Genomic DNA, 53,945 nt, shown 5'->3' with positions numbered 1-53,945 from the left:
GCGCATTCGCGGCGGCTTGTCGGCCTTCGAGCAGGCCCCGACAGCGACCGAACTGCTGGAACTGTCCAAGGCGGCGCAGGGACTGAGGACCGCAGGCGAGGCCGGGAGGGCGGCGGCGCTCGAGGGGCTGGAACGCAAGCTCAAGTCGGCGATGCGGTCGACGACCCTGAACCGGCTGGCGCCCGACCTGGAAGCCTTGGTGCGGGCCGAAACGATCGCCGTTCAGGCGGGGCCCAGGCCGAACGCGGACGAGGCCATGCTGGCGGCCATCCGGGGCGCGGTCCTGGCGCAATCGCCGCTGGGCTTCACCTACTCACGGCCGGGTGCGGAGGCGCGGCGGCGCAGCGTGGCCCCCTGTGGCGTCATGTTCGGGCGCGCCAACTATCTGGTCGCGGCGGACCGGGAGAGCGGCCGGATCCAGACCTTCCGCCTCGACCGGATGAGCGCCGTGGAGGCCTTGGCCGGGTTCGCCCCGCCGCCTCCGGAATTCGACCTGTCGGTCTTCGCCAGCCAGTCGTTCGGCATCTATCAGGATGAGATCGAGGACGTGGTCCTGCGCGTCTCGCCCGAAGGGGCGGCCGAGGCGCGAGGCTGGCGCTGGCACCCGACCCAGACGCTGGAGGATCAGGCGGACGGATCGGTCATCGTGCGGTTCCGGGCCTCGGGCATGCGGGAGCTGGCCTGGCATCTGTTCACCTGGGGCGAACAGGTGAAGATCCTGGCGCCGCAGCGGCTGAAGGCTGTAATGGCCGGGGAACTGGCGGCGGCGCAGTGGGCGTTGGACAGTGCGTCCTAGAGCATGATCGTTTCTGGTGGGCCCGCTTCGCGGGCCTGACATGAAACGTGAATCATCCTCTCGCCATGATCTGGAGCCCGACTCACGGTCTCAGCGGACTCGCGAAGCGAGTACTCCTCGGCCGATCAGTCTAGGCCGACGCGAACGGATAGGGGCTGACCGACTTCGACCAGTCATCGACGCGCAGCGGCCGGTCCACCGGCGGGGCGGCGCGTTCGGCGCAGGGGTGGCGGTGGCACAGGCGGCAGGCCGGGCCGATCGGGGTGACCTCCGGCGCGGTCAGGTCGAGGCCGCGGGCATAGATGAGCCGATGTGCATCCTTCAGCTCGCAGCCCAGGCCGATGGCCAGGTCGTGGGGCTCGCCGTAGCCGTCGTGTCCCTGGCGATCGACGGTGCGGGCCAGGGTGAACCAGCGCTGGCCGGGTTCAGTGTTCTGGGGGGGCGTCTCGATGATCTGGGTGACGAGACGGCCGGGCGTGCGGAAGGCCGAATGCAGCCGCCAGCGCGGGCAGGCGCCGCCGAAGCGGGCGAAGGGGAAGGCGCCTGAGGCATAGCGTTTGGAAACATTCCCCGCCTGATCCACCCGCATCAGGAAGAAGGGCACGCCGCGCGCGGTGGGGCGCGACAGGGTCGTCAGCCGGTGGGCGACCTGTTCGAACGACGTGCCGAACCGGGTCTGGAGCCGGGCGATGTCGTAGCCGGTCGCCTCGGCCATCCGCTGGAAGGCGGCGTAGGGCATCAGGATGGCGGCGGCGAGGGTGTTGGTCAGCGAAACCTTGAGCAAGGCGCGCGTGGTGTCGTCCGGCGGCCGGGCGGTGTCGGCCAGGGCCGACAGCTCGGCCTCGTGCTCGGACAGGGCCAGTTGATAGGCGGTGGCGAAGGCGCGGGACGACGGGTCGAGCGTCTCGGACAAAAGCAGGCGCCGGCGGTGCGGGTCGAAGCGGCGGGTCCATTCGACCATGACCTCGGCGGGCATGACCCGGACGGACAGATTATGGCGGCTCTGAAGGCGGGCGCGGGCGAGGGCCTCGAATCCGTCGCCGGTCTGGTTGGGGTCGAGCGTCGCGTGCAGGGCCTCGCCCAGGGCATCGAGTTCGGGAAAATGGTTGGCGCGCGACTGGATATGGTCGCGCACCCAGTCGGCGGGGGAGGGGCCGCTTGCCGACTCGCCGCCATCGATCAGGGCGGCGCGGGACCGGTCGCGCTGTTCGGCGAAGGCGCGGTAGAGGCGCAGCAGGGCCTCGGCGGCGCCGGGCGCGTCGTCGGCCAGCAGCAGCAGCTCGTGACGGGGAACCTCGAGGCCCTGAAACAGCGGGTCGGCCAGGACTTCCGATAATTCGGCCTCGCCGGCCGCGCCGGACTGGCCCAGCTGGCGCAGGTCGACGTCAAAGGTCTGGGCCAGACGCAGCAGGAGCTGTGCCGAGACCGGGCGCTGGTTACGCTCGATGTGGTTCAGATAGCTGGGCGAGACGCCGAGGTCGCCGGCCATGGCCGTCTGGGTCAGGCCCCGATCCCGTCGCAGCCGCTTCAGGCGGGCGCCGAGGAACAGCTTGCGATCGGCTGAGGTGTCCATCGATATCTCCCTCCGTGCACCCCGGGCTTCGCCCGGGGTGCACGGTGACAGAGGAAGATTGTCACGATATGTCACGAAAGTCAAAGTCACATCGTGACAATATGACGCGAACTGATCGCGTCAACCTGTATCAGAAATGACAGCCATGTGTTCTCTGTCCTGACCGAACCGATGCGACGTTCGCCTCGGTCAGATCCTGAGCAGAGCGCCATGACCACCTTCGCCGATCTCGTCCCTTCGCCCAAAGGCCGCTTCGACGGCATCGAGCGTCCGTACACGCCGGAAGACGTCCTGAAGCTGCGCGGCTCCGTGCCGATCACCCACACCCTGGCTGAGCGCGGCGCCAACCGCCTGTGGGAGCTGCTGCACACCGAGCCCTTCATCAACGCCCTGGGGGCCGTCACCGGCAACCAGGCGATGCAGATGGTCCGTGCCGGACTGAAGGCCATCTATCTGTCGGGCTGGCAGGTCGCCGCCGACGCCAACACAGCCGGCGCCATGTATCCGGACCAGTCGCTGTATCCAGCCAACGCCGCGCCGGAACTGTGCCGCCGCATCAACCGCACCCTGCAGCGCGCCGACCAGATCGAGCACGCCGAGGGCGGCGCCAAGCGCGACTGGTTCGCCCCGATCGTCGCCGACGCCGAGGCCGGTTTCGGCGGGCCGCTGAACAGCTTCGAGATCATGAAGGCCTTCATCGAGGCGGGCGCGGCGGGCGTCCATTTCGAGGACCAGCTGGCTTCGGAGAAGAAGTGCGGCCACCTGGGCGGCAAGGTCCTGATCCCGACCCAGGCCCATATCCGCAACCTGGTCGCGGCGCGTCTGGCGGCCGACGTCATGGGCACGCCGACGATCACTGTGGCCCGTACCGACGCCGAGAGCGCCCAGTTGATCACCTCGGACATCGACGAGCGCGACCAGCCCTTCATCGACCGCGACAACCGCACGCCGGAAGGCTTCTTCCGCCTCAAGGAAGGCACGGGGCTGGACCACTGCATCGCGCGCGGCCTGAGCTACGCCAACATCGCCGATCTGCTGTGGTGGGAGACCTCGCATCCTTCGCTGGAGGACGCCAAAAAGTTCGCCGAGGCGGTGCAGAAGGAGCATCCCGGCAAGCTGATGGCCTACAACTGCTCGCCCTCCTTCAACTGGAAGGCCAAGCTGGACGATGCCACCATCGCCAAATTCCAGCGCGAGCTGGGCGCCATGGGCTACAAGTTCCAGTTCGTGACCCTGGCCGGCTTCCATGCCCTGAACAACTCGATGTTCGAACTGGCCGACGGCTACCGCGACCGCGGCATGGCGGCCTACTCCGAACTGCAGCAGCGCGAGTTCGCCAACGAAGCGGCGGGCTACACCGCGACCCGTCACCAGCGCGAGGTCGGCACCGGCTACTTCGACACCGTCGCCACCGTCATTTCCAACGGGCAGTCGTCCACGACCGCCATGAAGGAATCCACCGAGACCGCGCAGTTCGTCGCGGCCGAATAACCAACCGAGGAGAGATGCATATGGAACCGCTGAGCCGCCCCCAGGCCATCATCGACTTCTGCCTGGCGCCCCTGGCGCTGGATTCGGGCACCGAGGCCGAACGCGAAGTCCGTCGCCGCCTGGAGCATGTGATCAAGACCTACCAGACCAAGCTGGCGGTCGCCTCGGCCCCGACCACGGTCGACTTCAGCCAGATGCCGTCACAGGTGATCAACGAAGCCGCCCACGGGTACGAGTAGGCGGACCAGGCCGTCGGCACTTCACAGTGTCGGCGGCTTTTGCCGTTCGGGACCGCCCGGATTGGCGCTCTCGGCGGTTCAGGTCGCAGAATTTTTGCCGTTCAGGCCGCAGCAGATTTTTGCTGGCTCTCACCACCGAGTTCCGCCACCAGCGCGAGCAACTCGGCCGCGTCGAACGGCTTGGCCAGGTGGCGGTCGGCGCCGGCCGCCCTGGCCGCCGCGACGTGATCGGGCAGGGCATTGGCCGTCAGCATGACGATCGGCGCGCGGTCCAGGCCCATGGCCGCTTCGTGCAGGCGAATCTCGCGCACGGCCGTCAGGCCGTCCATCACCGGCATCTGCATGTCCATCAGGATCATGTCGAAACCCTGGGCGCGGCAGGCTTGCAGGGCTTCGGCGCCGTTCTCGGCCTGAACCAGATCGATTGCCGCCTGCGACAGGATGAGCTCGACGACCTTGCGATTGGTCGGATGGTCGTCCGCGACGAGCACGCGCAGCCGCTGGTTCGAATGATCCTCGGTCGCGGGCGCAGCCGCCGCCACGGTCGGCTCCGTCGGCGCCTCGGCCATGATCAGGGGCAGCGTCAGGATGAAGGCCGAGCCGCCGCCGGGCTCGCTCTCGCAATCCAGCTCGCCGCCCATCAAGTCCGCCAGCTGACGGCAGATGGCGAGGCCCAGCCCGGTCCCGCCGAAGCGGCGGGTGATGGTGCCGTCGGCCTGTTCGAAACGGGTGAACAGTCGGGCCTTGGCGGCGGCGTCGAAGCCGACGCCGGTGTCCTCGACGGTGAAGCGCATGATCCGCGCGCCGGCCCGGTCCTTGCCGACGCAGGCGGTCAGGCTGACGAAGCCGGTGGTGGTGAACTTGACCGCATTGGAGACGAGATTGGTCAGGACCTGCTTCACGCGCACGACGTCGCCGCGCACCCAGACGGCGGCGTCCGGCTCGATCTCGACGAAAAACTGCAGGCCCTTGTCGGAGGCCGGTTCTCTGTAGAACCGGGCGGCGTCGTTGACGGCGCGGGTCAGGTCGAAGATCTCGTCGGCGATCTCCAGACGGCCGGATTCGACGCGGGCGAGGTCCAGGATGTCGCTCAACAACGTCTGGAGCGTGGTTCCCGACGACTGGATCAGATCCAGCATCTCGCGCTGTTCGGGGGCCAGGCTCGTGCGAGCCAACGTCTGGGTCAGGCCGATGACCCCGTTCAGGGGCGTCCGGATCTCGTGGCTCATGTTCGCCAGGAACTCGGACTTCGCCCTGTTCGCCGCCTCCGCCGCATCCCGAGCCTCGGCCAGCGACTTGGCGTCGCGCTTCAGGTCGGTGATATCATTGACGACGGTGACGATGCCCCCGTTTGAGGTGCGGCGGTCCTGGACGCGCAGCCAGCGGTCGCCCGCGATCTTTTGCTCCAAGGTGTTCGACAGGTGACGGCGGGACGCGAGGCGATCCTCGATCCATTCCTCTTCGCGACCGACAGCATCTTCGTACAGGCCTTGCTTGAGACCCCTCTGCAGCAGGTCGCGGAAGCGGACGCCGACGGCGAGGGCATTGGCGACCTCTGGATTCACCTCTGCGTAGCGTGCGTTCCAGATCAGCAGGCGGTCGTCTGCGTCGTAGAAGCCCAGACCGTCCGGCATGGTGTCTATGGCTTCGCGAAGATGGTTCAGCACGGTGGAATGGCCCCACAGGCCCAGGCTCGTGACGATCGAGGCGATAATGACCACCAGGGTGGCCCCGGCAGCGACCCATAGCAGCAGGCCCGATTGCGAGATCAGGCTGGGGGACAGGACCGAAGACGGATCGGGCGCGATGGTCATCGCCGCCATGGCGCCGAAATGCAGGGTGACGACGCTCAGTACCGCGAAGGCCGTATTCGCGGGGACGCGCCACCAGCCGTCTCGCTTGACCCACAAGGCTGTGCAGAGCGAGAGCAGGATGCTGAGGCCGACAGCCGCGGCCGCGGCGCCCAGGTCCCAGGAGAGCGCGGCCCCTTGAATACGCATGGCGGCCATGCCGATGAAATGCATCGATGCTACGCTCGATGCCGCGAGCATCGCGACCAGGGCACGCGTCAGGCGAGAGCCGCCGTTCAGGGCGACGGCGACGCCGAGAATCATACCGGCGATGACGATGCCCAGCGACAGCAGGGTCTCGCCCGCAGCGTAGCGGATCACGGCGTCGGAACGGTAGCCGAGCATGGCCAGGAAATGGGTCGCCCAGACCGCCAGGCCGCCGACCAGGCCGGCGACGGCCCCGTAGGCCATCCTCATGCGCGCGGCGCTGTGGCGGGCCCTGCCTATCAGGGCGATGCAGGTGGCCAGACCGACCGCACAGACGGTCGCCGCCAGCAGCGTAAGCCGCCAGTCATGCTGGACCATCAGGCAGTTCACTATCCAGTTCAAAGGCGCCTATTCCCCGACGTTCGCGATCACTCTGAACGGCAGAGGTAAAAAAACAGGTGTATGATCAGGCGGGATGCCGGGCTCGAATCCGCTCGCCTTACCGGGCTGTCCCGTTCTAGGAAAAAGAGGAAGACGCCGGAGGGCCGCGCGTCGGACAGGAGGCGCGACGACACCATGCCGTTCGACGAGTCTCCGTCCCCCGTCGCCCCGCTCGCCACCTCCCGGCTGTGGACCAACGGCGCTATCGGCGGCGTCGCCATCATCATCATGTTGGCCCTGGCGGCAGCGCGGCTGGACGCGGCCCCCTGGTTGCTCGCCGGCGCCGGGGTTATCGGTTTCACGACGCTGATGGGCCTCAGAGGGGCGCGCAAGGTCGCGAACGAGACCTCTTCTGTCGCCGTTGGAGCGAGCCTGTCGGCGCCCGAAAATGCCGGCCTGCTGGACAGCGTGTTCGAGGCTCTGGACGACCCCGTCATGATCGTCAGCGGCGGGGAGGCGGACGACATTGCCGGCCGGCGCATCGTGCTCGCCAATCGCGCCGCGCGTGACGTGCTGCGCATCCAGCGAGAAGGCGCCCTGCTGGTGTCGGCCATGCGAGACCCGAACGTGCTTGAGGCGGTGGACGAAGCCCTGTTCGGCGGCGTGAGCCGGACGACGGACTACAATGCCGCCGGCGCCCGGACGCGGCACTGGAAGGCCTGGGTGCGCCCGCTGCCTTCGCCGGACGGCATGACCATGGCTCTGCTGGGCCTGCGAGACGAGACGGACGTGCGGCGCATGGAGTTGATGCGTGTCGACTTCCTGGCCAACGCCAGCCACGAACTCCGCACGCCATTGGCTTCGCTGAGCGGCTTTATCGAAACGCTGAAGGGACACGCCAGGGACGACCCGAAAGCGCGCGACAAGTTCCTCGACATCATGGCCGCCCAGGCCGACCGGATGGGAAGGTTGGTCGCCGACCTGCTGTCATTGAGCCGGATCGAACTGAACGAGCACATCCCGCCATCGGGGAAGGTCGATCTGCCCCGCGCAGCCTCGGACGTGGTCGACGCCATCAGCGTGCTGTCGCAGGAGAAGGGCGTCACCGTCCTGCTGGATGTGGAGCCGGGCGACGCGCGGATCACCGGCGATCGCGACGAGATCGTTCAGGTCATCCAGAACCTGACGGACAACGCGATCAAATACTCGCTGGTCGGCGGCACGGTGGACCTGACGGTGCGGCACGCGCTGGACATCGAGGCCGCCGCCGCATCGCGCGTACCCGGTGCGACCCGCCTGTCATTGCTGACGCCCGATCGCGAAGCCGGGGCGCGCTATGTGGTGGTGACGGTGCGCGACTACGGGCCGGGAATGGCGCGTGAGCATCTGCCGCGGCTGACCGAGCGGTTCTATCGCGTCGAGGGCCAGAAGAGCGGGGAGCGGCCGGGAACGGGCCTGGGGCTGGCGATCGTCAAGCACATCGTCAACCGACACCGCGGCGGGATGACGGTGGAAAGCGCACCGGGCGAAGGATCTTTGTTCAATGTCTATTTTCCGATGGCGACCGCGTCGAGGAGCATCTCAGAGCCGGCCTGACCATCGAAGAACGGCGATCGTTTACGGCGTTGCAGAACTGTCATCCAGCCGTCTTAATCCGCTGACCATCCGAGGGCAGGTTCCGCGCCGGGACGGGCCGGATTTCCGCGCACGCTCTGATTCTGGCGTGCGCGCTCGCGGGACCTGATGATCTGGCTTGTGATTCCTCTCGTGGCGGTGTTCGCCGTGCTCGCCTATCTGGCCGGGCGCGGCGTTGCGCTGCGTCGCGCCGCGGCCCTGCACGGCGGGCAGAAGGCGCACTCGCGCCCTGAGCAGCACGGCTATTATGCCATGATCTGGGTCGCCGTGCCCGCGCTGATCGTTACCATTCTGGCGGGGGTCTTTTCTGGGCCCCTGGCCCACAACCTTCTGGCGGCGGATGCCCCGGCCTCGGTGCAGGCGCTGGAGCCCTTCCGCCGCGAGGCCTTCTTCAATGACGCTCGGCTGACGGGGGAGGGGCAGCGCGCCTTCCAGGTCTGGTCGGGCGAACTGGGCGAGGCCCTGACGACCGAAGCGGCCCGCTCGGCCCGCCTGCACCAGACCCTGACCTGGGGCGGCGTCCTCGCCGCAGTCCTGGCGGCGGTGATGGGCGGCCTGTTCGCCTGGAGCCAGATCCGGCCGACGCTGCGGGCGCGCAACCGGGTCGAGGGCTGGATCGGCGGCCTGCTGTTCGCCTGTTCCGCCGTGGCCATCCTGACCACGGTCGGCATCGTCTTCTCCCTGTTGTGGGACAGCCTGCGCTTCTTCCAGGCCGTGCCGGTGTCCGATTTCCTGTTCGGGACCCAGTGGAGCCCGCAGATCGCCATCCGCGCCGATCAGGTCGGATCGTCGGGCGCTTTCGGGGCTGTGCCCCTGTTCGCCGGCACTTTCCTGATCATGATCATCGCCATGATCGTGGCCGCGCCGGTCGGTCTGTTCTCGGCCATCTATCTGTCGGAATACGCCAGCGCCCTTTCGCGCGGGATCGTCAAACCGGTGCTGGAGATCCTCGCCGGCGTACCGACCGTGGTCTACGGCTTCTTCGCCGCCCTGACGGTGGGCCCGGCGTTCCGCGAGTTCTTCAACGGCCTCGGCGCGATGATGGTCGGCGGACCTCTGGACGGCATCGGGCAGTACCTGATGCTAGTCCAGAACCAGATGGCCCTGGTGGCCGGGGCGGTCATGGGGATCATGCTGATCCCGTTCGTCTCGTCCCTGTCCGATGACATCATCAACGCCGTCCCCCAGTCCCTGCGCGACGGTTCCTATGCTATGGGCGCAACCAAGTCCGAGACGGTGAAGCGGGTGTTGCTGCCGGCCGCCCTGCCGGGCATCGCCGGCGCCCTGTTGCTGGCCATGTCGCGGGCCATAGGCGAGACCATGATCGTGACGATGGCGGCGGGGCTTGCGGCGAACTTGACGCTGAATCCGCTCGACACCGTGACGACGGTCACGGTCCAGATCGTCACCCTGTTGACCGGCGACCAGGAGTTCGACAGCCCGAAGACGCTCGCCGCGTTCGGCCTCGGACTGACCCTGTTCCTCGTCACCCTGCTGCTGAACATCGTCGCCCAGCGGATCGTCCAGACCTATCGGGAACAGTATGACTGAGACCGGCGCAGACAAGATGTGGGCGCGTCTGGCCGCAGAGGATCCCGCACGCGCGGCCCGACTGCAACGCGGGCTGAAGAAACGCTATGCCCGCGAGGGGCGTTTCAAGCTGTACGGCATCCTGGCCGTCTCCGTGGCCATCGGCTTCCTGCTGCTGCTCCTGGGCCGGATCATCGAGCAAGGCCACACAGCCTTCTACGCCAACCAGATGACGGTGCAGGTCTATATGGACCCGGCCCGGATCGATCGCGCCTATCCTCAGGGCACCAATTTTCAGCAGATGGTGGCGCAGCAACAACTGGCTCGCCTCGGCGAAACGGACGACGCGCAGGGCACGAAGGCAACGGCCTATCGCTCGCTTATCTCCTCGGAGTTGAAGTTCCGCGCCGCCGATCTCATCCGCAACGACCCGTCGCTGATCGGCCGGACGGTGGAGATCACTGCCCCCGTCTCGGATGAGGCGGACCTCTATTACAAGGGCGAGATCACCCGCGAGACGGCCGCCGATCAACGCCGCGTCAGCGACGAGCAGATGGCCTGGCTGGACGGGCTGAAGCGCGACGGGCACGTCTCGACGACCTTCAACGCCCAACTGTTCACCAACGGCGATTCGACCGAGCCGGAGTTGGCCGGGGTGTTCGGCGCGCTGGTCGGTTCGGCCCTGATGCTGCTGGTCACAGCCCTGATCGCCATTCCACTGGGCGTCGGCGCCGCCGTCTATCTGGAGGAGTTCTCCCGGAAAGGCCGGATCACCGACCTGATCGAGGTCAACATCAACAATCTCGCGGCCGTGCCGTCGATCGTCTACGGCCTCCTGGGCGTGGCTCTGTTCATCAACTGGATGCACCTGCCGCGATCGTCGCCGCTGGTGGGCGGGCTGGTGCTGGCCCTTATGGCCTTGCCGACGATCATCATCGCCACGCGTTCGGCGCTGAAGGCCGTGCCGCCGTCGATTCGCGAGGCGGCCCTGGCCATGGGAGCCAGCCGGACCCAGACGGTGTTCCACCACGTTCTGCCCCTGGCCATGCCGGGCGTAATGACCGGCACCATCATCTCCATGGCCCACGCCCTCGGCGAGACGGCGCCCCTGCTGCTGATCGGCATGGTCAGCTTTGTGCCGGGCATCCCGGGCGCGATCGACGAGCCGGCCGGCGCCCTGCCGTCGCTGGTCTATATCTGGGAGAACGCCTCGGAACGCGCGTTCCATGAGCGGACGGCTGCGGCCATCCTCGTTCTCCTCGCCTTCATGATCGTCATGAACGCCGCCGCGATCCTGCTGCGTCGGCGGTTCGAGCGTCGGTGGTAAGACAATGAAACTTCCCTTTTTCCGCAGCCCTGACGGGCGAGAGGGCGGCGGCTCCGCCGACCCGACCGAGCGCCGTGACGAAACCGTCCTGACGCCCGTATCTGAAGCCGCCGGTGTCACGGCCGGGCGCGTGCCCGAGGTGAAGTCGCCGTCGGCCCCTGCGGGCCCGACCAAGATCGCCGCGCGGGACGTCTCGGTCTTCTACAGCGACAAGCAGGCTCTGTACGACGTCTCGCTGGACGTGCCGGACAAGACGGTCACCGCCCTCATCGGCCCGTCCGGCTGCGGCAAGTCGACTTTCCTGCGCACGATGAACCGGATGAACGACACCATCCAGGGCTGCCGCGTGACCGGCAAGATCCTTATGGACGGCCAGGACATCAACGCCCGCTCGGTCGATCCCGTATTGCTGCGCGCCCAGGTCGGGATGGTGTTCCAGAAGCCGAACCCCTTCCCCAAGACCATCTTCGAGAACGTCGCCTACGGCCCCAGGATCCACGGTCTCACGACGTCGAAGTCGGAGCTGGACAGCATCGTTGAAAGCTCGCTGAAGAAGGCGGGCCTCTGGGACGAGGTCGCCGACCGTCTGCATTCGCCCGGGACCGGCCTGTCGGGCGGCCAGCAGCAGCGTCTGGTCATCGCGCGCGCCATCGCGGTGAACCCCGAAGTCATCCTGATGGACGAGCCCTGCTCGGCGCTGGATCCGATCGCGACGGCCCGGATCGAGGAGCTGATCGACGAACTGCGCGAGCGCTACTGCATCGTCATCGTCACCCACTCAATGGCCCAGGCGGCGCGCGTGTCGCAACGCACGGCCTTCTTCCATCTCGGCCGTCTCGTCGAGCACGGAAACACCGAGGAAATCTTCACGAATCCCCGCGAACGGCGCACGCTCGACTACATCACGGGACGCTTCGGTTGAACCAGCACACGGTCAAGGCCTACGGCGACGAACTGAACCAGCTGACGGCCGAGGTCGCCCGCATGGGCGGCCTCGCCGAGGCCCAGGTGGCGGACGCGGTCGAGTCGGTCGCGCGCCGCGACATCGCCCTGGCGCGGGCGGTCGTCGAGCGCGACGCCAAGGTCGATGCGATGCACCGCGACATCGAGAAGAAGGCCATCCGCCTGATCGCCCTGCGTCAGCCGGTGGCGTCTGATCTGCGCAAGACCCTGTCGGCGATGAAGCTGTCGGTCGATCTGGAGCGCACCGGCGACCTGGCCAAGAATATCGCCAAGCGCGCCTTGAGCCTGGCCGAGACCGAACCGATGCAACCCCTGACCCGCTCGATCGAGCGGATGGGCAAACTGGTGTCGATGCGGCTGCGCGACGTTCTGGACGCCTATACGGCCTCGGAGATCGACCGGGCCATGGCTGTCTGGGCGTCCGACGACGAGGTCGACGAGCATTACAACGCCCTGTTCCGCGAACTGCTGACCTACATGATGGGCGATCCGCGCACGATCAGCGCCTGCACCCATCTGTTGTTCATGGCCAAGAACCTTGAGCGGATCGGGGACCACGCGACCAATATCGCCGAGGTCATCCACTACGAGATCACCGGCGACGAGATGACCGGCGAGCGCCCGCGCTGGACGCCTTCGCCGGGCGACTGGGATGCGGATTCGGGGCACCTGCCCACGCCGCCTACGACCTGACGGAGAGACCTGAGTGCAGCCCTATATCCTGGTGATGGAAGACGAGGACGCCCTGGCGACCCTGCTTCAGTACAACCTCGAAAAGGAGGGCTACGACGTCGTCGTCGCCGCCGACGGGGAAGAAGGTCTGGTCCAGATCGACGAGCGTCAGCCGGACCTGGTCCTGCTCGACTGGATGCTGCCCAAGGTGTCGGGCATCGAGGTCTGCCGGCGTCTTCGCGGTCGGCCCGAGACGCGCAACCTGCCGGTCATCATGCTGACGGCGCGCGGTGAGGAATCGGACCGGGTGCGCGGCCTCGACACGGGCGCCGACGACTATCTGACCAAGCCCTTCTCGATGACCGAGCTGATCGCCCGCATCCGCGCGGTTCTGCGTCGTATCCGGCCCGGTCTGGCCGACGATCGCGTCGGGCACGGCGACATCATCATCGACCGGGTCGCCCACCGCGTGCGTCGCTCGGGCAAGGAGGTCCATCTGGGCCCGACCGAGTTCCGCCTGCTGGACCATTTCATGCGTCATCCGGGGCGGGTGTTCAGCCGCGAACAACTGCTGGACGCGGTCTGGGGCTCGGACGTCTATGTCGAGGCCCGCACCGTGGACGTCCACGTCGGCCGCCTGCGCAAGGCCCTGAACGTCGAGGATAGCGCCAACCCGATCCGCACGGTGCGGTCGGCGGGCTATTCGCTGGATCTGGAAGGCTGAGCCTTCGCTGATCCCCGCGTGATCATCACCCCGAACGCCGCCGCCAGCGGGAACATCAGGACGCCGTAGACGGCTGCCGGGAGCGACATGTCGACGTTCCTCAGCACCGACTGGGCGATGACGATGGCCAGGGTTGCGTTGTGCAGTCCGACCTCGAAGGCGCTGGCGATCGACTGGGGTCGGTCGATCCTGAGCAGCCTGGGGATCAGGAATCCGATCCCCAGGCTCACCAGGCAGAAGGTCACGACCACGCCAGCGAGGGCGGCGAGATTGGCCGTCAGCACGTCCAGTTGAGCCGACACGGAGCCGATGATGACCAGGGTCAGGATGATCACCGAGGCGATCCGCACCGGCCTGTCCATGGTCGCCGCGAAGCCGGGCCTCAGCGCGCGCACCAGCATGCCCAGAGCCACAGGCGCCAGCACGATCATGAACACCTCGATCGTCTTGGCCAGCTGAAGTCCCACCTGGTCGCCGCCGGGCTGGAAATAGCCGAGCGACAGATTGACCACGATCGGCAGGGTGATCACCGCCACGACCGAGTTGATGGCGGTCAGGCTGATGTTTAACGCCACATCGCCCCGGAACAGGTGGCTGTAGAGGTTCGCTGTCGTCCCGCCCGGCGACGCCGCCAACAGCATCATGCCCACCGCCAGCACCGGCGGCAGCCGGAACAGCAGCACCAGGCCGAAGCAGACCAGCGGGAGGAGAATCAGCTGGCATGCCAGGGCGATCGACACCGCCTTGGGCCGTCGCCCGATCCGGACGAAATCACCGGTCGTGAGGCTGAGCCCCAGGCCGAACATGATGATCCCCAGCGCGACCGGCAGACCGATGACGGTGATGGCTGAACCCATGAGCGTGTTCCCCCGACGCGGTTTCGCGCCTTTTGGGGTCAGCGTGTCACGTGATGCCCGGAGCACCAAGCCACGGCGCGTCGTATCGACCGGCGCCCGAGCCGGCCCCGAGTCTTTCCTCCGCCCCCGAAACCGCTACGGTCCCGACCTCAGCCTCACGGGAGTCTCGCCCATGCGCCGTCGTACCTTCCTGTCGACCCTGCCCGCCGGGGCGTTGATGGCGACAGCCGGGACGCCCGCCGCCGCGCGGCCGGTCATCCAGGCCAGGCTGGAGAACCCGTTCGCCGGCGTCACCATGGGCGACCGGATCACGGGGGCGCCCTTCGCTGGGCGATCGACCGTCTGGGGCATGAACGGGGCGGCGGCGACGGCGCATCCGACGGCGACCCTGATCGGGATCGACACCCTGAGGCGCGGCGGCTCGGCGATCGATGCGGCCATCGCCATCAACGCCGCCCTGGGCTTCCTCGAGCCGACCGCCAACGGCATCGGCGGCGACGCCTTCTGCATGATGTGGGACCCGGCGCCGCGGAAGGTGGTCGGCTTCAACGGGTCTGGAAACAGTCCCCTCGCGTTGTCGCTTGAGACAGCCCGCAGCCGGGCGGTGGGCGGCTACCTGCCGCGCTATGGCGCGGTGACGGTCAATGTGCCGGGCACGGTGGACGCCTGGTGGAGCGCGCACCAGCGCTACGGCAAGCTGCCGTGGAAGGACGTTTTGATCCCGGTCGCCGAACTGTGCGAGCAGGGCGTGCCCATGCCCCAGACCATCGCCTGGTACATGGAGCGCAACATGGCCGGGTTCGACCGGGCCGGCGGCATCGAGGAGAACGACAACCGCAAGGCCGTCTATGCGCCGGGCGGACGGACACCGCGCGTCGGCGAGGTCTTCGCCAATCCGCACCTCGGTCGCACCCTGAGGCTGATCGCCGAGGGCGGGCGCGACGCCTTCTACGAAGGGCCGATCGCCGAACAGATCGAGCGCTACTTCAGACGCATCGGCGGCTGGCTGACCCGCGCCGACCTGGCCGCGCACCGCACCGAATGGGTCGAGCCGATCCGGACCGACTATCGCGGGGTGGACGTCTATGGGCTGGGGCCGAACACCCAGGGCCTGTCGACCAACCAGATCCTCAACATCTGCGAGCAGTTTGACCTGAAGGCGATGGGCTTCCAGTCGGCGGCCTCGATCCATCACCAGGCGGAGGCCAAGCGGCTGGCGTTCGAGGACCGGGCGCGGTGGTTCGCCGACGAGCGTTTCTCGCAGACGCCGGTCGAGCGGCTGAACTCCAAGCCCTATGCCGCCGAACGGGCACGGCTGATCCGGCCGGACCGGATCATGGACCGCGCCTTTCCGGGCGATGCGCCGACCCAGGGCGACACGACCTATTTCAGCGTCGCCGACAAGGACGGGATGATGGTCAGCTGGATCCAGTCCAACTATCGCGGCATGGGCTCGGGGTTGGCGCCCGACGACGGCGAACGCCCGCTGGGCTTCATGTTCCAGGACCGGGGCGAGCTGTTCGCCCTGACCGACGGCCATCCGAACGTCTACGCGCCGGGCAAGCGGCCCTTCCACACCATTATCCCCGGTTTCGCCTGCAAGGACGGGGAGCCGTGGATGGCGTTCGGCGTGATGGGCGGCGGCATGCAGCCCCAGGGCCAGGCCCAGATCATCAGCAACATGGTCGACTACGGTCTCGATCCGCAGGAGGCCGGGGACAGCCCGCGCTGGCAGCACGAGGGCTCATCCGAACCGACGGGCCAGGCCGCCGAGGGCGTTGGCATCCTGCATCTGGAAAACGGCGTGCCGCAGGCGACGCGCGCCGGTCTGGAACAGCGTGGCTGGGTCCTCGGCCCGACCGACGGCGGCTTCGGCGGCTATCAGAACGTGGTGCGTCAGGACAACGGCGAGGGCCGCTGGACCTATGGCGCGGCGACGGAAATGCGCAAGGACGGGATCGCCCTGGCCTATTAAGCCTCGGCTTCCGCCGCCTCAGGGGCCAGTTTGTAGAGCGTGCCGCAGTATTCGCAGGTGACGTGGATCTTGCCGTCGGGCTCGACCATGTCGGTGCGTTCCTCCGGGCCGAAGGAGGCCAGGACGCCGGCGATGCGCTCGGCCGAACAGCGGCACTGGGCCTTCAGGGCGCGAGCGTCTTCCAGCCGCACGCCGTCCTCGTGGAACAGGCGGAACAGCAGGGTCTCGGGTGTGATGGTCGGATCGACCAATTCGTCGTCGGCAAGCGTCTGGAACAGGGCGCGGGTGCGGTCCCAGACCTCCTCGGTCGAGCCGCGCGCATCGTCGGCGGCGATCAGCTGGATCAGGGCGCCGCCCGCGCGCCAGGTCGTGCCGGTCTCATCGGTGACGGAGCCGACGGCGAGGCGGACCTTGGTCGGGATCTGCTCGGACTGGACGAAATAGTGTTCGGCGGCCAGCGACAGGCTCTCGCCTTCAATCGGCGTGATGCCCTGGGTGCGTTCGAAATCGGGTCCGCGATCCAGGGTCATGACGAACACGCCCTGGCCCAGCAGGGTGCGGGCGCCGGGGCGCGAGAAACCGCTGGATGCGGCGGCGACCTCGTCCTCGTCGAAGCGGCAGTAGCCGCGCAGGTGACCGTCAGTGTCGCAATCGGCGACGACATAGCGGACCGGACCGTCGCCCTGGGCCTGGACGATCAGCCGACCTTCGAACTTCAGCGCCGAACCGACGAGGGCGGCCAGGGCGCAGGCCTCGCCCAGCAGGGCGGCGACCGGCTCGGGATAGGCGTGGGCCGACAGGATCTTGTCGATGGCGTCGCCGAGACGGACCAGGCGGCCGCGCACAGGCCAGCCCTCGATCTGGAAGGCTGCGGCGAGGTCGTCGGTCGGCGCGGAAACGGCGGCAGGCTCGTGATCGGTCACGGCGGATCCTTGGGCGGTGAGACATGTCGAGAACGGTGCAAGATAGGAGAGGCGAGGGCGGTTGGTAAGGGCGACCGCCAGTCGTCTGGCGCGGCCGCGTTCGCGTGCTATCTGTCGCAACCGGGCGCATGCCCCGCCCGTTCTTGCATGCCGACACCGACGAAAGCCTGATCCATGCCCGCCAAACCGAACCTGAAACCCCTCGATCAGCAGGCCATCATCATCACCGGCGCCACCTCGGGGATCGGCCTGTCGACCGCGCGCCGGGCGGCGAAGGCGGGCGCCTGCGTCTTCCTGATCGCGCGCGGCGAGAGCGACCTCAAGGCTTTGGTGGAGGAGTTGCAGCAGGAGGGGGCGCGGGTCGCCTATGCCGTCGCCGACGTCGCCGATTATGACGCCCTGGCTGAGGCTGCGGACAAGTGCCGGCGGCTGTTCGGCGGCTTCGACACCTGGGTGAACAACGCCGGCGTGTCGATCTACGGTCCGATCCGCGAGACCACGCTGGAAGATCAGCACCAGCTGTTCGAGACCAACTACTGGGGTGTCGTGAACGGGTCGCTGATCGCCGCAGAGCATCTAAGGGCGCAGCCCGACGGCGGGACGATCGTCAATGTCGGCTCGGTTCTGGGCGACGCGCCCATGCCGGTCCAGGGCGTCTATTCGGCGTCCAAACATGCGGTGAAGGGCTTCACCAACGCCTTCCGCATGGAGCTGATGCGCGAAGGGTCGCCGGTCGCCGTCAGTCTGGTCAAGCCGGCGGCGGTGGATACGCCCTATCCGAAGCACGCTCGAAACCTGACGGGCTATGCGGTGCAGAACCCGCAGCCGGTCTATGCGACCCATGTGGTGGCGGACACTGTGCTTTGGTGCGCGACCCATCCGATCCGGGAGATTACGGTCGGCGGAGGAGGGCGCGTCATCGCGTCTTTCTACGCTCTGCTGCCGGGTCTGGCGGAACCACTTTTCGCGCGGTTCGCTCCAGTTGCGATGCGGGACAGGGGTTCCGCCTATCAGCCGTATGACGACGGGCTCTATGACCCGACCGACGACGGCCTCGATGAAGAGGTTCATTATCCCATGGTCCGACAGTTCAGCGCTCTTGCCGAAGTTCGCAAACATCCCGGCATCACCGCGGGATCCCTGGCCCTTGTCGCCACGGCCGCCCTGGTGACCTTCCTGCTCACCCAGCGGACGGGACCGCGCCGGTTCGAGGAGATCCGGGACCGGATCGATCCGCGCGGCTGGATCGACGCCGAGGCCCTGCGTCACCGCTTCGACGACATCTCGCGCGGTCTGACCGAGCGGGCCGGGGAAGTCAGCGACCGGGTCGGTGATCTGGGAGATGAGGCCCGCCACGAGGCCAGGAAGCTCATGAAACGTGGCCAGCGCGCCGTGTCTGACAAGCAGCGCCGGAAGTACGCCCGCGAAGCGCGCCTCTATGCCGAGGAGACCGGCCGTTCGGCGCGGCGCTATGCTGGCGACGCCGGTCGCTACGCCAAGGATCACGCCCGTGAGGGCGGGGCCTTGCTGGCCGTGGCCACGATCGCAGCGGCCATCGGAGCAGCGGCTCTGGAAAGCCGCCGGCCCGACAGCCGGGTGCGGCGGCTGACCGGGCTTTAAGACCACTCACAATGCCGTTGCTGCGAGTGCGAAGGTCGGCGAAAGAGGGGCATGACCGCCGCTCCGACGCTGATTTTCGACTTCGATTCGACCCTTGTGCGCATCGAAACCCTGGAAGCCCTCGCAGATATCGCTCTGGAGGGGCATGGTGATGTCGTGTCAATCAGGGCTCAGGTCGCCTCCCTGACCGATCGCGCCATGACCGGAGAGGTCGATTTCGGCGAAGCGCTGAGGGCGCGGCTGGCGATGCTGCCGCTGACGCGGGCCCACGTTCTGGCTCTGGCGGACCGGATACTGGACGAGGGGACGCCCTCGGTGCGGCGGAACCTGCGTTTCTTCAACGAGAACGCGGCCAACATCATCATCCTGTCAGGCGGCTTCCGCGAGATCATTGCGCCCGTTGCCGAACGGCTGGGCGTGTCGCCGGATCGGGTCATCTGCAACGACCTGATCTATGACGCCGAGGGTCGCGTCACGGGGGTGGACGACGCCAACCCGCTGTCGCATGAGAATGGCAAGCCTACCGTGATCAAGGCGCTGGGTCTGAAAGGACCGGTCGTCATGGTGGGCGACGGCTGGAACGACGCCGAGGTCAAACTGGGCGGGGCGGCCGACCGGTTTTACGCCTTCACCGAGATCGCGCGGCGCGACAATGTCGTCGCCGTGGCCGATGGCGAGGCGAAATCCATCGACGAACTTCTGCACGCCGAGGGGCTGGCCGGGCGCTGGTCCTATCCGCGCAGCCGCATCCGCATGCTGTTGCTGGAAAACATTCACCCCGCCGCCGTCGAGCGGCTGGAAGAGGCGGGCTATTCCGTAGAGACGATGAAGGGGGCTCTCGACGAGGCGGACCTGATCGAGAAGATCAAGGGCGTGCACGTTCTGGGCATTCGCTCCAAGACCAATGTGACCGCGGCGGTGCTGGAGGCCGCGGACCGGCTTTTGGCCGTGGCGGCCTTCTGCATCGGCACCAACCAGATCGATCTGGACGCAGCGGCCGCCAAGGGCGTGGCGGTGTTCAATGCGCCCTACTCCAACACCCGCAGCGTGGTCGAACTGGCCATCGGCCTGACCATCACCCTGATGCGCGACGTGGTCGACAAGTCGGCGGCCATGCACGAAGGCCGATGGAACAAGTCGGCCGAGGGCTCGCGCGAACTGCGGGGCAAGACCCTGGGCATCGTCGGCTACGGCGCCATCGGATCGCAGCTGTCGGTTCTGGCCGAAGCCTTGGGCATGCGGGTCATCTTCCTCGACCTGTCGGAGCGGCTGGCGCTGGGCAATGCGAAGCGGATGCGGTCGCTGGATGCGCTTCTGGCAGAGGCGGACGTAGTTACGCTGCACGTCGACGGGCGGCGCGAGAACGCCAATCTGATCGGCGCGTCCGAGTTCCAGATGATGCGACCGGGGACGCTGTTCCTGAACCTGTCGCGCGGCCATGTCGTCAACGTCGGGGCCCTGGCCCAGGCGATCGGGTCGGGCCGGATCGGCGGTGCGGCGCTCGATGTGTTCCCCGAGGAACCCCGCACCAACGCCGATCCGTTCGACAGCCCGCTGATGGGGCTGAAGAACGTCATCCTGACCCCGCACATCGGCGGCTCGACCGAAGAGGCTCAGGAAGCCATCGCCGAGTTCGCAGCTGAACGGCTGCTGGGATACCTGAACCGCGGCGACACCACCTTCTGCGTCAACCTGCCCAATGTGCAGCTCGCGGAGGTGTCGGGCGGCCACCGCATCCTGCACATCCACCGGAACCAGCCCGGCGTCATGGCCGAGCTGAACCGAGAGCTGTCGGCGGCCGGGCTCAACATCCTCGGCCAGCATCTGAAGACCGACGAACGCACTGGCTACGTCATCACCGACGTGGACCGCGACTACGACCCGCAGGCGCTTCGTGTCCTGAAGAGTGTGGCCGGAACGCTGCGCTTCCGACTTCTGCACTAGAAGCTTCCCCGGCGGCATCTTGCACTCCCGCAAAACGGGCGCAGACTGTCGTGGAACGGTCGTGCTCAATCGACCGACGGGAGGAAGACCATGTCACGTTATCTTCGCGGCGCAGCCCTGGCTGCGCTGACGCTTGCCGCATCCGCCGCGCTCGCCACCGCCGCCTCGGCCCAGTCCTACGGCCGTCTGGTCGTTCTGGGCGACTCGCTGAGCGACAACGGCAACCTCTACCTGGCATCCGGCGGGACCCAGCCGCCATCGCCGCCCTATTTCCAGGGCCGTTTCTCCAACGGGCGCGTCTTTACGGAACTGCTGGGTTTCAATGCCGCCAACTTCAACGGTGCGGTCACCGGCAGCATCAACCTCGCCTACGGCGGGTCGCGGACCGACAACAACGTCGCCTTCCCGCCCGGCATGCGCCAGCAACTGACGACCTATCTCGGTCGGGGCGGGGCGTTCGGCGCGAATGATCTGGTCAGCGTCCTCGGCGGCGCCAACAACATCTTCCAGGCGCTCCCGACCGCCGGCGTCAGCACCAACCCGGTTGCCGCCATCACCCCGACCCTGTCGGCCGCCGTCGCGGACATGAATTTCCTGGTGAACGACATCGCCGGTCGTGGCGCGGGGACGATTCTCGTGACCAACCTGCCGCGCCTGGGCATCACGCCTCAATTCCGCACATCGCCGGCCGCGGCCCTTGCCGACTATGCCGGCTCGACCTTTAACAGCAGCCTGCAGACGGCTCTGTTGACGACGGCCGCCGCCCGTCCAGGCACGAACATCATCCTGTTCGATCTGGCCAAGGTCAGCGATCTGCTGGCCTCCAGCCCCGGCCGGTTCGGCCTGAGCAACGTGACCGAGGCCTGCTTCAATGGCGTCACGGTCTGCGCCAACCCTGACTCCTACCTGTATTTCGACGGCGTCCACCCGACGGCTGCCGGACACCGGCTAATCGCCACCCTGTCCGGCGACTACCTCTACTATGGTGACCGGGCCGCAGGTTCGACCCTGCAGGGCGAGACCGCCTATCGTCACCGCGAAGACGCGCTGGACGCCGCCGGCGCCCGGATGTCAGGACACGCGCCCTGGACCGCGGGAACCTCGATCTCGATCGGCGGCCTCTATGACCGCTCCGAGACCGACGCGCGCGCTACGGTGGCCTCGGCCAAGTCCGATGGCTACGGCGCCCAGATGACGCTGGAGTCGGGCACCGAGACAATGCGGTTCGGACTGACGGGAAGCTATCGCAACGCCGACGTCAGCGCCGGACCGACCAGCTTCGAACTGCAGACCCTGGCGCTGGACGCCGCTGCGGGCTGGCGGTCGGATGCGATGTTCATCAACGTCGCCGCCGGCTTCGCCAGTGATGACTACAACAATATCGAGCGGGTCAGCGCCTTGGCGCCGATTATCCAGACAGCGACCACGCGGGGCTTCAGCTCCGGCGCACGTTTGCAGGGGGGGATGTGGTTCGATGCGGGCGGGATCGCCATCTCGCCGCGCGTGGCGGTGACCTACGCCAACTCCGACGTCGACGGCTACATTGAGCAGGGTGCGGCGGCCTCCTACCAGTACCGTGACCGCTCGGTCAAAGGGATCACCGCCGAGGCCGTGCTGCGGGCAGAGGGCGACATGGGCGGCTTCGCCGTCTTCGTCGAGGGCGGCTATCGCGACAGCCTCGACGACAGCTCCGATGCCGTCCGCGTCGGGATCGCGGGCAACCCCGCCCAGGTCCTGTCGCGTCGCTTCGACGACCCGTTCGGCGGTTCGGTCCTTGCCTCTGCCGGGCTGAGCGGGGATATGGGCCCGCTCGAAGTCGAGATCGGCTATCGCGGCCGCTTCGGCGACCATGCCGACAGCCACATGGGCGGCATTACCCTGACCCTGCCGCTCTAAACGTCCTCCCCCGTCGGGGGAGAGGACCACGAAGTGGTTGAGGGGGCTGGCTGCAGACACAGCGTCTGGAGTCGGCCTCCTCCGTCACGTCGCGAAACCGCTCCGTGCCACCTCCCTGGATGGGGGAGGATCGCAGGTGCGACGCCCTGTCGCCCCCAGGACGCAACACCCGCGCCCCAAAGTCGCCCCATGAATTATTGATACGGCAGCTCGCCAAAGCGTGTGCGTGTCCCGGACCCGCGCCCTCTGGCCTCCACTGCTTTCGCAAAAGCGCCACCGAGCCGACGACTTCATGCGCCGACTGCTTCCGACCGCCCGTGCCTTTGTGACCCACTCCGGCCAGACCGTCGCCCTGATCGGGGTCGCAGTTCTGGCCATGGCCATGGCGCCCGCCGAGCGGGAACCCCGTGACCAGATCTTCGCCCTGCCGGAGCGGCCTCCGGTGACCGCCGTGGCCGAGCCCGCCGGGCCGCTGACCCGACCGATGATCTTCGAGGAACCGGTGCGCGGCTTCGCCATCAACTCCCGCTTCGGCATGCGCCGGCTGGGCGGCGAGCCGGGCGCGCGGATGCACAAGGGCGTCGATATCGCCGCGCCGCAGGGCACTTCGGTCTATTCTGCCGCCGAGGGAGAAATCGTCCGCATCGGCCGTCAGCCCGAGGGGTACGGCAACTTCATCGAGATGCGCCACCCGAACGGCATGACGACGATGTACGCCCACCTGTCCCGGATCGATGTCGCATCGGGCGACCGGGTGCTGGCCGGCGAGCGGATCGGTCTGGTCGGTTCGACAGGCTATTCGACCGGTCCGCATCTGCATTTCGAAGTGCGTCGCGGCGGGTCGCAGGTGAACCCGTCCCGTGTCGTCGGTGAGACATTTCAGGTCGTGGTCGCCGACTGATTTTGATGCCGCTTTTCTCGTGACCGGGGCGTAACGATCGGGACGTCGATTACGGTTCCAATGTAAAGTGTCCTTTGCTACCTCTAGGTCCGTAATCGACCAGGGGATGAATATGGCGGCCTTGACGCTCGAAGGCGTGAGCAAGCGCTACGGCGACTTTCAGGCGGTGAAGGATCTGAGTTTTCAGGTCCGGAAGGGCGCCATCTGCGGCTTCCTGGGGCCCAACGGCGCCGGCAAGACCTCGACCATACGCATGATTCTGGGCCTGCAGTCGGCGAGCGCCGGGCGGATCGACATCATCGGCGCCTCCGACGGGCGCAAGGTGCGCGATCGGATCGGCTTTCTCCCCGAAGAGCGCGGTCTCTACAAGAAGATGACGCCGGTCGAGGCCATCGCCTTCTTCGGCTCACTGAAGGGGCTGCCGACGCGCGAAGGCAAGCGACGCGCCCGCGAGATGCTAGAGGCCCAGGGCCTCGGGGCCGCGCAGAAAAAGAAGATGAAGGAGCTGTCCAAGGGGATGGCCCAGAAGGTCCAGCTGATCGCCTCGGTCGTGCATCGGCCGGAGTTCGTGATCCTGGACGAGCCGTTCTCGGGCCTCGACCCTGTCAATCAGCAGGGGCTGGAGACGGTGATCCGCGACCTGGCCGCCAACGGCGCGACCGTTCTGTTCTCCACCCACGTGATGCAGCACGCCGAGCGGCTGTGCGACCAGGTGGTGCTGATGGCGCGTGGCAGAAAGGCCTTCGACGGCACGGTGACGGAGGCGCGGGCGACTTCGCGCCGGTTCCTGGAGCTGGAAGGCGAGATCACGGCCGAGGCCGTGGCGGCCCTGCCGGGCGTGACCGGCGTCGAGGTCGTGTCGGATCAGAACGGGGTGCGGGTGCTCAAGGGCGCCCTGGCCAGCGGGGCCGGCGGGCAGGAAGCGCTGAAGACCGCCTTCATCAGCGGCCTGGATGTGCGCCGGTTCGAACTGAAGGAACCGACCCTGCATGACGCCTTCATCGACCTGACGGGAGACAACCCCGATCAGGATCAGAGCGTGGCCAGGGCCGCCGCCCCTTCGGAGGTCGCCCGATGAACCGTATCCTGCTGATCGCCCAGCGCGAGTTCCTGGCCTATGCCAAGACGGTCGGTTTCTGGCTGTCCTTGCTGGCCTTCCCCCTCTTCGCCGTGCTCGGCGGTGCAGTGCCCCTGTTAATGCGCGGAGCCGATCCCGTGCGAGCGGTCGTCCTTATCGAGGAAGGCCCCGCCGCCACGGGTCTGGCCGCCGCGGTGAGAAACGTCCTCGATTCCGACACCGAACGTCAGGCCGAGCGCGCGCGTGAAGCCGCCGAGAAGGCAGCGAAATCCGCGGGAGCCCCCCCCGGAGCCGCCGAAAGCGCGATCGCCTCCATGTCCCGGTCGCGCATGCGTTTCGTCGATGCGCCGGCCGATCTGTCCACCGCCGCACCAGGCGCGGCCCAGGACGCGGTCGTTCGTCGCTATCTGACCGACGAGACGCCCAAGGAACAGCGGCTGGACGCCGTCGTGTTCCTGACCCGAACGCCTGAGGGGCCGGCGGCCCGGGTGTGGGCGGCGCGGGCAACCGACGACACGGTCGAGGACTTCGTGCGCCGGGCCCTGCGCGACGAGAACCGCGACACGGTGCTGCGCGAGGCCGGGATCGACGCGGCCGTGGTCGAGCGGGTCGACGCCTTCCGGCCCGAGATCAACGTCTTTTCGCCGCGTTCGGCGGGGGGAGGGGAGGTGTCGTTCAAGGACCGCCTGCCCGGGATCATCGGCCTGGCCTTCAGCTTCATCCTGTGGTCGCTGATCATCACGGGCGCCTCGATCCTGCTGAACAGCGTGATGGAGGAGAAGTCGAACAAGATCCTGGAGGTCCTGCTGTCGTCGGCCTCGGCGACGGAGATCCTGACCGGCAAGGTGCTGGGGGTGGCGATGCTGACCCTGTCGGTGCTGGTCGTCTGGGGCGGCATCGGAGCGGTCGGCCTGATCACGGCGGCGCCCTCGGTGGCGGGGGACGTGGCCGCTGTGCTGATGACCGACGGGCTGATCTTCTACTTCCTTGGATATATCGTCGGCGGCTATCTGATGTACGCGGTCCTGTTCGCGGCTATCGGGGCCTTCTGCGAGACGCCGCGCGACGCACAGACGCTCATGGGGCCGATCATGATGGTGCTGGTGGTGCCCTTGCTGGTCGTCCAGATGGCCCTGGTGAACCCGGACGCGCCGGCGGTGAAGTTCCTGTCCTGGGTGCCGTTCTTCACGCCCTTCCTGATGAGCGCGCGGGCGCCGTCGGGGCCGCCTCTGATCGAGATCATCGGCACGATGGCGGGGATGTTCGCGGTGGCCCTGCTGATGGTTTGGCTGGCCGGGCGGGCGTTCCGGGCGGGGGCGCTGTCGGACGTGAAGCTGAGCTGGAAGAGCTTTGGCAAGGCGATCAGCGGCGGGGGGCGGTAACGCCGTCTCCTCCCTGTCGCGCAGCGATGGGGAGGTGGCTCGAAGCGTAGCGGAGAGACGGAGGGGGTCTCGCCGCACGAAGAACCCCTCCGTCAGCTCGCCAATGGGCTCGCTGCTCCCTCCCCAATCGCCAAGCGGCGAGTGGGGAGGGAGACCGTCGAACCAGAATCAAAAAGGCCGCCCCGGTTTCCCGGGACGGCCTTTAAAATCTTGAACTCCGGTCGCGGCCTCAGACGCGCGGGACGCGGGGCTTCGGAGGCGGCAGCAGGCCTTCGCGCTGCATGCGCTTGCGGGCCAGTTTGCGGGCGCGACGAACGGCCTCGGCCTTCTGGCGGGCGCGCTTCTCCGAGGGCTTCTCGTAGTGCACGTGGCGCTTCATTTCACGGAAGCTGCCTTCGCGTTGCATCTTCTTCTTGAGGGCTTTGAGCGCTTGATCGACGTTATTATCGCGAACGAAAATCTGTACCAGGTTGAACTCTCCTTTGGCTGCCCGCCGCGTCCTTGAGAGGCGGGCAGACAAATAAAATCGGTTCTCGCGGGCGACAGCCCGGCGAGCGAAGGCGTGCGGATACACCAAGCCCCGCCGTCTGTCCAGATCGTCGCGGCGCTTCCGTGACGCTCGCGATCCCGCTGGGACAGGCGTATCATGGGCGGATGATCGATACCCCGCAGCTGTCGAATGCGCCTGAAGGCGACTGGGCTGATCGGATGGAGCAGTCGGTGCTCGATTCGGCGCTGGGCCTGGCTCCACGGCTGGGCTGGAACGGGCGGATGGTGCGTGCGGCCTGCGAGGCGCGGGGCTTGAGCGAAGGCGATCAGGAGCTCTTGCTGCCCAACGGCGCGCGCGATCTGGCGGTCCTCTTGTGGCGGCGGCACGACGATCAGGCCCTGGCGGCGCTGGGTGATCCCGCCGCACTGAAGATCCGCGAGCGAATCGCCCGGGCCCTGGAGACGCGGCTGGAGGTCGCGATGGCGCATCCGGAAGCCGAGAAGCGGGCGGCGGGCTTCATGGCCCTGCCGACCAATGCCGACCTGGTGCTGAGCCTGACCTGGGCGACGGCGGACCGGCTGTGGCGCTGGGCCGGGGATACGGCGACCGACTGGAACCACTATTCGAAGCGGACCATCCTGTCGGGCATCCTGATCCCGGCGATGACCCTGCGGCTGTTCGACGGCAAGGACGCGGCGGACGCCTTCGTCGCGGCGCGGATCGAGAACGTCATGGTCTTTGAGAAGTGGAAGGCCGGCAAGGACTTCGACGCGCCGGTGCGGCGGGTCACCGAGATGCTGAGCCGGTTGCGGTATCCTCAGCGGACCTGACGGCCGCCCTCGCGTCGGCCCTGTTGTCGCGCAGCGCAGCATCCCGTCCCGCCTGGACGCCGAGGCTGTAGAAGGCGACGCCTAGCGCGAGTAACGCGACCACGCCGGTTGCGATCTGGGCTGTTCGCCGGTGTCTGAACTTCGGCGCGAGAAACGACGCGGCGACTACGGCCAGCAACACGATCGCTATGAGCAGGGTCATTTGCATGCCCGCAGCATCCCACGCCTCGGCTGCAACACAAGCCTACGGTTAGGCCAGAGGCCGCACCCGGTTCACATGCGCCATTTTCCGGCCCGGGCGGGCCTCGGCCTTGCCGTAGAGGTGGAGGCGCTGGTCGGGTCCGGCGGCCAGTTTCGACCACTGCTCGACCTCGTCGCCGAGCAGGTTGGTCATCTCGACGCGGGCGTGGGCCTTCGTCGGTCCGAGCGGCCAGCCGGCGATGGCGCGGATGTGCTGTTCGAACTGGTCGCAGACGCAGCCGTCCTGGGTCCAGTGGCCGGTGTTGTGGACGCGAGGGGCGATCTCGTTGACCAGCAGTTCGCCGTTCCCGAGGTCGAACAGCTCGATGCCGATGACGCCGACGTAGGCGAGGCCGTCGAGGATGGCGGCGGCAATGGCGCGGGCGCGCTTCTCCGTCCTGGCGTCGATCTTCGCCGGGGCGTTGGTGGTGCGCAGGACCCCGCCGGCGTGCCTGTTCTCGCCCAGCGGATAGACGGCTACGGCGCCGTCACGGCCGCGGGCGGCGATGATTGACAGTTCGCGGGTGAAGGCTGCGCGGGCCTCGAGAATTGCCGGGCGGCCGCCGAGTTCGGCGAGGGCGGCCCCGGCCTGTTTCGGAGACTTGATCCAGACCTGGCCCTTGCCGTCGTAGCCGTCGCGACGTGTCTTGAGCAGGGCGGGCGTGCCGAGGGTCTCGAGCGCGGCGGTCAGGTCGTCGAGGCTGTCGACGGGGGCGAACGCGACCGTCGTGGCCCCGACGGCGTTGAGGAAGGTCTTTTCGTCGACCCGGTCCTGGGCCACGGCGAGGGCGGTGGGACCGGGGGCGACTAGGGCGCCGGCCTCGGCCAGACGCTCGACCGAGGCGGCGGGGACGTTCTCGAACTCAAAGGTGACGACATCGCAGACGCGACCGAAGACGGTCAGGGCCGTCGGGTCGTCATAGGCGGCGACGATCTGGCCGCGCGAGACGCGACCGGCGGGGCTGTTCTCTTCGGGATCGAGGATGACCACGTCGAAGCCAAGGCGCGCGGCGGCCTGCGACAGCATCCGGCCCAGCTGGCCGCCGCCGAGGATGCCGATGGTCGAGCCGGGCGCGAGAGGAGCGGGCGGGGCTGTTTCAGACAGAACGGGCACTCAGTCTTCGACCGTCTCGTGGACCGACTCGGTCTGTTCCTCGCGGAAGGCGTCGAGGCGGCCGGCCAGGGTCTCGTCGGACAAGGCCAGGATCTGGCCGGCGAGGATGCCGGCGTTCTTGGCGCCGGCCTCGCCGATGGCCAGGGTGGCGACGGGGACGCCGCCGGGCATCTGGACGATGGAGAGGAGGCTATCGAGGCCCTTCAGCGCCTTGGACTGGACCGGCACGCCCAGCACGGGCAGGGGCGTCATCGAGGCGGCCATGCCCGGCAGGTGGGCGGCCCCGCCGGCACCGGCGATGATGACCTTGAAACCGGCCGCCCTGGCCCCGTTGGCGAAGTCGAACAGGCGTTGCGGGGTGCGGTGGGCCGAGACGACGCGGGCGTCCCAGCCGACCCCCAGCCGGTCGAGCATGTCGGCCGCGTGCTTCATGGTGGGCCAATCCGAGCGGCTGCCCATGATGATCGCCACCGGGGGGGTCGTCGTCGCCATGCGTCACTGAGCCTTGCGAGGAAAGCGGCCGGTTACAGCACGCGCGTTGCGCCCGCAACCAAGGGCGTTAGCTTGGGCGCCGGAGGCGCCCGTATTGAGTCGCGCCCGGAGTGGCTTCTCGACGTGACCGACGCGCCGAACATCGATGAGATCGTCGACCCAGGCCTGGACCCTGGGACCGAGATCGCCCGGCTGCGCGCCGAGGTGGCGGCCCTGACCGCGCGCGCCGAGGCGGCCGAGGCTGCGGCGGAACACGACGTCCTGACCCCGGTGCTGAACCGACGCGGCTTCGCGGCCGCGATGGTGCGGACCATGGCCTACTGCAGCCGCTACAAGGTGCCGGCGGTGCTGCTGTATCTGGATCTCGACGGGTTCAAGGCGGTCAACGATTCCCTCGGCCATGCAGCGGGGGATGCCGCCCTGGTGCGGGTTGCCGAGTTGCTGCTGGAGAATGTGCGGGCGACGGACGCGGTCGGCCGGCTGGGCGGGGACGAGTTCGGCGTGCTGCTGCTGAACTCCGGTCTGGAGGCCGGGCGCGAGAAGGCGGCGGGTCTCAAGCAGGCGCTGGAAGACGCCGAGTTCCGCTGGGAGGGCGTCGCCGCGTCGCTGGGCGGATCGTTCGGGGTGCGGGCCTTCGCCGGCCAGGCGGACGTCGAGACCTGGCTCGCCGAGGCAGACGCCGCGATGTGGGTCCGCAAGCGAGGACGTTGACCGCGGATTCCCTTCTCCCCTTGCGGGAGAAGGTGGCAGCCGCAGGCTGACGGATGAGGGGTCATACCGTCGGCTGGAGTGGGTTGCGCCAGCGCTGACGTTCGATGTCAGCGTAACCCCTCATCCGACCTCGCTGCGCTCGGCCACCTTCTCCCGCAAGGGGAGAAGGGAAGGGATCAGGCGATGATGTCGGGGAGAATCCGGCTTTCGATCTTCACGATCTCGTCGCGCAGCAACAGCTTCTTTCGCTTCAGGCGGGCGATCAGGAGCTGATCCGGAATCGGCATGTGCGACAAGGCGTCGATCGAGGCTTCGAGGTCGGCGTGCTCCAGCCGCAATTCCCTGACCTGGGCGTGCAGGGCGATCTCGTCGTCGGTCAGAAAGGGTTGGTCGTCGTTCATGCCGGTCCCCGCGAAGGCGGGCTTATAGCCGAGGCCGGGTCAGGCCGGAAGGCATTCGGCGAGCATCGTCAGCGCCGGGCGCGGCACGACCCGGCTCCAGACGCGGGCGACGGCGGCCAATGCGTCTATGGCGGGGCGGGGCGGGCCCGCAGGGGAGGGCGCCAGGGCCTCCAGTCCGGCCATCAGGTGACGTTCTGCGGCCAGTTCGACGACCTTCACGGCCTCCCGCAGGCTCTCGCGCGCAGCATTGTCGATGTCGGGGTTGGTGTTCCTGAGCGTGCGGCGAAGGGTGCGCAGCGGCGTGACGGCTGCGGCGTCCCAGGCGCGGGCGCAGTCGCAGGCGCCCTCAATGGCGTCCTCGTCGAGCACGCGGCCCGTCGCGGCGGTCCAGCCGGCCCAGAGCAACAAGGGGACGTTCTGGCCGGTTCCGTCCTGAAGCTGCAGGCAGGCCTCCTGCACGCCGGGGGCCGCGTAGGCTTTCAGCGCCCAGTCCCAGAAAGGGTCGCTCACTCCGTTACGGGGCCCCTGAGCCCCTCCCAGCGTTTCACCGGCGCCCAGTCGAGACCGAACAGGTCCAGCGCGCGGCCGACGGACTGGTCGACCATCTCCGCGATCGAGGCGGGTTTTGAGTAGAAGGCGGGCAGGGGCGGGGCGATGGTCGCGCCCATCTCGGCGAGGGCTGTCATGGTGCGCAGGTGGCCGAGGTGGAAGGGCGTCTCGCGCACCATCAGGACCAGGGGGCGACGCTCCTTCAGCACCACGTCGGCGGCGCGGGTCAGCAGAGTCGAGGTCACGCCGGTGGCGATCTCGCTCATGGTCCGAACCGAACAGGGCGCGACGACCATGCCCAGCGACCGGAACGAGCCCGAGGCGATCGAGGCCCCGACATCGTTGAGCTTGTGGAGGACGGTGGCCTTGGCGGTCAGGTCGTCAGGGTTGAGTTCGGTCTCCTGCGACAATGTGAGCAATGCGGCGCGGGTGACCACCAGATGGCTTTCGACGCCCAGGTCGTTCAGCGCATCCAGAACCCGGGCGCCGTAGATGACCCCCGATGCGCCGGAGATTCCGACCACCAGCCGGGTCGGCGGGTTCTGTACCGCTAAGTTCACATCATGGTCCAGGTTGGGGGCCAGGCTAGGCCGTGCCCGGAGAAATTTTACGTTCTGTTGACGTCACCGAACCGTGATTTCACAGGCGGCAAATCCAGGCGCTCATTGTGTGGTCCCTTAGACATGGAGGCGCAAGCCATGACCATCGAAGCTCGTATCCGCGAACTGGGAAATCGTCACCGTCAGCTGGATGACACCATCCGGCAGGAGGTGGGCAGGCCCTCCGTGGATCCGCTGCAGGTCAGGGAGCTCAAGCGAAGGAAGCTCCGGCTCAAGGAAGAAATCACCAGTTTGGAGGCCAGGGCAGGCTAGCCCCCGGTCTCCGCCAGAAAAGCGAACGGCCCCGGGAGCGATCCCGGGGCCGTACTCTTTTGTGGCGCTATCGCTCGACGCGCGGCGTCTCGCTGCTTGAGCGCGGAAAGCTGTCTCCTCCCTGCGCCGCAGGCGTGGGGAGGTGGCTCGGAGCGAAGCGGAGAGACGGAGGGGGTCTTTCTATGTGCACGAAGAACCCCTCCGTCTGCTCGCGAAGGGCTCGCATCCTCCTCCCCATTCGCCAAGCGGCGAAGGGGGAGGAGACGCGTTGATCAGTCGTTGGTGCCGAATACCGACGCGGCGGTCGGTTCGGCCGTGCGGCGTTCGCGTTCTTCGGGGACGAACTCCGGCTCGGCGGGTTCGGCCTCGATGGGCTGGAGGGCGGCGCCGCCCTTCTTGGCGTCGTCGCGGTTCTTCTTCTCGGCGGCCCTGGAGACCAGGTCGTCCAGCACCAGCTGACCGACGAGACCCAGGGTCACCGGGTCGACCGGCTTGATCTGGGGGCTGTTCCAGTGCGTGCGGTTGCGCACGCTGTCGATCGTCGACTTGGTGGTGCCGAGCAGTTTGGCGATCTGGGCGTCGGTGACCTCGGGGTGGTTCTTGACGAACCACATGATGGCGTCCGGACGGTCCTGGCGGCGCGAGACCGGGGTGTATTTCGGCGCGGGCTTGTGGGCCTTCATCAGTTCGGCGTGACGGCTGACGATCGCCTTCATGCGGTAGGTCTCGTCGTCCTGGGCCTTGTCGAGTTCCTCACGGCCCAGCTGGCCGCCGGTGATGGGATCGACGCCCCGGATGTCGCGGGCCACGTCGCCGTCGGCGATGCCGCGCACTTCCAGCGGATGCAGGCCGCAGAAGTCGGCGATCTGTTCGAAGGTGAGCGAAGTGTTGTCCACAAGCCAGACCGCGGTGGCCTTGGGCATCAGGATGTCGGTCATGGGGGCAGTCCCGGAAATGAGGGGCCCGGCGATCGCGGGCTCTGGATACGACGGCGCCCGACCTTTCGGCCGGGCGCTATGATTTCGATATAGGCTGTTTCGGCGCAAAAGAAAACGTCACTGGCCGGTGATCGACCACGGGTTTACATATCGTTGCTCGGCCAGACTGTGCGGCCGGCCTCATGCCCGGGGGAGACCATGAAAATCATCACATTGCTGTCCGCGGCGGCGGTTGCGGGTGCGGGCCTCGTCGCCGCGCCGGCGACGCTCCAGGCCCAGGCGAGCGCCGTGCCGCAAGGCAGTTTTTCCCAGAGCTGCGCCGCGTCCTATGTGCTCGGCGGCCGGTTGTTCTCCAACTGCCGCAACACCTCGGGCGCCTTCGTAAGGTCATCGATCCCGCTGACGTCCTGCACGGGCGTGGACGTCGCCAACATCAACGGAACACTGACGTGCGGGGGCACGGCGGGGCAGCTCGAAACGAGCGCCGCCGCCGCACGCCCGCCGACGCCGACCGTCTCGGTGACAATCTACAGGGACATCAATTTCGTCGGCTATTCCCGAACCTACACGACAGCCCAGCCCAACCTGACCGCCTCGGGCCTGAATAATCAGAACAGTTCGATGCGTTTGACCGGCGGGTGGCAGGCCTGCTCCGGGGCCAATTATCGTGGCCAATGCCAGAGCTTCGCCGGTCAGGTGAGCAACCTCAATGATGTGGGTTTCGACAACGTCATCCTGTCGCTCCGACCGCTACGTTAAGCTAAGGCAAGCGGAGCCATACAGGTTCGGTTCATGCTGGATGTTGAACAGTGTGACATCGGACGCGTTCAGCGTCCTTAGGGATCATTTGGAGGAAGCCTATGTCTATCGCACTCACATCTCTCGCAGCTCTGGCCGTGCTGGCCGGCGGCGCCCAGGAACGCGCGCCGTCGATGGACGATGGCGCCCAGCGTGTCGCGCCGCGCGGCAGTTTCGCAGACAGCTGCAGCGGATCCTACGTCAACCAGGGCCGTCTCTACGCCGACTGCCGGGACATGCGTGGCAATGTCCGCGGCACCTCAATCGAACTGGCGCGCTGCTCCGCCTTCGACATCGCCAACAATGACGGGCTGCTGGTCTGCGGCAATGTGCGCGGCGACTACGAGCGCGGCAGTGGCGGCGGCAACAACAACGGTGGCGGGAATAACGGCGGCGGTTGGGGCAATGGCGGCAACAATGGCGGCGGCTGGGGCAACGGAGGCAATAACGGCGGCAACAATGGCGGCAACAACGGCGGCGGCTGGGGCAACGGCGGCAACAATGGCGGCGGTTGGGGTAATGGCGGCAACAATGGCGGCGGCTGGGGCGGCAACAACGGCCGCACGAGCATCACCGTCTACGCCGACAGCAACTACCGCGGCTATTCTCAGACGTTCCGCAGCGAGATCGCCGATCTGGGTCGCTCGGGTCTTAACGATCAGATCAGCTCGATGGAGCTCAACGGCGCCTGGGAAGTCTGCACCGACGCCTATTTCCGCGGCCAGTGCCAGGTGATCACCTCCAGCACTCGCAACCTGAACTATACGAGCGTCAACGACCGCATCTCGTCGATGCGTCCGGCTCGCGGGGGCGGTCGCTGGTAGCGATCTAGACCGTCAGCACGATCTTGCCGACATGCTCGCCCGCCTCCAGCCGGAGGTGGGCGAGTTTCGTTTCGGCCAGGGGGAAGGCCGCCTCGACCGGTGGGCGCACGAGGCCCGAGACGACCCAGGGCCAGACCTTGGCCTCGATCGCCGCCGCCAGCCGGGCCTTTTCGTCGGCCGGACGGCGACGAAGGGTCGATCCGGTCAGGGTCGCCTGTTTCATCATGATCCGCATCAGATCGACCTGGGCGAGCGCCCCGCTCAACGTGGCGATCACGACCCAGCGGCCGCCGGCCTTCAAGGCATTCAGATTGACCTCGGCATAGGCCGCGCCGACCATGTCGAGGATGACGTCCGCGCCGCCCGCGTCCCGGATCGCGGATTCCAGGTCTCCGGCCGAGGCGTCCAGGCTGACGTCGGCCCCGAGATCAAGCGCCGCCGCCGTCTTCGCTGCGCCCCGGGAGGTGGCGATGACGCGGGCGCCCGCCGCCCGGGCCATCTGGATCGCCGTGACCCCGATTCCGGACGTCGCGCCGTGGACCAGCAGGGTCTCGCCGGCCTTCAGGGCGCCGGCCTCGAACACATTGGCGTAGACGGTGAAGACGGTCTCGGGCAGGGCCGCCGCCTGGACGACGTCGAGGGCGTCGGGGATCGGCAGGGCGTGGCGGGCGTCGACGACAGCATAGTCCGCATAGCCTCCGCCGCCGAGCAGGGCGCAGACCCGGTCCCCGGCCCGCCAGCGGGTGACCTCATGTCCGACCTGATCGACCTCGCCCGCGACCTCCAGCCCCATGATGTCGGAAGCACCGGGCGGGGGAGGGTAGCCGCCGTTGCGCTGGAGCAGGTCCGGGCGATTGACCCCGGCGGCGCGCACGCGGATGCGGATTTCACCCGGTCCCGCCTGGGGATCGGGGCGTTCGGAGAGGCGCAGGGCCTCTGCGGGACCTGAGCCGCCGTCAATCTCGATCACCCGCATATCCGTCCAAGCCTTGCAATCGTCCGTGTCCGGGAGCGTAAATGGGCTTCTTCGGGGTTCTGGCCAAGGAGGCGACGATGACGTTCGAGGATCTTGAACCGCGTCCGCAACGCGGAGCGTCCGTGGCGGCCTTGAGTCGCGAGGACCTGGACCTCTATTCGGTCGAGGAACTGGGCGAGCGCATCGAGGCGCTGGAAGCCGAGATCGCGCGGGCGCGCGGCGCCATCGCCGGCAAGACGGCCAAGAAGTCCGCCGCCGACGCCCTGTTCAACTTCGGCAACTGATGCGGTTCCGCGTGGCGGCTTTCCGTGGCCCCCTTTTTCGTGGCATGCCGGTTGCAGTCGAAACCCGTGCGGCGCCGTTCCGGGCCGATGGACCAGCGGACGTTGCGGATCACGATGAGTATGGTTGAGTTGATGGGCACCGAGAATTCCGCGCCGGGTACCGGGTCCACGGCGTCACGCGCCGGGGAGATCCGCGACTTCGCCCGGTCCGAACTGTTCGAGCGCACCTTCCAGGACGGCATGGACCTGGTCGAGGAGACCGCCGCCTATCTGGACGGCGACGGGCGCCGGGACTCCAAGCTGCTGTCGCGTTCGGCCGCACTGGCCTATGCCGCCGAGAGCATGAAGTTGACGACGCGCCTGATGCAGGTCGCGTCCTGGCTGCTGGTGCAACGCGCCGTGCGCGAGGGCGACATGGCGCCGGAGGCCGCCTGCGAGCCGCGCTATCGTCTCAACGAACGCAAGGTCGAGGCCGAGCCGAGCCACCCTGAGATGCCGATCGCCCTGGTCGAATACCTGGTCCGCGCCGAGAAACTGCATGACCGCGTCCTGTATCTGGACAAGCGAATGTACCTCGACGACGCGCCCGAACCGGACGCGAACCCTGTGCTGAGCCAGATGGGCCTGCTGGAAGCAGCGTTCAGGGGGTAGATGGCGTCTCCTCCCTGTCGCGCAACGATGGGGAGGTGGCAGCGAGCTCTTCGCGAGCTGACGGTGGGGTGCTGGACGGCGGCTAGAGCCCCTCCGTCTTCTCCGCTTCGCTCCGGATCCACCTCCCCATCGCTTCGCGACAGGGAGGAGACTTGAACCTCGACTACGGCCCGACGTCGTTCGCCACGGCGGTCCCGTCATCGATCACGGCCGGCAGGCTGACGGCGATGCCGAGAGCCTCGGCCAGCTTCTGGTCGCGACGATAGACGTCTTCGCGGAAGGCGACGCGGCCCTGGCCGTCGACGAAGGCGGTCCAGTAGAGCAGGCGCACGGTGATCTCGCGGCCCGTCTGGATGCGCTGGGTCTCGCGGCTGATCTGGGCGTCGTCGAACTGGCTCAGCAGCATGGGATCGGGCGACAGCAGCAGGCGCGCGAACTCGACCGCGTTCTGGACGCGGACGCAGCCGTGCGAGCGCTGGCGCATCGACAGGTTGAAGGCGGCCTTGGACGGGGTGTCGTGCAGGAAGATGGCGTAGCTGTCGCGCAGTTCGAACTTCACATAGCCGAGCGCGGCCGTGGGGCCGGCGCGCTGGATGACCGTGCCGTTCGAGATGTACATGTTCTGGCTGGCCAGATAGCCGGGGCCGCGCGGCAGGATCTCACGGCGGGCGATGCCGGCGGGCACGTACCAGGGGGGATTGGCGACGACCGAGGCGAAGGGCTTTTCCAGGCTGGGCGTCTGGTTGGCGGGCGAGCCGCAGACGACGCGGTTGGAGTGAACCGGGCGGCCTTCCTTCCAGTAGACCATGATGGCGGCGGCGGTGTTGACCTCGATCCGCTCGGGATTCAGGTCGCGCTTCAGCCAGCGGCGCCGTTCCAGGTTCAGGGCGATCTGGCGGGCGCGGTCTTCGGCCGAGGCGCCGAGCGAGCTCTGGGTGCCGGCGCCGATGCGGCCGTCGGCCGCCAGTCCGTGTCGGGCCTGGAAGCCGCGCATGGCGGTCTGCAGTTGCGGGCCGTAGACCAGCCCCTCGGCGGTCAGGCGGGCGCCATCAGATGCGCTGAGGTCACCTTCGGCCACCAGGCGGGCAATCATGGCGGGCACGCGGTTGTCGCTGGCGCCCGGCTCGATCGTGCCCGAACGGGCGACGAAGCGCGGCCAGCCGCCCTCGCGGATAATTCTGCGGTAGCGGACGTAGCCGGCGGACAGGTTCGAATAGCCGATGTCGGTCGGGGCCAGGCCCTCGAACCATTCGACGACCTTGTTCTGGACCAGGGCGTCGTTCAGGCCGACCGGCAGATCGACCCGGTTCTTCTCCATCTCCCACAGGTCCTCGACCGTCTCGGGACGGATGCGGCCCTCGGCCAGGACGCGGGCGTAGGTGATGGCGGCGGCGGTGGTGCGCATGTCCGCCGTGTCCGGATCGGCGGCGAGGCCCACGAAGTCGAAGAAGTCCGAACGCGACAGCCCGTGGCGCTCCGCGCGGGCGGAGGCTTGGTTCAGCGTGCGCAGGCGGGCGCCGGTCCAGGCCGGCTGCCATCCGTTCAGTTCGTAGAAGGCGCGCACGTCGGGCTGGATCGCAGCGGGCAGGCGCTCCAGCTGGGCGTTGAAGGCGGCGTAGTAAGGGCTGGTCGGCGTGACGACGACGGTCTGGGGCTGGCCCTGAAGCTGGGCGCCCATCGGAGCGTTCTGCGCCGCGGCCGAACCGGCGAGAGCCGATACGGCTGCGCCGAGGGTGAGTTCGCGTCGATTCATGGTCGTATTCGCCTTGGTGCGACGCCTGGTGGAGCCCCGTGTCCACGCCCGGGTATCGAACGAGCCCATGTTATCGACGTTCCGGACAAACAAAAAGCGCCGGTCGGGTGACCGGCGCTCTTCGTGTCGTCTTTGTCGCACCAGTGTGGTGCTGGGGCCTACTTCTTGATGAAGCCGCCGAACTTGTTGTTGAAGCGCGAAACGCGACCGCCGCGGTCCAGCATCTGCTGGTTGCCGCCGGTCCAGGCCGGGTGCGTCGAGGGATCGATGTCCAGGTTCAGCGTGTCGCCCTCTTTGCCGTAGGTTGAACGGGTCTTGTACGTGTCGCCGTTCGTCAGGGTGACGGTGATGAAGTGGTAGTCGGGGTGCGTATCGGCCTTCATGGTCGTATTCCGGTCTCTGTACGCGGTGACGATGCCGACCGTCGGTGCGTGAAAAATGAGAAAACCCGCCGAGGTCCCGGCGGGAATGAGCGGCGGCGTTTACACCGCAGGGCGTTCCGGGGCAAGACCCGCGCATGAGCACCCCCTCGCCGACCCAGGACGCCTATTCCAGCGCGGAGGCGGTGGGACGCCCCGGCGCCGGGGCCGTCCTCGTCGAACAGATGGGCGAGGCGGGGGCGCGGCGCGAGAAGCGCAAGGATGTCCGTCCCCTGCTGCGGCTGTGGCCTTATCTCATGCAGCACCGGCTGGACGCCGTGATCGCGGGATTCTGGCTGCTGGGATCCACGGCGGCGTCCCTGGGCCTGACGGCGACGGCGCGGGGCGCCATCGACCACGGGTTCGAGAATGGCGGCGCGGACATCAATCGCTGGTTCCTGATCCTTGGGCTGAACGCGGTGATTCTGGGGGTCGCGACGGCGGTCCGGTATTTCTACGTGACCAAGACCGGCGAGCGGATGATCGCCGACCTCCGAAAGGCCCTGTTCGACCGTATCCTGACGCTGGATCCGTCCTTCTTTGCGCGGATGCGGACCGGAGAGGTGCTGTCGCGCCTGACCACGGACATCGCCCTGGTCGAGACCCTGCTGACAACCTCGGTGTCCTTCGCCCTGAGAAATTTCCTGACCCTGATCGGCGGTGTCATCCTGCTGTTCATCGTCAGCCCGAAGCTGACGGGACTGGTCCTGCTGACCGCGCCCCTGCTGTTGGCGCCGATCTTCCTGTTCGGGCGGTCGGTCAGAAAGCTGACCGTGAAGTCCCAGGACCGGTTCGCCAACGCCGTGGGCTTCGCTGGCGAGAGCGTGGACGCCATCGAGACGGTGCAGGCCTTCGGTCGCGTCCGCAGCGCGGTGGACCGGTTCGGCGCGGTGGTGGAAGAGGCGTTCGGCGTCTCCATCGTGCGTATGCGCGCCCGGGCCTGGATGACGGCTGTGGTCATCGTGGTGATCTTCGGCGGCGTCACCCTGGTGCTGTGGCTCGGAGCCCAGGACGTGATCCGGGGTGCGATGACGCCCGGCGCCCTGCTGCAGTTCGTGCTGCTGTCGGTGTTCACGGCCGGGGCGGTGGGCGCGCTGGGCGAGAGCTGGGGCGATGTGCAGAAGGCTTCGGGCGCCATGCAGCGGATCGACGAATTGATGAAGGCCCAGGCGTCGATCGCCGCGCCGGAGCACCCCGTCGCCCTGCCGAGCCCGCCTGAAGGGCGGGTGGCGATGGCGGGGGTGCGGTTCGCCTATCCGGGACGGCCCGACCTGCCGGCGCTGAAGGGTTTCGACCTGACGGTGCGGCCGGGCGAGACCGTGGCCCTGGTTGGCCCGTCGGGAGCGGGCAAGTCGACGGTATTCCGCCTGTTGCTGCGCTTCTACGACCCGCAGGAAGGCGCGGTCAGCGTGGACGGCGTCGACGTCCGGTCCGCTGATCCGGCCGAGGTGCGCGGGCGGTTCGCCTGGGTGTCGCAGGAGGCGCCGCTGTTCTCGGGCTCAGCGCTTGAGAACATCCGCTTCGGTCGCGAGGAGGCTTCCGAAGACGAGGTCCGCAAGGCGGCGGAGGAGGCGCAGGCCCTGACCTTCATCGACGCCCTGCCGGAAGGGTTCGCGACGCCGCTGGGCGAGCGCGGCAAGAGCCTGTCCGGCGGACAGCGCCAGCGGCTGGCGATCGCGCGGGCCCTTGCCCGCGACGCGCCGATCCTGCTGCTGGACGAGGCGACCAGCGCGCTGGACGCCGAGAACGAGCGGCTGGTGCAGGCGGCGCTGGATCTGGCGATGCAGGGGCGCACGACGCTGGTGATCGCCCACCGGCTGGCGACCGTCCTGCGCGCCGACCGGATCGTGGTGATGGAGGACGGCGTCGCGGTCGAGGAAGGCACGCACCATGAACTGGTGGCCAAGGGCGGGCTCTATGCGCGTCTGGCGGAGTTGCAGTTCCGGGAGGGTTAGTCTCGTGCCTGCACAGCCACGCCCGGAAAGTCGCTGAATACGGCGTCCACGCCGAGGTCGTAGAAGCGCCTGATCCAGCCGGGAAGGTCCCCACGGTAGTCGACGGGGACGAAGATGTCCTCCGCGCGGAAGGTCCAGACGACGACCTTCAGACCCGCCGCGTGCGCATCCTCGACCAGGGTCGTCGGCGGTCCGGCGGCGCCGGCGGGCGTGCGGGGAATGATCATGGCGGTCTCGACCCCGACGGCGTCGGCATAGGTGGCGATCCCGGCGAGGCCTTCCGGCGTGGCCATGGCGGCGTAGGTCATGTCCGGGTGATCGGCCGGGCCGCCGGACGGCGACATCAGCTGGAGCAGGGGGGCGTCGGTCTGCTGGTTCAGTGAGCGCAGGCAGTCGATCTCGAAACACTGAATCATGATCGGACTGTCGGCCGACATCAGGTCGTTGGCGCTCAGGGCCTCGACGAAGGCGGGCTCCATCGGCAGGCCGAGGCCGACGAAATAGCTCGGGTGTTTCAGCTCCGGCGCGACGCCGATGACGCGGCCGGTGCGGGCCGAGGCGGCGCGGGCGATTTCGATGACTTCCTGGAAGGTCAGGATCGTCTCGTCGGTCCAGGCCGTGTTGCCCGGACGCAGGGCCGGCAGCCGCTCGCGGGCGCGCAGCGTGCGTAGCTCGGCGAGGGTGAAGTCCTCGGTGAACCAGCCGGTGGTGGGGACGCCGTCGATGGTCTTCGTCGTGCGTCGTGCGGCGAATTCGGGATGGTCGGCGACGTTCGTCGTGCCGCCGATCTCGTTCTCGTGCCGGACGACCAGCTGGCCGTCCTTCGATATGACCAGATCCGGCTCGATGAAGTCCGCGCCCTGTTCGATGGCCAATTCATAGGCCGCACGCGTGTGCTCGGGTCGCCTGCCGGAGGCACCGCGGTGGGCGATGACGAGCGGGTGCGGCATTGTCTGGGCGGCGACCGGGCTGGCGAGGAGCAGGGTGGCGAGGATGAACCGGATCATGCGCCAGCGGTAGGGGAGGGGCGTGACGCCCCTGTGAAACCCTGGAGCAGGATCGGCTGAGGAGGAATCGCTTCGCGATTCCGCAGATGCCGTGAATCCTGCTCCAGATATGAGCGAGAGCCTGATTCACGCTTTCGACAGAAGCGCGAAGCGCTTCCGTCTCAAACGATCAGGCTCTAGGAGGTCTGAAGCACCTTGCGCAGCCGTGGGTGCAGTTCCGGGTTGGACGCCAGGATGGACACGCCGGTCTTCGGGTCGCCGTCGTTGTCGATGGTTGTGACCTGGCCGCCGGCCTCGGTGACGAACAGGATGCCGGCCGCCACGTCCCAGGGCTTCAGATTGCGCTCGTAGTAGGCGTCGAAGCGACCGCAGGCGACCCAGGCGAAGTCCAGAGCCGCAGAACCCAGACGACGGATGCCGGCGACGCGCTGGCCGACGGCGTGGATGTCCTTGATCGACTGGGCGTGGCCGGTCTTGCCGATGAAGGGCAGACCTGTGGCGATCAGCGATTCAGACAGGTCGCGACGGCCGGAGACACGGATGCGCTGGTCGTTCAGATAGCAGCCCTTGCCCTTCTCGGCCCAGAACAGCTCGTTCATGATCGGGTTGTAGGTGACGCCGGCGACGATTTCCGACGACCCGTCCGGCGCATAGCGCTGCAGGCCCACGGTGATGGCGAAGTGGGGCATGGCGTGCATGAAGTTGGTCGTGCCGTCGATTGGATCGACCACCCAGGTGTGGGACTTGTCGGTGCCCTCGATCATGCCGCGCTCCTCGCCCAGGAAGCCGTAGCCGGGGCGGGCCTTCATCAGCAGCTCGTAGAGAGTGTCCTCGGCCTTGATGTCGGCGGCGGTGACGAAGTCGCCGGGACCCTTGCGCGAGACCTGCAGCTGGGCGACCTCGCCGAAGTCGCGCAGCATGGGCCGGGCCGTCTTGCGAACGGCGTCGATGATCACGGAAACGAGGGCGGAGGCGAGGGCCATGGGGAATCTCCTGGTCCGCCTGCCCTGAAAAGGCCCCCACACTCGATGGAGTGGCGCCCGGACAGACGGAGAAGTTCACAGGGGCGCGACATGCGCCTCCGGTCGTCGGTGGTGCGTCAGCCTATTCGGCGCGGCGGACGTATTCGCCGGTCGTGGTGTCGACGATGATGCGTTCGCCGGCCGACATATAGGGCGGGATCATGATGCGCACGCCGTTGTCCGCCATGGCGGGCTTGTAGGACGACGAGGCAGTCTGACCCTTCACGGTCGGCTCGGTTTCGGCGACGGTGACGGTCACCTGGTCGGGCAGGTTGAGCCCGATCGGACGGTCGTCGTGCATCTCGATGACGACCTTCATGCCGTCCTGGAGGTAGGGGATCGAATCCTCGCCGACCCAAGTCTTCTGCAGTTCGATCTGTTCGTAGGTGGCGTCGTCCATGAAGACGAGCGCGTCGCCCTGTTCGTACAGGAAGGAGAAGCCTTTCTGCTCGAGCGTGACGCGCTCGACCTTGTCTTCCGAGCGGAAGCGTTCGTTCAGCTTGTTGCCGGTCTCGAGGTTCTTGGCCTCGACGTTGGCGAAGGCGCCGCCCTTGCCAGGCTTGACGTGGCTGGCCTTGGTGACAACCCACAGGCCGTTGTTGTGTTGCAGGACCATGCCCGGCTTGATGGTGTTGCCGTTGATTTTCGCCATGGGAATCACTGGGGTTGAGGCGCTGCCAGCGGCTGCGCGAAATCGGGCGCGATCCCTATAGGAGGCGGGTCGTCAGGGCAAGGTCAGTGCACGGTCGCCTGCCGGGCCTCGGCCTTGCGGTCCATGGCGTTGACGAAGGCGACGCCGCGCGCGGTGGGATTGGCCAGCTTGCCGGCGGTCGGGTCCAGCTTGCGGGCCTCGTGGGCGAAGGCGGCGGCGAGGCCGGCGGAGGTCATGGCCGCAGCGATCTGCATCCCCCGGCTGGCCGGTCGCAGGGCGATCCACAGGGCGTTGATGGTCTGGGCCCCGGCCCACAGGACCAAGGCGCTGGTCCGGGTCGCGTTGGACGGAGCGTTCCAGACCCGCACCGCGGACAGGGTGGTCGCCGAGAAGACGGCGGGCAGGATCAGGCTGAAGGCGCCGCGAGGGCGCTCGGCCACGGGGGCGTCGCCGTCACGCCGTTGGGCCGCCGTGCGCCGGGGCGGCTTAATCGCGCCGCTCGCCAGCGCCGTGGCCAGCAAGGCGAAACCGACCGTCGCCGCGATGCCGAGGGCGACGTGGCCGGCGCTGCGTCCATCTGCATTGAGGAACCCGGCGGCGGCCTCGCGCACGTCGTCGATGGTCTCTTCAATTTCAGTCATGGCCTCGCTCCTCCAGCGGAGGAGAAATGGTCGTCGGGCGGAGCGGTTCCGGCTCAGATACGCTCTTCGTCGGCGCGCGCCAGGTCGGCCGGGTCGTGGTCGTAGTCCAGCAGGTCGCCGGGCCGACAGTTCAGGGCGGCGCAGATGCGGGCCAGGGTCGAGAAGCGGATGCCCTTCACCTTGCCGGAGCGGAACAGGGACAGCTGGGTCTCGCTGAGACCGACCTCGACCGCCAGATCGCGGGCCTTGATCCCGCGCGCGACGATCAGCCGGTCCAGGGTGACGCGGACCGGCATCAGATCATCCCGTCCAGCTCGGACTGGATGCGGTCGGCCTGATCCACCACCCGACCCAGCAGGAACAGGGCGCCGCCGATCATGCCCAGGGTCATGCCGGCGACGTCGAAATAGGCGAAACTGCCCTGCTCGCCGCCGATCAGGCGCGAAATGTTGGTGATGCCGAAGACGCTCAGCAGCCCGCCGAGGCCCAGGGCGATTCCGACGTGTCGCAACGCTCTGCCCAGAACCGGCTGGATGAGACGGCCTTTGGCGAGCTGGCCCAGGGCCGAACCGATCGACCAGACGGCGAAGAGATAGAACAGGGTCGGTGTGGCCCAGACGGCCTTTTCCAGCCAGATGCCAGGGTCGATTCGGGTGTCGCCGCGGGCCGTCAAAATGGCCGGCGCCACGATGTGCATGAGGGCAAGCAGCGCGCCCACGCTGCACACCATGAAGATGGCGAGCCAGCGAAACTGGCCACAGAGGCGGCGGAAACGGGTGAGGTCGTGGGTGGTCATGGCGTCGAAGAATTCCTGTATCATCTTTAATCTTGACTTAAAGATGCGGCCTTCGCAACTTTATATCGGACTTAAATGAAACGGGGCGGACGGATGGCGGCGGCGATCAAGACCGAGGGGCTCACCCGGCGGTTCGGCAAGCATCTGGCGGTCGACGCTGTGTCGATGACCGTGCCGGAGCGGGCCGTCTATGGCTTCCTGGGCCGCAACGGGGCGGGCAAGACCACGACGCTGAAGATGCTGCTGGGCCTGCTGAAGCCGACCGCCGGATCGGCGCAGATCTGCGGGGTCGATGTGGGCCGGGACCGGATCGTTGCGGCGCGGAAAGTCGGGGCGCTGCTGGAGGCCCACGGCTTCTATGCCAATCTGACGGGCAGGGAGAACATGGACCTGACGCGTGTGCTGCTCGGCCTGCCGGCGACGGAGATCGACCGGGTGCTGGAGGTCGTCGACATGACCGACAACGGGCGACGGCGGGTCTCGGACTACTCGCTGGGGATGCGGCAAAGGCTGGCCCTTGCGGGGGCCATGCTGGGCGCCCCGCCGGTACTGATTCTGGACGAGCCGACGAACGGGCTTGATCCCGACGGTATCGCCGACATGCGACGCTTCCTCAGGAGCCTGCCGGATCGCACGGGTGCGACAGTGCTTTTGTCCAGCCACCTGCTGGGCGAGATCGAGCAGACAGCGACCCATATCGGTATCGTGCACGACGGGCGGCTGGTGCTCGAGGGCGAACTCGCGGCGCTGAAGGCGGACCTGGCGCCGGAGATCGGCCTGCGCGTCGACGATCCGGACCGGGCGAGGGGGGTGCTGAAGGGCCACTACCTGACCCTGACGTCGGACGCGGCCGGTCTGGTCGCGCGGCTGAGGCCCGGGGCGGACCATGACGCGGCGACCGCGGCCGTAAACAGCGACCTGGTCCATGCGGGGGTCAGGGTCTTCGCCATTGGCCCGCGCAGCCCTTCGCTGGAGGGCACCTACCGCAACGTCACCGCGCCGCGAGATGCGGCCGCACGCCAACCGGAGGCCGTCTGATGCTCGCCGTCCTGTCCGTCGAAATTCGCAAGCTGAACCGGTCGCTGGCCGCCGTGCTGGCGGTCGCCGCCCCGTCGCTGATCGCCGTCTTCGGCTTCTTCATGCTGCTGCGCGGGAAAGCGGCCCAGCCCTGGGAGATGTGGATGCTCAGTTCGATCGGCATATGGTCCTACTTCATGCTGCCGATGAGCGTGACCGCCCTGACGGCCCTCGTGGCCCATATGGAGCACGGCCCGAAGTCGTGGGATCATCTGCGCAGCCTGCCCCTGCCGCGCTGGCGTCTCTATGCGGCCAAGGCGGTGATGGTCCTGGCCGTGGTCGCGATCATGAGCGTCCTGACCCTGATCCTGACTTGGGGCGCGGTCATGCTGGCCGCGACGATCAAGCCGGACCTGACGCCCACGGGACCGTTCGAGCTGGGCCGATACGCCGCGACCATGGGCAAGGTCTTCCTCGCCGCCATCCTGATGGTCGCCATCCAGCTATGGACAGCGCTGCGCTTCGCCAGCTTCGTGCCGGCGCTCGTGGTCGGGATCGGCGGGACCTGCTTTTCGGTCGTGGCGACGTCGGCGAAGCAGGGCGTATTCTTCCCCTGGCAGATGCCGGTCAACATGCTGGCGACGGAGAGTTGGCGCGTGAACACCGCGCTCGCCCTCGGATGCGGTCTGGGCCTCGTCGTCCTGGCCCTCGCGGTCGCCCATCTGAGCCGCCGCGAGGTGCTGTAGGATCAGTTGCCGGTGGCGGACTTGTCCGGAGCGATCTCGGTCATGGCCGATTGCAGATAGTTCTGCTCGCCCAACTGTTCGATCAGCTTGAACTGGGCCTCGAGGAAGTCGATGTGCTCCTCGGTGTCGTTGAGAATGCGCATCAGGATGTCGCGGCTGACAAAGTCGCGGGCGGCCTCGCACTGGGCCACGCCGGCCATCACCGTCTCGCGCCCGCCGAGTTCCAGCTGCAGGTCGGCGCCGAGGCATTCGACGGCGGTCTCGCCGATCTTCAGTTTGTGCAGGTCCTGCATGTTGGGCAGGCCGTCGAGGAACAACACCCGTTTGATCAGCATGTCGGCGTGTTTCATCTCGCCGATCGACTCGTCATAGATGATCTGGCCGAGATGCTTCAGGCCCCAGCTTTCGAACATGCGGGCGTGCAGGAAGTACTGGTTGACCGCCGTCAGCTCGTTGGTCAGCACCGCGTTGAGGGTGCGGATGATCGCGGGATCGCCCTTCATGGCCGTCTCGTCCTTGCTCTGCGGGCGGCCCCGTCGGAGCCGTTCATGTCGAGGGCATAGCACAGGAAAACGCCTGTGTTCAGTTGCGAATGCTTATCGGAACATTGATATTGCGAATGATTTTGGTCCGCAGGCCTGCGAACCTACTCGGCGGCGAGGGCCCAGGATTCGCGGGTTTCCGAGATCATCTGGCGCATTTCGCAGACGCATTTGGCGCACTGCGCTTCGCATTGATTGCGCTGGAAAACCTCGCGCGGGCGGGTGGCCCCGGCCTCGATCGCGCGCGCCACGTCGCGCTGTCTCAAGCCGTTACAGTTACACACGTACAAAGCGGGCTGCCTCGGAGCGTCAGTTGCGATTGGTTCGCTATAGCAGGTCTTCAGGCGATTGCAACGCGTTCGCAATTCGATCGGCAGGAGAGGTGGTTGACGACAGGCTCCGGGCGTCGCACCTGCGGCCCATGTCCGCGCCCGCCTGCCAGCTCTATCTGATCACCCCGCCCGTCATCGACGACCTGGAGGTCTTCGCCGCCCGGCTGGAGGCGGCCCTGGATGCGGGACCGGTCGCCGCCTTGCAGATACGGATCAAGCCGGCGGGCGACGAAGCGATCACCGCGGCGGTGCGCCGACTCGCGCCTGTCGCGCAGAGTCGTGGCGTGGCCGTAATCCTGAACGACCGGCCGGACCTGGCGTCGGCGCTGGGCTGCGACGGCGTCCATGTGGGGCAAGGCGACGCCTCGGTGGCCTCGGCGAGGCGTATCATGGGCAAGTCGGCGATGATCGGCGCGACCTGCCACGACAGCCGGCACCTGGGCATGGAGGCTGCGGAGCAGGGGGCCGACTACGTGGCTTTCGGCGCCTTCTATCCGACCTCGACCAAGGAGACTGTGCATCGGCCTGACCTCGACGTGCTGACGATCTGGCACGAGACGATGGAAGTCCCGTCGGTGGCCATCGGCGGCATCACCGTCGACAACGCCGCGCCGCTGGTCGCCGCGGGCGCCGACTTCCTGGCGGTCAGCGCCGGCGTCTGGGCCCACCCTGCGGGACCGGTCGAGGCGGTGCGCCGGTTTTCGCAGCTTCTGTCGGAAAACGTCTAACTTCAGGGGATATTAGGAAGCTCTGGTTAAGGCTGGGCCTCGTCTGCCCACCCAGAGTTACACTGTATGCTTCAAAGCCGCGCGATGACCGCGACCGATACGGACGCCCTGGAGCCTGTCGCCGCAGCCGCGCGTCCGGGGCGCACGTCCACGGCTGCCGGGCTGTTCGCCCAGCCCCTGGCGCCGATGCTCACGGTTCTGGGTGTCGCCGTCCTGGTCTTTGCGGCGATCTCCACGGCCCGCACGGCCGACATGATCGCGGCGCTCTGGGCGGCCAACGGCCTGGCCGTCGCCGTCTGGCTGAGAAGCGGCCGGGGGTTCGGCTATGATCTGGCCTTCGGCGGGCTGATCGCCTTCGGGGTCCTCGCCGGTGAGTTCCTTGCCGGCAACGGCCCGATCCTGTCCGTCGGTTTTACGGCGCTCAACATGCTGGAAATCGTGCTGGCCGTGTGGCTGGCCCGGCGGTTCGCCCCCACCCTTAACCTGGCCACAGTGGCAGGCGCGTGCCGGTTCATCCTGTGCACCGCAGGGGTCGCGCCCGCCGTCGCCGGACTGGCCGCCGGGATCTTCCTGTTGCTGACCCGGGGGGCGCCGTTTCTGCCGACCTTCCAGACCTGGTGGTTCGGCCATGCCCTGGGCCTGGCGGTGATCGGATCGTTCTTCCTGGCGCTCGACATGCGGGCCGTCCGGGCGATGTTCAACCCGTGGCGCGCGGCCGAGACGGTGCTGACATTCGGCCTGCTAATCGTCATCTGCGTGACCGTCTATTTCGTGGTCGACATGCCGCTGGGCTTCGTCATGGTGCCCGTGCTCATCGTCATCGCGGCCCGCCTGAGGGTCATAGGGGTGACCGCCGCCCTTGTGGTCATCTCCGTGCTGTCTCTGGCCTCACTGATGATGGGCGCCGGACCCTGGCATCTGGTGATCGGTGATCTGTCCAAACGCGCCGTGCTGCTGCAGCTGACGCTCCTGTTCGGCTATCTGCCGATCCTGCTGGTCGCCTCCCTGCTGGAAGAACACGACCGCCTTTCGGCGCGGGCCAGGGCGGGGCAGCTTCGTGCCGAAAAGGCCTCGGCCGCCAAGTCGCGCCTGCTCGCCAACGTGGCCCACGAAATCAAGAGCCCCATCGGCGGCATCATCGGCATCGGCGACCTGTGGTCGACAGGGCAGCTCGGGCCCATCACCGAGACCCAGGCCGAGATGGCCGCCATGCTGGTCAAGACAGCCCGCCAGGTCGAGGCTCTGTCGCACGACCTGCTCGACGTCGCCCGCGCCGAGTCCGGGGCCGTCAAGGTCGAGATGCGCCCGACCGACATCCCCGGCATCCTGGAAGACGTTCGACGCACCACGGCGATGCGCCCGGAAGCCCGGATGCTGTCCCTCAAGGTCATCTGCGAGGGCGACGGGCTGGTGGCCCTGGCCGATTCCCAGCGCCTGGCCCAGGTGATCGACAACCTGGCGACCAATGCCGTGAAATACGGCGCGGCGGGCGGCGAGGTCCTGTTCCGGGCCAAGCGGATCTATGACGGCGTCCGCATCGAGGTCAGCGACAAGGGCCCAGGCCTGTCGCCCGACAAACAGGCCCAGTTGTTCGAACCCTTCAACCGACTGGGCCTGGAGCGATCGGCAATCGAGGGGCACGGCATCGGCCTGGCCCTGGCCAAGCGGCTGGTCGAGCTGCAGGGCGGGTCGATCGGCGTCGTGTCCGTTGCGGGCGAGGGCGCCACTTTCTGGATCGAACTGCCCGCCGCCTGACGTCAGTATTCACTGATTAATGAAATAACGCGACCGACTGTCGCGCGCCGTTCGCGCTTGTGGACACTGCCGATGAGAGGGCGCACTCCGCCTCCATCGCGTTGTCACCAGGAACACACCGTGGACCTCGACGCCCTACTGCTGTCACGACTTCAGTTCGCCTTCACCATCGCCTTTCACATCCTGTTCCCGGCCTTCACCATCGGGCTGGCGGCCTATCTCGCGGTGCTTGAAGGGCTGTGGCTGTGGACCAAGCGCGAGGCCTTCAAGGTTCTCTATCTGTTCTGGGTCAAGATCTTCGCGCTCAGCTTCGGCATGGGCGTCGTGTCAGGCGTGGTGCTGAGCTACCAGTTCGGCACCAACTGGAGTGAGTTCATCCGCCTGACCGGCGGGGTGATCGGGCCCCTGCTGGCCTATGAAGTGCTGACGGCCTTCTTCCTAGAAGCGTCCTTCCTGGGCGTCATGCTGTTCGGCTGGAAGAAGGTGGGGCCGAAGCTGCACTTCGCCTCCACCGTTCTTGTGGCCGTCGGCACCACGATTTCGGCCTTCTGGATCCTGTCGGCCAACAGCTGGATGCAGACGCCGCAGGGGTTCCAGATCATGGCCGACGGCCGGTTCGAGGCGACCGACTACATGCAGGTCATCTTCAACGCCAGCTTCCCGACGCGACTGGCGCACATGCTGCTGGCCGCCTTCCTGACGACGGGACTCGTGGTCGGCGGCGTCTCGGCCTGGCGGCTGCTCAAGGACCGCGCCGCGGGCGTGAAGATCGAGGGCTGGAGCGAAAGCCGCATCTCCCTGGTCATGGCGGTGGGGCTGATCGCCGTTCTGGCCCCGCTGCAACTCGTCGTCGGCCACGCCTCGGGTGAGGTCGCGCACAAATACCAGCCGTCCAAGACGGCCGCCATCGAGGGATACTGGGAGACCCGGGCCGACCAGCCGTTGCACCTGTTCGGCATTCCCGACCGTGACGCGCAGAAGAACCATTTCGAGGTCTCCATCCCGGGCGTCGGCAACCTGATCCAGGGCGTGCCGAAGGACGAGGTGATCAAGGGGCTGGACAGCTGGGCGCGCGAGGATCAGCCGCCGCCCTTCATCCCCTTCTTCGGCTTCCGCATCATGGTCGGCCTGGGCCTCCTGATGATCGGGCTCGGCGCCTGGGGCGCGGTGCTGATCTGGCGCAAGAAGATCTTCGACAGTCCGCTGTTCCTGCGTTTCGCCGTCCTGATGGGGCCGGCCGGCTTCATCGCCGTCCTGGCCGGCTGGATGGTCACCGAGGTCGGACGCCAGCCCTGGGTCGTCTATGGCGTGCTGAAGACGCGCGACGCGGTCTCACCGGTGATCGCCAGCCAGGTGGCGACCTCGCTGATCGCCTATGTCCTGGTCTACTCCGTCGTCTTCACCGCCGGGGCCATCTTCATCCTGAGGCTGATGGCCGAGGGGCCGGTCGCCGCCGTCACGGAGCCGTCGCCGAGCGGGCAGAGATCGCCGGGCACGCCGCTCGCAAAGGCGCCCGAGGACACGACCCCGGGCCGACCCGAGGGCGTGCCGGGAGACCCGAAATGAACCTCGACCTGCAACTGATCTGGGCTGGCCTGATCGCCGTCTCCGTCCTGCTGTACGTGACGCTTGACGGCTTCGACCTGGGGATCGGCATCCTGTTCCCGTTCGCGAAGTCCCCGGGCGAGCGGGACGTGATGATGAACACCATCGCCCCGGTCTGGGACGGCAACGAGACCTGGCTGGTGCTGGGAGGAGGGGGGCTGCTGGCGGCCTTCCCCCTGGCCTATTCGGTGCTGATGCCGGCGCTGTATCTGCCGATCCTGCTGATGCTGGCGGGACTGATCCTGAGAGGCGTGGCGTTCGAGTTCCGCTTCCGGGCGCGCAACAGGGGCCGCAAATTCTGGACCCAGATGTTCTCCGGCGGGTCGATCCTGACCGCAGTGGCCCAGGGTCTGGTGCTGGGCGGCTTCATCCAGGGGGTGACGGTGCGCGACGACCGGTTCGCCGGCGGCCAGTTCGACTGGCTGACGCCCTACACCCTGCTGGTCGCGGCGGGGCTGGTGGCCGGTTACGCCCTGCTGGGCGGGGCCTGGCTGATGATGAAGACCAGGGACAATCTGCACGGCGATGCGAAGCGCTGGACCGGCATTTCGGCCCTGATCGTGACCGGGTTGCTGGCGGCGGTCAGCGTGGCGACCCTGCTGATCCATCCGCGGGTCGCCGAGCGCTGGGGCTTCAATCTGCACGACGGGTTCGCGCTGGAGCTGGCGAGGCTCTTGCCGCTCTTGCCGATCCCGCTGCTCGGCCTGATCGGTCTGGGCATCGTGTTCGTGATGAGCCGCAAGGGGTCGCATCGCTGGCCGTTCGTCGGGGCGGTCCTGGTCTTCCTGTCCGGCTATCTGGGGCTGGCGGTCGGGTTCGCCCCCTATATCGTGCCCTATGCCCTGAACTTCCGGCAGGCGGCGGCGCCCGACAATGCGCTGGGGCTGATGCTGGTGGGGACCGCGGCGATCCTGCCGCTGATCCTGGCCTACACGGCGTGGGTCTACTGGGTATTCCGGGGCAAGATCGACGAGGAGGCTGGTTATCATCATTGAGCCCGTTCCCCCACCCGAGGCCGGTGAAGACGCCGGCCCGCTGTGGAAGAAGCTGGCCTGGTTCGCGGGCCTCTGCGTCGCCGGATCGGCCACGGTCGCCGTCGTCGCCTATGCGCTGAGAAGCTTGCCGTTCATGGGCTGAGAGGCGATGGTCGCGGCCATGTCGCATATCCTCGTCCTCGCCGCCCTCCTGATCGCCCAGACCCAGGCCGCGCCCTCCACCGGCAGCGCCCTGACCCGCAGCCTGAACGCGGCGCCCCCCGCCGCAGCCATGCCGGCTCCGCGCCCGGCGACCGTATCGCCAGCCCCGACGGCGATCCTGCCGCCGCCCGTCTTCAGGCCCCCGCTGCCCGGACGGATCGCCCCGATTCCCTCGGCGCCCGTGACCGCCCCGCCGAGGGCCGCGCCGATCACCCCGCCGGGGGTGGCCAATCCGCCCCGGACCCAGCCTCTGGCGACACCTGAGCCGACGACTGCCGCTCCTGCTCGTGCGCCGGTCATGACGCCCCGAGCTATGGCTCCCACGCCCGCTCCGACCACTGTTGCGCCTCGGACAACCCCAGCCGCGCCGACCGCGGCCACGACGCCCGTCATGACTCCGGCGCCCCGACCGGCCCCGCCGGCGGCGACGGCCCCGGCCCCGGCCCCGGCCCCGGCGCTGGTGGTCACGGCCCCCGCCGAGCCGCCTCTGCCGCCGATGACGGTGCTGGACGCGCCGGCCATCCGCGCCCTGCCGTTCACCATCGACCTGCCGGCCGGCTTCACCATCACGACCGGTCGGCCCGGGCCGAACTTCAACATCTGGACCATCAGGCGGGGTCAGCAGCCGCTGGTCATGGTCTATGCCGGACCCGCGTCACAGTTCCCGATCTACAGCGGCGAGATGGTCGAGGCCGGGGCTCGCGCCTCGGTCGTGGCGACGGAGGACGGGCGGCGCGTGGCGCTGGAGCATCTATTCTCCCGCACGTCTGCGCCACGGGAGGTCCACGTATGGATCACCAGCGTGGACGGCGCCGACCGGACCCTGGCGGAGCGGATCGGTCAGTCGGTGGACGTCCGCTAGGGCGTTCGACGGGTGAGTTGCGGTGCCCTTTGCGTCCCTTTGACCGCCGAACGCTCTAGGCGCGTCTGACGGGCGTGTCCGTGACGCCCAGCCGGACGCCGCGTTTGCCGGCGAAGATCAGCACCTCCTGACCCTCGGCGGCGGCCCAACGACGTAGCTGTGTCTGATAGGGCTCGCGCCGCCAGTCATGGGGGCGGGCGGCGTCGCATTCGACGATCAGCCGCGCCCCACCCAGTTCCGAGTGCAGGACGAAGCCGGCCGTGGTCGGTTTCCAGTTCTCGTCCAGCGCCTCGGTCAGCAGCCACAGGCAGTTGAACACCCGGCAGTCGTTCGGCCGGTCGTCGTAGATGGCGCAGCCGGTCGTCTTGCCGAAATGGCGGCACCAGCGGCCCGCGGGCTTCTCAAGGGCGCTGACGCCCATGATCTTGCAACACAGACCGCAGTCGCCGCAGGTCTTCATCCGCCCTCGGACCAGACCGCCAGATCGTTGCCGGACGGGTCGCGGAAGTGGAAGCGTTGACCGCCGGGAAAGTCGAAGATGGGTTTCAGGATCGTCCCGCCCGCCGCCTCGACCCTGGCCAACATGGCCGGCAGGTCGGCGGCGTAAAGGACGGGCAGGGGCGCCTTCGGTCGGTCCGCATCGGCGTCGAAACCGCCGTCCAGACCCTGGTCGAACGCGGCGTAGGTCGGGCCGTAGTCCTGGAAGGTCCAGCCGAAGGCCGCCTCATAGAAGGTCTTGGTTTCAGGCAACCCGGTCGAGGGCAGTTCCAGATAGTCGAGTTTTCCGTCGCTTCGCATTGTTGTGATCCGATGAAAAAGCTGCCGGAAACCGGCTTGCCACGA

At 67.7% G+C, this 53,945-nt stretch carries 55 protein-coding genes (1 of these 55 cut by a window edge); 31 read left to right on the top strand and 24 right to left on the bottom strand.

What is annotated here, in order from left to right; translation table 11 throughout:
• Positions 1 to 796: the 3' portion of a helix-turn-helix transcriptional regulator gene (locus ACP7A5_RS07070; protein WP_426041247.1), read on the top strand. It extends 191 nt beyond the left edge of the window; only the last 796 of its 987 coding nucleotides appear in the window; its start codon lies beyond the left edge, outside the window; it ends in the stop codon at positions 794 to 796.
• A 130-nt stretch (positions 797 to 926) separates the two neighbouring features.
• Here ACP7A5_RS07070 and ACP7A5_RS07065 read toward each other — a convergent pair whose 3' ends face one another.
• The gene (locus tag ACP7A5_RS07065; RefSeq protein WP_426041246.1) at positions 927 to 2,369 is read right to left on the bottom strand and encodes a helix-turn-helix domain-containing protein; all 1,443 of its coding nucleotides are present in this window, start codon (positions 2,367 to 2,369) and stop codon (positions 927 to 929) included.
• A 210-nt stretch (positions 2,370 to 2,579) separates the two neighbouring features.
• Here ACP7A5_RS07065 and aceA point away from each other — a divergent pair, with 210 nt between their 5' ends.
• Positions 2,580 to 3,860 (top strand): isocitrate lyase, encoded by a 1,281-nt coding sequence (aceA, locus tag ACP7A5_RS07060; RefSeq protein WP_426041245.1) that lies wholly within the window; start codon positions 2,580 to 2,582, stop codon positions 3,858 to 3,860.
• Between the two features lie 20 nt (positions 3,861 to 3,880).
• Positions 3,881 to 4,099 carry a hypothetical protein gene (locus ACP7A5_RS07055; RefSeq protein ID WP_303695478.1) on the top strand — a complete coding sequence of 73 codons (219 nt, stop codon included), beginning with the start codon at positions 3,881 to 3,883 and terminating at the stop codon, positions 4,097 to 4,099.
• A gap of 101 nt (positions 4,100 to 4,200) precedes the next feature.
• Here ACP7A5_RS07055 and ACP7A5_RS07050 read toward each other — a convergent pair whose 3' ends face one another.
• Positions 4,201 to 6,474 carry an ATP-binding protein gene (locus tag ACP7A5_RS07050; protein WP_426041244.1) on the bottom strand — a complete coding sequence of 758 codons (2,274 nt, stop codon included), beginning with the start codon at positions 6,472 to 6,474 and terminating at the stop codon, positions 4,201 to 4,203.
• Between the two features lie 198 nt (positions 6,475 to 6,672).
• Here ACP7A5_RS07050 and ACP7A5_RS07045 point away from each other — a divergent pair, with 198 nt between their 5' ends.
• From ACP7A5_RS07045 to phoB, 6 genes are all read left to right on the top strand, one after another.
• Positions 6,673 to 8,073 (top strand): sensor histidine kinase, encoded by a 1,401-nt coding sequence (locus ACP7A5_RS07045; RefSeq protein WP_426041243.1) that lies wholly within the window; start codon positions 6,673 to 6,675, stop codon positions 8,071 to 8,073.
• Between the two features lie 147 nt (positions 8,074 to 8,220).
• The gene (gene pstC / locus ACP7A5_RS07040; protein ID WP_426041242.1) at positions 8,221 to 9,663 is read left to right on the top strand and encodes a phosphate ABC transporter permease subunit PstC; all 1,443 of its coding nucleotides are present in this window, start codon (positions 8,221 to 8,223) and stop codon (positions 9,661 to 9,663) included.
• The gene (pstA, locus tag ACP7A5_RS07035) at positions 9,656 to 10,969 is read left to right on the top strand and encodes a phosphate ABC transporter permease PstA (RefSeq protein ID WP_426041241.1); all 1,314 of its coding nucleotides are present in this window, start codon (positions 9,656 to 9,658) and stop codon (positions 10,967 to 10,969) included. Before pstC ends, pstA begins: the two co-directional genes overlap by 8 nt.
• A 4-nt stretch (positions 10,970 to 10,973) precedes the next feature.
• On the top strand, positions 10,974 to 11,891 hold the full coding sequence (pstB, locus tag ACP7A5_RS07030) for a phosphate ABC transporter ATP-binding protein PstB (protein WP_426041240.1): 918 nt from the start codon (positions 10,974 to 10,976) through the stop codon (positions 11,889 to 11,891).
• Complete coding sequence (gene phoU / locus ACP7A5_RS07025) at positions 11,888 to 12,625, top strand: phosphate signaling complex protein PhoU (protein WP_425987371.1); 738 nt, start codon at positions 11,888 to 11,890, stop codon at positions 12,623 to 12,625. Before pstB ends, phoU begins: the two co-directional genes overlap by 4 nt.
• Before the next feature lie 13 nt (positions 12,626 to 12,638).
• The gene (gene phoB, locus ACP7A5_RS07020; RefSeq protein ID WP_303695483.1) at positions 12,639 to 13,328 is read left to right on the top strand and encodes a phosphate regulon transcriptional regulator PhoB; all 690 of its coding nucleotides are present in this window, start codon (positions 12,639 to 12,641) and stop codon (positions 13,326 to 13,328) included.
• Here phoB and ACP7A5_RS07015 read toward each other — a convergent pair.
• Positions 13,304 to 14,185: a bile acid:sodium symporter family protein gene (locus ACP7A5_RS07015; RefSeq protein ID WP_426041239.1), complete on the bottom strand. Its 882-nt coding sequence runs from the start codon at positions 14,183 to 14,185 to the stop codon at positions 13,304 to 13,306. The genes phoB and ACP7A5_RS07015 overlap by 25 nt on opposite strands.
• A gap of 172 nt (positions 14,186 to 14,357) precedes the next feature.
• Here ACP7A5_RS07015 and ACP7A5_RS07010 point away from each other — a divergent pair, with 172 nt between their 5' ends.
• Positions 14,358 to 16,160 (top strand): gamma-glutamyltransferase family protein, encoded by a 1,803-nt coding sequence (locus tag ACP7A5_RS07010; RefSeq protein WP_426041238.1) that lies wholly within the window; start codon positions 14,358 to 14,360, stop codon positions 16,158 to 16,160.
• On the opposite strand, the gene ACP7A5_RS07005 is transcribed toward ACP7A5_RS07010, so the two are convergent.
• Entirely contained in the window at positions 16,157 to 17,083 is a 927-nt protein-coding gene (locus ACP7A5_RS07005; RefSeq protein WP_426041237.1) for an Hsp33 family molecular chaperone, read from the bottom strand. The genes ACP7A5_RS07010 and ACP7A5_RS07005 overlap by 4 nt on opposite strands.
• 174 nt (positions 17,084 to 17,257) lie before the next feature.
• Here ACP7A5_RS07005 and ACP7A5_RS07000 point away from each other — a divergent pair, with 174 nt between their 5' ends.
• The 6 genes from ACP7A5_RS07000 (at position 17,258) to ACP7A5_RS06975 (ending at position 25,904) form a co-directional block, all read left to right on the top strand.
• Complete coding sequence (locus ACP7A5_RS07000; protein WP_426041236.1) at positions 17,258 to 18,703, top strand: SDR family oxidoreductase; 1,446 nt, start codon at positions 17,258 to 17,260, stop codon at positions 18,701 to 18,703.
• A gap of 51 nt (positions 18,704 to 18,754) precedes the next feature.
• Complete coding sequence (gene serA, locus ACP7A5_RS06995) at positions 18,755 to 20,647, top strand: phosphoglycerate dehydrogenase (RefSeq protein ID WP_426041235.1); 1,893 nt, start codon at positions 18,755 to 18,757, stop codon at positions 20,645 to 20,647.
• A 90-nt stretch (positions 20,648 to 20,737) separates the two neighbouring features.
• Positions 20,738 to 22,543: an SGNH/GDSL hydrolase family protein gene (locus ACP7A5_RS06990; RefSeq protein ID WP_426041234.1), complete on the top strand. Its 1,806-nt coding sequence runs from the start codon at positions 20,738 to 20,740 to the stop codon at positions 22,541 to 22,543.
• 292 nt (positions 22,544 to 22,835) lie between these two features.
• Positions 22,836 to 23,444 (top strand): M23 family metallopeptidase, encoded by a 609-nt coding sequence (locus ACP7A5_RS06985; protein WP_426041233.1) that lies wholly within the window; start codon positions 22,836 to 22,838, stop codon positions 23,442 to 23,444.
• A gap of 112 nt (positions 23,445 to 23,556) precedes the next feature.
• Positions 23,557 to 24,522 (top strand): ABC transporter ATP-binding protein, encoded by a 966-nt coding sequence (locus ACP7A5_RS06980; RefSeq protein WP_426041232.1) that lies wholly within the window; start codon positions 23,557 to 23,559, stop codon positions 24,520 to 24,522.
• A complete protein-coding gene (locus ACP7A5_RS06975) occupies positions 24,519 to 25,904 on the top strand; it encodes an ABC transporter permease (RefSeq protein WP_426041231.1) in 1,386 nt (461 codons plus the stop codon). The genes ACP7A5_RS06980 and ACP7A5_RS06975 overlap by 4 nt, the downstream gene beginning before the upstream one ends.
• Positions 25,905 to 26,133: 229 nt before the next feature.
• Here ACP7A5_RS06975 and rpsU read toward each other — a convergent pair whose 3' ends face one another.
• Positions 26,134 to 26,373 (bottom strand): 30S ribosomal protein S21, encoded by a 240-nt coding sequence (gene rpsU, locus ACP7A5_RS06970; protein WP_426041259.1) that lies wholly within the window; start codon positions 26,371 to 26,373, stop codon positions 26,134 to 26,136.
• A 185-nt stretch (positions 26,374 to 26,558) separates the two neighbouring features.
• Between rpsU and ACP7A5_RS06965 the strand changes: the two genes are divergently transcribed.
• Entirely contained in the window at positions 26,559 to 27,224 is a 666-nt protein-coding gene (locus ACP7A5_RS06965; protein WP_426041258.1) for a COQ9 family protein, read from the top strand.
• A gap of 250 nt (positions 27,225 to 27,474) precedes the next feature.
• Here the strand turns inward: ACP7A5_RS06965 and ACP7A5_RS06960 are convergent, their stop codons facing one another.
• Complete coding sequence (locus ACP7A5_RS06960; protein WP_426041230.1) at positions 27,475 to 28,578, bottom strand: 5-(carboxyamino)imidazole ribonucleotide synthase; 1,104 nt, start codon at positions 28,576 to 28,578, stop codon at positions 27,475 to 27,477.
• Entirely contained in the window at positions 28,579 to 29,070 is a 492-nt protein-coding gene (purE, locus tag ACP7A5_RS06955; protein ID WP_426041229.1) for a 5-(carboxyamino)imidazole ribonucleotide mutase, read from the bottom strand.
• Positions 29,071 to 29,193: 123 nt separating this feature from the next.
• Between purE and ACP7A5_RS06950 the strand changes: the two genes are divergently transcribed.
• Positions 29,194 to 29,781: a GGDEF domain-containing protein gene (locus ACP7A5_RS06950; protein ID WP_426041228.1), complete on the top strand. Its 588-nt coding sequence runs from the start codon at positions 29,194 to 29,196 to the stop codon at positions 29,779 to 29,781.
• A gap of 176 nt (positions 29,782 to 29,957) precedes the next feature.
• Here ACP7A5_RS06950 and ACP7A5_RS06945 read toward each other — a convergent pair whose 3' ends face one another.
• The 3 genes from ACP7A5_RS06945 to ACP7A5_RS06935 are packed head-to-tail and all read right to left on the bottom strand — an operon-like array spanning position 29,958 to position 31,291.
• A complete protein-coding gene (locus ACP7A5_RS06945; RefSeq protein WP_426041227.1) occupies positions 29,958 to 30,182 on the bottom strand; it encodes a YdcH family protein in 225 nt (74 codons plus the stop codon).
• A gap of 39 nt (positions 30,183 to 30,221) precedes the next feature.
• Positions 30,222 to 30,692 carry a TIGR02444 family protein gene (locus tag ACP7A5_RS06940; protein ID WP_426041226.1) on the bottom strand — a complete coding sequence of 157 codons (471 nt, stop codon included), beginning with the start codon at positions 30,690 to 30,692 and terminating at the stop codon, positions 30,222 to 30,224.
• The gene (locus ACP7A5_RS06935; protein ID WP_426041225.1) at positions 30,689 to 31,291 is read right to left on the bottom strand and encodes a UbiX family flavin prenyltransferase; all 603 of its coding nucleotides are present in this window, start codon (positions 31,289 to 31,291) and stop codon (positions 30,689 to 30,691) included. The genes ACP7A5_RS06940 and ACP7A5_RS06935 overlap by 4 nt, the downstream gene beginning before the upstream one ends.
• Positions 31,292 to 31,429: 138 nt before the next feature.
• Between ACP7A5_RS06935 and ACP7A5_RS06930 the strand changes: the two genes are divergently transcribed.
• On the top strand, positions 31,430 to 31,603 hold the full coding sequence (locus tag ACP7A5_RS06930) for a YdcH family protein (RefSeq protein ID WP_303695499.1): 174 nt from the start codon (positions 31,430 to 31,432) through the stop codon (positions 31,601 to 31,603).
• A 272-nt stretch (positions 31,604 to 31,875) separates the two neighbouring features.
• On the opposite strand, the gene ACP7A5_RS06925 is transcribed toward ACP7A5_RS06930, so the two are convergent.
• Positions 31,876 to 32,541: a DUF1013 domain-containing protein gene (locus tag ACP7A5_RS06925; protein WP_426041224.1), complete on the bottom strand. Its 666-nt coding sequence runs from the start codon at positions 32,539 to 32,541 to the stop codon at positions 31,876 to 31,878.
• Between the two features lie 198 nt (positions 32,542 to 32,739).
• Between ACP7A5_RS06925 and ACP7A5_RS06920 the strand changes: the two genes are divergently transcribed.
• Together ACP7A5_RS06920 and ACP7A5_RS06915 are read left to right on the top strand one after the other, a co-directional pair.
• Entirely contained in the window at positions 32,740 to 33,300 is a 561-nt protein-coding gene (locus tag ACP7A5_RS06920; RefSeq protein ID WP_426041223.1) for a beta/gamma crystallin-related protein, read from the top strand.
• 101 nt (positions 33,301 to 33,401) lie between these two features.
• The gene (locus tag ACP7A5_RS06915) at positions 33,402 to 34,163 is read left to right on the top strand and encodes a beta/gamma crystallin-related protein (RefSeq protein ID WP_426041222.1); all 762 of its coding nucleotides are present in this window, start codon (positions 33,402 to 33,404) and stop codon (positions 34,161 to 34,163) included.
• Positions 34,164 to 34,167: 4 nt separating this feature from the next.
• Here ACP7A5_RS06915 and ACP7A5_RS06910 read toward each other — a convergent pair whose 3' ends face one another.
• Positions 34,168 to 35,139: an NAD(P)H-quinone oxidoreductase gene (locus tag ACP7A5_RS06910; RefSeq protein WP_426041221.1), complete on the bottom strand. Its 972-nt coding sequence runs from the start codon at positions 35,137 to 35,139 to the stop codon at positions 34,168 to 34,170.
• A gap of 41 nt (positions 35,140 to 35,180) precedes the next feature.
• On the opposite strand from ACP7A5_RS06910, the gene ACP7A5_RS06905 reads away from it, so the two are divergent.
• A complete protein-coding gene (locus ACP7A5_RS06905) occupies positions 35,181 to 35,423 on the top strand; it encodes a DUF1192 domain-containing protein (protein ID WP_426041220.1) in 243 nt (80 codons plus the stop codon).
• 120 nt (positions 35,424 to 35,543) lie between these two features.
• Complete coding sequence (locus ACP7A5_RS06900; protein ID WP_426041219.1) at positions 35,544 to 36,074, top strand: DUF1465 family protein; 531 nt, start codon at positions 35,544 to 35,546, stop codon at positions 36,072 to 36,074.
• Between the two features lie 163 nt (positions 36,075 to 36,237).
• On the opposite strand, the gene ACP7A5_RS06895 is transcribed toward ACP7A5_RS06900, so the two are convergent.
• Complete coding sequence (locus ACP7A5_RS06895; RefSeq protein ID WP_426041218.1) at positions 36,238 to 37,827, bottom strand: L,D-transpeptidase family protein; 1,590 nt, start codon at positions 37,825 to 37,827, stop codon at positions 36,238 to 36,240.
• A gap of 158 nt (positions 37,828 to 37,985) precedes the next feature.
• Complete coding sequence (gene rpmE / locus ACP7A5_RS06890) at positions 37,986 to 38,210, bottom strand: 50S ribosomal protein L31 (protein WP_303695506.1); 225 nt, start codon at positions 38,208 to 38,210, stop codon at positions 37,986 to 37,988.
• A gap of 134 nt (positions 38,211 to 38,344) precedes the next feature.
• Here rpmE and ACP7A5_RS06885 point away from each other — a divergent pair, with 134 nt between their 5' ends.
• Positions 38,345 to 40,201: an ABC transporter transmembrane domain-containing protein gene (locus ACP7A5_RS06885; protein ID WP_426041217.1), complete on the top strand. Its 1,857-nt coding sequence runs from the start codon at positions 38,345 to 38,347 to the stop codon at positions 40,199 to 40,201.
• Here the strand turns inward: ACP7A5_RS06885 and ACP7A5_RS06880 are convergent.
• From ACP7A5_RS06880 to ACP7A5_RS06855, 6 genes are all read right to left on the bottom strand, one after another.
• Positions 40,198 to 41,208: a glycerophosphodiester phosphodiesterase gene (locus ACP7A5_RS06880; RefSeq protein WP_426041216.1), complete on the bottom strand. Its 1,011-nt coding sequence runs from the start codon at positions 41,206 to 41,208 to the stop codon at positions 40,198 to 40,200. The genes ACP7A5_RS06885 and ACP7A5_RS06880 overlap by 4 nt on opposite strands.
• Before the next feature lie 176 nt (positions 41,209 to 41,384).
• Complete coding sequence (locus tag ACP7A5_RS06875) at positions 41,385 to 42,191, bottom strand: inositol monophosphatase family protein (protein ID WP_426041215.1); 807 nt, start codon at positions 42,189 to 42,191, stop codon at positions 41,385 to 41,387.
• A 121-nt stretch (positions 42,192 to 42,312) separates the two neighbouring features.
• Positions 42,313 to 42,882 (bottom strand): elongation factor P, encoded by a 570-nt coding sequence (gene efp / locus ACP7A5_RS06870; RefSeq protein ID WP_426035305.1) that lies wholly within the window; start codon positions 42,880 to 42,882, stop codon positions 42,313 to 42,315.
• 83 nt (positions 42,883 to 42,965) lie between these two features.
• Positions 42,966 to 43,523, bottom strand: coding sequence for a tryptophan-rich sensory protein (locus ACP7A5_RS06865; RefSeq protein ID WP_426041214.1), 558 nt, complete (start codon positions 43,521 to 43,523; stop codon positions 42,966 to 42,968).
• Between the two features lie 53 nt (positions 43,524 to 43,576).
• A complete protein-coding gene (locus ACP7A5_RS06860) occupies positions 43,577 to 43,819 on the bottom strand; it encodes a helix-turn-helix domain-containing protein (protein ID WP_426041213.1) in 243 nt (80 codons plus the stop codon).
• Complete coding sequence (locus tag ACP7A5_RS06855) at positions 43,819 to 44,343, bottom strand: DUF2975 domain-containing protein (protein ID WP_426041212.1); 525 nt, start codon at positions 44,341 to 44,343, stop codon at positions 43,819 to 43,821. Before ACP7A5_RS06855 ends, ACP7A5_RS06860 begins: the two co-directional genes overlap by 1 nt.
• Positions 44,344 to 44,412: 69 nt before the next feature.
• On the opposite strand from ACP7A5_RS06855, the gene ACP7A5_RS06850 reads away from it, so the two are divergent.
• Both ACP7A5_RS06850 and ACP7A5_RS06845 read left to right on the top strand, forming a co-directional pair.
• Positions 44,413 to 45,357, top strand: coding sequence for an ABC transporter ATP-binding protein (locus tag ACP7A5_RS06850; protein ID WP_426041257.1), 945 nt, complete (start codon positions 44,413 to 44,415; stop codon positions 45,355 to 45,357).
• Entirely contained in the window at positions 45,357 to 46,082 is a 726-nt protein-coding gene (locus ACP7A5_RS06845; protein WP_426041211.1) for an ABC transporter permease, read from the top strand. Before ACP7A5_RS06850 ends, ACP7A5_RS06845 begins: the two co-directional genes overlap by 1 nt.
• A gap of 2 nt (positions 46,083 to 46,084) precedes the next feature.
• Here the strand turns inward: ACP7A5_RS06845 and bfr are convergent, their stop codons facing one another.
• Together bfr and ACP7A5_RS06835 are read right to left on the bottom strand one after the other, a co-directional pair.
• Positions 46,085 to 46,585 (bottom strand): bacterioferritin, encoded by a 501-nt coding sequence (bfr, locus tag ACP7A5_RS06840; protein ID WP_426041210.1) that lies wholly within the window; start codon positions 46,583 to 46,585, stop codon positions 46,085 to 46,087.
• A gap of 143 nt (positions 46,586 to 46,728) precedes the next feature.
• On the bottom strand, positions 46,729 to 46,914 hold the full coding sequence (locus ACP7A5_RS06835; protein ID WP_426041209.1) for a (2Fe-2S)-binding protein: 186 nt from the start codon (positions 46,912 to 46,914) through the stop codon (positions 46,729 to 46,731).
• A gap of 131 nt (positions 46,915 to 47,045) precedes the next feature.
• Here ACP7A5_RS06835 and thiE point away from each other — a divergent pair, with 131 nt between their 5' ends.
• The 5 genes from thiE to ACP7A5_RS06810 all read left to right on the top strand — a co-directional run bounded on the left by thiE (position 47,046) and on the right by ACP7A5_RS06810 (position 53,102).
• A complete protein-coding gene (thiE, locus tag ACP7A5_RS06830; protein ID WP_426041208.1) occupies positions 47,046 to 47,684 on the top strand; it encodes a thiamine phosphate synthase in 639 nt (212 codons plus the stop codon).
• Between the two features lie 84 nt (positions 47,685 to 47,768).
• Positions 47,769 to 49,439: an ATP-binding protein gene (locus tag ACP7A5_RS06825; RefSeq protein WP_426041207.1), complete on the top strand. Its 1,671-nt coding sequence runs from the start codon at positions 47,769 to 47,771 to the stop codon at positions 49,437 to 49,439.
• Between the two features lie 120 nt (positions 49,440 to 49,559).
• Positions 49,560 to 51,005 (top strand): cytochrome ubiquinol oxidase subunit I, encoded by a 1,446-nt coding sequence (locus ACP7A5_RS06820; RefSeq protein ID WP_426041206.1) that lies wholly within the window; start codon positions 49,560 to 49,562, stop codon positions 51,003 to 51,005.
• Positions 51,002 to 52,039, top strand: a complete 1,038-nt coding sequence (cydB, locus tag ACP7A5_RS06815; protein ID WP_426041205.1) for a cytochrome d ubiquinol oxidase subunit II — start codon at positions 51,002 to 51,004, stop codon at positions 52,037 to 52,039. The genes ACP7A5_RS06820 and cydB overlap by 4 nt, the downstream gene beginning before the upstream one ends.
• 160 nt (positions 52,040 to 52,199) lie before the next feature.
• On the top strand, positions 52,200 to 53,102 hold the full coding sequence (locus tag ACP7A5_RS06810; protein WP_426041204.1) for a hypothetical protein: 903 nt from the start codon (positions 52,200 to 52,202) through the stop codon (positions 53,100 to 53,102).
• A gap of 55 nt (positions 53,103 to 53,157) precedes the next feature.
• Here ACP7A5_RS06810 and ACP7A5_RS06805 read toward each other — a convergent pair whose 3' ends face one another.
• Positions 53,158 to 53,562 carry a YkgJ family cysteine cluster protein gene (locus ACP7A5_RS06805; RefSeq protein WP_426041203.1) on the bottom strand — a complete coding sequence of 135 codons (405 nt, stop codon included), beginning with the start codon at positions 53,560 to 53,562 and terminating at the stop codon, positions 53,158 to 53,160.
• Positions 53,559 to 53,900, bottom strand: coding sequence for a VOC family protein (locus ACP7A5_RS06800; protein WP_426041202.1), 342 nt, complete (start codon positions 53,898 to 53,900; stop codon positions 53,559 to 53,561). Before ACP7A5_RS06800 ends, ACP7A5_RS06805 begins: the two co-directional genes overlap by 4 nt.
• Positions 53,901 to 53,945: the final 45 nt, after the last annotated feature.

This window comes from Brevundimonas sp. TWP2-3-4b1 (assembly GCF_049897665.1).
Lineage (GTDB): Bacteria > Pseudomonadota > Alphaproteobacteria > Caulobacterales > Caulobacteraceae > Brevundimonas > Brevundimonas subvibrioides_B.
This window is presented reverse-complemented; position numbering and strand designations above follow the sequence as displayed.

What these genes read in the sequence shown, in the direction of transcription:
- ACP7A5_RS06875 (WP_426041215.1), bottom strand. Translation starts at nt 42,191, where the DNA reads ATGGCCCTCGCCTCCGCCCTCGTTTCCGTGATCATCGACGCCGTTCGC.
- pstC (WP_426041242.1), top strand. Translation starts at nt 8,221, where the DNA reads ATGATCTGGCTTGTGATTCCTCTCGTGGCGGTGTTCGCCGTGCTCGCC.
- ACP7A5_RS06965 (WP_426041258.1), top strand. Translation starts at nt 26,559, where the DNA reads ATGATCGATACCCCGCAGCTGTCGAATGCGCCTGAAGGCGACTGGGCT.
- ACP7A5_RS06825 (WP_426041207.1), top strand. Translation starts at nt 47,769, where the DNA reads ATGACCGCGACCGATACGGACGCCCTGGAGCCTGTCGCCGCAGCCGCG.
- pstB (WP_426041240.1), top strand. Translation starts at nt 10,974, where the DNA reads ATGAAACTTCCCTTTTTCCGCAGCCCTGACGGGCGAGAGGGCGGCGGC.
- ACP7A5_RS07045 (WP_426041243.1), top strand. Translation starts at nt 6,673, where the DNA reads ATGCCGTTCGACGAGTCTCCGTCCCCCGTCGCCCCGCTCGCCACCTCC.
- ACP7A5_RS06975 (WP_426041231.1), top strand. Translation starts at nt 24,519, where the DNA reads ATGAACCGTATCCTGCTGATCGCCCAGCGCGAGTTCCTGGCCTATGCC.
- ACP7A5_RS06895 (WP_426041218.1), bottom strand. Translation starts at nt 37,827, where the DNA reads ATGAATCGACGCGAACTCACCCTCGGCGCAGCCGTATCGGCTCTCGCC.
- ACP7A5_RS06905 (WP_426041220.1), top strand. Translation starts at nt 35,181, where the DNA reads ATGGGCTTCTTCGGGGTTCTGGCCAAGGAGGCGACGATGACGTTCGAG.
- ACP7A5_RS06885 (WP_426041217.1), top strand. Translation starts at nt 38,345, where the DNA reads ATGAGCACCCCCTCGCCGACCCAGGACGCCTATTCCAGCGCGGAGGCG.
- ACP7A5_RS07015 (WP_426041239.1), bottom strand. Translation starts at nt 14,185, where the DNA reads ATGGGTTCAGCCATCACCGTCATCGGTCTGCCGGTCGCGCTGGGGATC.
- ACP7A5_RS07000 (WP_426041236.1), top strand. Translation starts at nt 17,258, where the DNA reads ATGCCCGCCAAACCGAACCTGAAACCCCTCGATCAGCAGGCCATCATC.
- pstA (WP_426041241.1), top strand. Translation starts at nt 9,656, where the DNA reads ATGACTGAGACCGGCGCAGACAAGATGTGGGCGCGTCTGGCCGCAGAG.
- ACP7A5_RS06805 (WP_426041203.1), bottom strand. Translation starts at nt 53,562, where the DNA reads ATGAAGACCTGCGGCGACTGCGGTCTGTGTTGCAAGATCATGGGCGTC.
- ACP7A5_RS06990 (WP_426041234.1), top strand. Translation starts at nt 20,738, where the DNA reads ATGTCACGTTATCTTCGCGGCGCAGCCCTGGCTGCGCTGACGCTTGCC.
- ACP7A5_RS06925 (WP_426041224.1), bottom strand. Translation starts at nt 32,541, where the DNA reads ATGACCGACATCCTGATGCCCAAGGCCACCGCGGTCTGGCTTGTGGAC.
- ACP7A5_RS06845 (WP_426041211.1), top strand. Translation starts at nt 45,357, where the DNA reads ATGCTCGCCGTCCTGTCCGTCGAAATTCGCAAGCTGAACCGGTCGCTG.
- ACP7A5_RS06980 (WP_426041232.1), top strand. Translation starts at nt 23,557, where the DNA reads ATGGCGGCCTTGACGCTCGAAGGCGTGAGCAAGCGCTACGGCGACTTT.
- ACP7A5_RS06915 (WP_426041222.1), top strand. Translation starts at nt 33,402, where the DNA reads ATGTCTATCGCACTCACATCTCTCGCAGCTCTGGCCGTGCTGGCCGGC.
- ACP7A5_RS06855 (WP_426041212.1), bottom strand. Translation starts at nt 44,343, where the DNA reads ATGATACAGGAATTCTTCGACGCCATGACCACCCACGACCTCACCCGT.
- ACP7A5_RS07065 (WP_426041246.1), bottom strand. Translation starts at nt 2,369, where the DNA reads ATGGACACCTCAGCCGATCGCAAGCTGTTCCTCGGCGCCCGCCTGAAG.
- thiE (WP_426041208.1), top strand. Translation starts at nt 47,046, where the DNA reads ATGTCCGCGCCCGCCTGCCAGCTCTATCTGATCACCCCGCCCGTCATC.
- ACP7A5_RS06850 (WP_426041257.1), top strand. Translation starts at nt 44,413, where the DNA reads ATGGCGGCGGCGATCAAGACCGAGGGGCTCACCCGGCGGTTCGGCAAG.
- rpmE (WP_303695506.1), bottom strand. Translation starts at nt 38,210, where the DNA reads ATGAAGGCCGATACGCACCCCGACTACCACTTCATCACCGTCACCCTG.
- ACP7A5_RS06920 (WP_426041223.1), top strand. Translation starts at nt 32,740, where the DNA reads ATGAAAATCATCACATTGCTGTCCGCGGCGGCGGTTGCGGGTGCGGGC.
- aceA (WP_426041245.1), top strand. Translation starts at nt 2,580, where the DNA reads ATGACCACCTTCGCCGATCTCGTCCCTTCGCCCAAAGGCCGCTTCGAC.
- ACP7A5_RS06945 (WP_426041227.1), bottom strand. Translation starts at nt 30,182, where the DNA reads ATGAACGACGACCAACCCTTTCTGACCGACGACGAGATCGCCCTGCAC.
- ACP7A5_RS07010 (WP_426041238.1), top strand. Translation starts at nt 14,358, where the DNA reads ATGCGCCGTCGTACCTTCCTGTCGACCCTGCCCGCCGGGGCGTTGATG.
- cydB (WP_426041205.1), top strand. Translation starts at nt 51,002, where the DNA reads ATGAACCTCGACCTGCAACTGATCTGGGCTGGCCTGATCGCCGTCTCC.
- ACP7A5_RS06865 (WP_426041214.1), bottom strand. Translation starts at nt 43,523, where the DNA reads ATGACTGAAATTGAAGAGACCATCGACGACGTGCGCGAGGCCGCCGCC.
- serA (WP_426041235.1), top strand. Translation starts at nt 18,755, where the DNA reads ATGACCGCCGCTCCGACGCTGATTTTCGACTTCGATTCGACCCTTGTG.
- ACP7A5_RS06985 (WP_426041233.1), top strand. Translation starts at nt 22,836, where the DNA reads ATGCGCCGACTGCTTCCGACCGCCCGTGCCTTTGTGACCCACTCCGGC.
- ACP7A5_RS07055 (WP_303695478.1), top strand. Translation starts at nt 3,881, where the DNA reads ATGGAACCGCTGAGCCGCCCCCAGGCCATCATCGACTTCTGCCTGGCG.
- ACP7A5_RS07050 (WP_426041244.1), bottom strand. Translation starts at nt 6,474, where the DNA reads ATGGTCCAGCATGACTGGCGGCTTACGCTGCTGGCGGCGACCGTCTGT.
- ACP7A5_RS06860 (WP_426041213.1), bottom strand. Translation starts at nt 43,819, where the DNA reads ATGCCGGTCCGCGTCACCCTGGACCGGCTGATCGTCGCGCGCGGGATC.
- ACP7A5_RS06800 (WP_426041202.1), bottom strand. Translation starts at nt 53,900, where the DNA reads ATGCGAAGCGACGGAAAACTCGACTATCTGGAACTGCCCTCGACCGGG.
- ACP7A5_RS06810 (WP_426041204.1), top strand. Translation starts at nt 52,200, where the DNA reads ATGTCGCATATCCTCGTCCTCGCCGCCCTCCTGATCGCCCAGACCCAG.
- ACP7A5_RS06910 (WP_426041221.1), bottom strand. Translation starts at nt 35,139, where the DNA reads ATGCGGGTGATCGAGATTGACGGCGGCTCAGGTCCCGCAGAGGCCCTG.
- ACP7A5_RS06900 (WP_426041219.1), top strand. Translation starts at nt 35,544, where the DNA reads ATGGTTGAGTTGATGGGCACCGAGAATTCCGCGCCGGGTACCGGGTCC.
- purE (WP_426041229.1), bottom strand. Translation starts at nt 29,070, where the DNA reads ATGGCGACGACGACCCCCCCGGTGGCGATCATCATGGGCAGCCGCTCG.
- ACP7A5_RS06930 (WP_303695499.1), top strand. Translation starts at nt 31,430, where the DNA reads ATGACCATCGAAGCTCGTATCCGCGAACTGGGAAATCGTCACCGTCAG.
- efp (WP_426035305.1), bottom strand. Translation starts at nt 42,882, where the DNA reads ATGGCGAAAATCAACGGCAACACCATCAAGCCGGGCATGGTCCTGCAA.
- ACP7A5_RS06880 (WP_426041216.1), bottom strand. Translation starts at nt 41,208, where the DNA reads ATGATCCGGTTCATCCTCGCCACCCTGCTCCTCGCCAGCCCGGTCGCC.
- bfr (WP_426041210.1), bottom strand. Translation starts at nt 46,585, where the DNA reads ATGAAGGGCGATCCCGCGATCATCCGCACCCTCAACGCGGTGCTGACC.